47 protein-coding genes and 6 pseudogenes are annotated in these 57,671 nt (G+C 61.9%); 23 read left to right on the top strand and 30 right to left on the bottom strand.

Annotated elements, in window-relative coordinates:
- Window positions 1–517: 517 nt before the first annotated feature.
- The 6 genes from gorA to IGS68_RS33880 all read right to left on the bottom strand — a co-directional run bounded on the left by gorA (window position 518) and on the right by IGS68_RS33880 (window position 8,276).
- Window positions 518–1,900, bottom strand: coding sequence for a glutathione-disulfide reductase (gene gorA / locus IGS68_RS33905; RefSeq protein WP_093037043.1), 1,383 nt, complete (start codon window positions 1,898–1,900; stop codon window positions 518–520).
- An 88-nt stretch (window positions 1,901–1,988) separates the two neighbouring features.
- Window positions 1,989–3,638, bottom strand: a complete 1,650-nt coding sequence (locus IGS68_RS33900) for a GMC family oxidoreductase (protein WP_093037040.1) — start codon at window positions 3,636–3,638, stop codon at window positions 1,989–1,991.
- Window positions 3,639–3,713: 75 nt separating this feature from the next.
- Window positions 3,714–4,664 carry a carbohydrate ABC transporter permease gene (locus tag IGS68_RS33895; RefSeq protein WP_201083763.1) on the bottom strand — a complete coding sequence of 317 codons (951 nt, stop codon included), beginning with the start codon at window positions 4,662–4,664 and terminating at the stop codon, window positions 3,714–3,716.
- 3 nt (window positions 4,665–4,667) lie between these two features.
- Window positions 4,668–5,540 carry a carbohydrate ABC transporter permease gene (locus IGS68_RS33890; protein WP_093037034.1) on the bottom strand — a complete coding sequence of 291 codons (873 nt, stop codon included), beginning with the start codon at window positions 5,538–5,540 and terminating at the stop codon, window positions 4,668–4,670.
- A gap of 58 nt (window positions 5,541–5,598) precedes the next feature.
- Window positions 5,599–6,948, bottom strand: coding sequence for an ABC transporter substrate-binding protein (locus IGS68_RS33885; RefSeq protein ID WP_201083761.1), 1,350 nt, complete (start codon window positions 6,946–6,948; stop codon window positions 5,599–5,601).
- Between the two features lie 209 nt (window positions 6,949–7,157).
- A complete protein-coding gene (locus tag IGS68_RS33880) occupies window positions 7,158–8,276 on the bottom strand; it encodes an ABC transporter ATP-binding protein (RefSeq protein ID WP_093037028.1) in 1,119 nt (372 codons plus the stop codon).
- Window positions 8,277–8,518: 242 nt separating this feature from the next.
- Here IGS68_RS33880 and IGS68_RS33875 point away from each other — a divergent pair, with 242 nt between their 5' ends.
- From IGS68_RS33875 to IGS68_RS33860, 3 genes are all read left to right on the top strand, one after another.
- Window positions 8,519–9,736 (top strand): CaiB/BaiF CoA transferase family protein, encoded by a 1,218-nt coding sequence (locus IGS68_RS33875; RefSeq protein WP_093037338.1) that lies wholly within the window; start codon window positions 8,519–8,521, stop codon window positions 9,734–9,736.
- Between the two features lie 377 nt (window positions 9,737–10,113).
- Window positions 10,114–12,648, top strand: a complete 2,535-nt coding sequence (locus tag IGS68_RS33865; protein WP_245770677.1) for a malate synthase G — start codon at window positions 10,114–10,116, stop codon at window positions 12,646–12,648.
- Window positions 12,649–12,652: 4 nt separating this feature from the next.
- Window positions 12,653–13,084 (top strand): GlcG/HbpS family heme-binding protein, encoded by a 432-nt coding sequence (locus IGS68_RS33860; protein ID WP_093037026.1) that lies wholly within the window; start codon window positions 12,653–12,655, stop codon window positions 13,082–13,084.
- A 534-nt stretch (window positions 13,085–13,618) separates the two neighbouring features.
- Here IGS68_RS33860 and IGS68_RS33855 read toward each other — a convergent pair.
- The gene (locus IGS68_RS33855) at window positions 13,619–13,933 is read right to left on the bottom strand and encodes an EthD family reductase (RefSeq protein ID WP_093037020.1); all 315 of its coding nucleotides are present in this window, start codon (window positions 13,931–13,933) and stop codon (window positions 13,619–13,621) included.
- 413 nt (window positions 13,934–14,346) lie between these two features.
- Here IGS68_RS33855 and IGS68_RS33850 point away from each other — a divergent pair, with 413 nt between their 5' ends.
- A complete protein-coding gene (locus tag IGS68_RS33850) occupies window positions 14,347–15,111 on the top strand; it encodes a FadR/GntR family transcriptional regulator (protein ID WP_371822012.1) in 765 nt (254 codons plus the stop codon).
- Between the two features lie 233 nt (window positions 15,112–15,344).
- On the opposite strand, the pseudogene IGS68_RS33845 reads toward IGS68_RS33850, so the two are convergent.
- The 3 genes and pseudogenes from IGS68_RS33845 to IGS68_RS33840 form a co-directional block, all read right to left on the bottom strand.
- Window positions 15,345–15,841, bottom strand: a pseudogene (locus IGS68_RS33845) (aldehyde dehydrogenase family protein).
- Entirely contained in the window at window positions 15,841–16,113 is a 273-nt protein-coding gene (locus tag IGS68_RS36405) for a hypothetical protein (protein WP_245414195.1), read from the bottom strand. Before IGS68_RS36405 ends, IGS68_RS33845 begins: the two are co-directional and overlap by 1 nt.
- Before the next feature lie 155 nt (window positions 16,114–16,268).
- Window positions 16,269–17,057 (bottom strand): MaoC family dehydratase, encoded by a 789-nt coding sequence (locus IGS68_RS33840; protein ID WP_093037332.1) that lies wholly within the window; start codon window positions 17,055–17,057, stop codon window positions 16,269–16,271.
- 74 nt (window positions 17,058–17,131) lie between these two features.
- On the opposite strand from IGS68_RS33840, the gene IGS68_RS33835 reads away from it, so the two are divergent.
- Window positions 17,132–17,422 carry a hypothetical protein gene (locus IGS68_RS33835; protein WP_139274564.1) on the top strand — a complete coding sequence of 97 codons (291 nt, stop codon included), beginning with the start codon at window positions 17,132–17,134 and terminating at the stop codon, window positions 17,420–17,422.
- Window positions 17,423–18,351: 929 nt separating this feature from the next.
- Here the strand turns inward: IGS68_RS33835 and scpB are convergent.
- The 6 genes and pseudogenes from scpB to IGS68_RS33810 form a co-directional block, all read right to left on the bottom strand.
- The gene (scpB, locus tag IGS68_RS33830) at window positions 18,352–19,074 is read right to left on the bottom strand and encodes an SMC-Scp complex subunit ScpB (RefSeq protein WP_093037012.1); all 723 of its coding nucleotides are present in this window, start codon (window positions 19,072–19,074) and stop codon (window positions 18,352–18,354) included.
- A 2-nt stretch (window positions 19,075–19,076) separates the two neighbouring features.
- A complete protein-coding gene (locus IGS68_RS33825; protein WP_154386543.1) occupies window positions 19,077–20,117 on the bottom strand; it encodes a DUF1403 family protein in 1,041 nt (346 codons plus the stop codon).
- A 369-nt stretch (window positions 20,118–20,486) separates the two neighbouring features.
- Window positions 20,487–20,993: a hypothetical protein gene (locus IGS68_RS35835; RefSeq protein ID WP_246670852.1), complete on the bottom strand. Its 507-nt coding sequence runs from the start codon at window positions 20,991–20,993 to the stop codon at window positions 20,487–20,489.
- A gap of 245 nt (window positions 20,994–21,238) precedes the next feature.
- A pseudogene (locus tag IGS68_RS36400) lies at window positions 21,239–21,658 on the bottom strand (TniQ family protein); the annotation flags it as partial.
- Window positions 21,658–22,587: a TniB family NTP-binding protein gene (locus IGS68_RS33815; protein ID WP_154386546.1), complete on the bottom strand. Its 930-nt coding sequence runs from the start codon at window positions 22,585–22,587 to the stop codon at window positions 21,658–21,660. The gene IGS68_RS33815 and the pseudogene IGS68_RS36400, both read right to left, overlap by 1 nt.
- On the bottom strand, window positions 22,578–24,161 hold the full coding sequence (locus IGS68_RS33810; RefSeq protein WP_246765472.1) for a Mu transposase C-terminal domain-containing protein: 1,584 nt from the start codon (window positions 24,159–24,161) through the stop codon (window positions 22,578–22,580). The genes IGS68_RS33815 and IGS68_RS33810 overlap by 10 nt, the downstream gene beginning before the upstream one ends.
- 362 nt (window positions 24,162–24,523) lie before the next feature.
- Between IGS68_RS33810 and IGS68_RS33805 the strand changes: the two are divergent.
- The 5 genes and pseudogenes from IGS68_RS33805 to IGS68_RS33785 form a co-directional block, all read left to right on the top strand.
- Window positions 24,524–24,745: pseudogene (locus IGS68_RS33805) on the top strand (hypothetical protein); the annotation flags it as partial.
- Window positions 24,746–24,898: 153 nt separating this feature from the next.
- Complete coding sequence (istA, locus tag IGS68_RS33800; RefSeq protein WP_201072655.1) at window positions 24,899–26,416, top strand: IS21 family transposase; 1,518 nt, start codon at window positions 24,899–24,901, stop codon at window positions 26,414–26,416.
- A gap of 18 nt (window positions 26,417–26,434) precedes the next feature.
- Entirely contained in the window at window positions 26,435–27,196 is a 762-nt protein-coding gene (gene istB, locus IGS68_RS33795; protein WP_201072657.1) for an IS21-like element helper ATPase IstB, read from the top strand.
- A gap of 72 nt (window positions 27,197–27,268) precedes the next feature.
- Window positions 27,269–28,219: a site-specific integrase gene (locus tag IGS68_RS33790; protein WP_371822011.1), complete on the top strand. Its 951-nt coding sequence runs from the start codon at window positions 27,269–27,271 to the stop codon at window positions 28,217–28,219.
- A 118-nt stretch (window positions 28,220–28,337) separates the two neighbouring features.
- Window positions 28,338–29,357, top strand: a complete 1,020-nt coding sequence (locus IGS68_RS33785) for an LLM class flavin-dependent oxidoreductase (protein WP_154386547.1) — start codon at window positions 28,338–28,340, stop codon at window positions 29,355–29,357.
- A 41-nt stretch (window positions 29,358–29,398) separates the two neighbouring features.
- Here IGS68_RS33785 and IGS68_RS33780 read toward each other — a convergent pair whose 3' ends face one another.
- Together IGS68_RS33780 and IGS68_RS33775 are read right to left on the bottom strand one after the other, a co-directional pair.
- Window positions 29,399–29,917: an RES family NAD+ phosphorylase gene (locus IGS68_RS33780; protein ID WP_185910482.1), complete on the bottom strand. Its 519-nt coding sequence runs from the start codon at window positions 29,915–29,917 to the stop codon at window positions 29,399–29,401.
- Window positions 29,914–30,303: an MbcA/ParS/Xre antitoxin family protein gene (locus IGS68_RS33775; RefSeq protein ID WP_154386548.1), complete on the bottom strand. Its 390-nt coding sequence runs from the start codon at window positions 30,301–30,303 to the stop codon at window positions 29,914–29,916. The genes IGS68_RS33780 and IGS68_RS33775 overlap by 4 nt, the downstream gene beginning before the upstream one ends.
- A gap of 162 nt (window positions 30,304–30,465) precedes the next feature.
- Between IGS68_RS33775 and IGS68_RS33770 the strand changes: the two genes are divergently transcribed.
- Together IGS68_RS33770 and IGS68_RS33765 are read left to right on the top strand one after the other, a co-directional pair.
- Entirely contained in the window at window positions 30,466–31,461 is a 996-nt protein-coding gene (locus tag IGS68_RS33770) for a recombinase family protein (RefSeq protein ID WP_247881530.1), read from the top strand.
- Window positions 31,400–32,368 (top strand): IS5 family transposase, encoded by a 969-nt coding sequence (locus IGS68_RS33765; RefSeq protein ID WP_201083566.1) that lies wholly within the window; start codon window positions 31,400–31,402, stop codon window positions 32,366–32,368. The genes IGS68_RS33770 and IGS68_RS33765 overlap by 62 nt, the downstream gene beginning before the upstream one ends.
- 39 nt (window positions 32,369–32,407) lie before the next feature.
- Here the strand turns inward: IGS68_RS33765 and IGS68_RS33760 are convergent.
- A pseudogene (locus tag IGS68_RS33760) lies at window positions 32,408–32,833 on the bottom strand (IS66 family transposase); the annotation flags it as partial.
- A gap of 192 nt (window positions 32,834–33,025) precedes the next feature.
- Here IGS68_RS33760 and IGS68_RS33755 point away from each other — a divergent pair.
- Window positions 33,026–33,907: a tyrosine-type recombinase/integrase gene (locus tag IGS68_RS33755; protein WP_201083759.1), complete on the top strand. Its 882-nt coding sequence runs from the start codon at window positions 33,026–33,028 to the stop codon at window positions 33,905–33,907.
- A 10-nt stretch (window positions 33,908–33,917) separates the two neighbouring features.
- A pseudogene (locus IGS68_RS33750) lies at window positions 33,918–34,211 on the top strand (transposase zinc-binding domain-containing protein); the annotation flags it as partial.
- 4 nt (window positions 34,212–34,215) lie between these two features.
- On the opposite strand, the gene IGS68_RS33745 reads toward IGS68_RS33750, so the two are convergent.
- From IGS68_RS33745 to IGS68_RS36095, 4 genes are all read right to left on the bottom strand, one after another.
- Complete coding sequence (locus IGS68_RS33745) at window positions 34,216–35,079, bottom strand: IS5 family transposase (RefSeq protein WP_247881529.1); 864 nt, start codon at window positions 35,077–35,079, stop codon at window positions 34,216–34,218.
- Between the two features lie 321 nt (window positions 35,080–35,400).
- On the bottom strand, window positions 35,401–35,802 hold the full coding sequence (locus tag IGS68_RS33740; RefSeq protein ID WP_201083757.1) for an SWIB/MDM2 domain-containing protein: 402 nt from the start codon (window positions 35,800–35,802) through the stop codon (window positions 35,401–35,403).
- A gap of 123 nt (window positions 35,803–35,925) precedes the next feature.
- Window positions 35,926–36,534, bottom strand: coding sequence for a hypothetical protein (locus IGS68_RS33735; RefSeq protein ID WP_201083755.1), 609 nt, complete (start codon window positions 36,532–36,534; stop codon window positions 35,926–35,928).
- Between the two features lie 94 nt (window positions 36,535–36,628).
- The gene (locus tag IGS68_RS36095; RefSeq protein ID WP_256445804.1) at window positions 36,629–36,754 is read right to left on the bottom strand and encodes a hypothetical protein; all 126 of its coding nucleotides are present in this window, start codon (window positions 36,752–36,754) and stop codon (window positions 36,629–36,631) included.
- A 162-nt stretch (window positions 36,755–36,916) separates the two neighbouring features.
- Here IGS68_RS36095 and IGS68_RS33730 point away from each other — a divergent pair, with 162 nt between their 5' ends.
- The 3 genes from IGS68_RS33730 to IGS68_RS33720 all read left to right on the top strand — a co-directional run bounded on the left by IGS68_RS33730 (window position 36,917) and on the right by IGS68_RS33720 (window position 39,301).
- Entirely contained in the window at window positions 36,917–38,557 is a 1,641-nt protein-coding gene (locus IGS68_RS33730; protein WP_371822010.1) for an ISL3 family transposase, read from the top strand.
- Between the two features lie 289 nt (window positions 38,558–38,846).
- Window positions 38,847–39,047 (top strand): hypothetical protein, encoded by a 201-nt coding sequence (locus IGS68_RS33725; protein WP_201083753.1) that lies wholly within the window; start codon window positions 38,847–38,849, stop codon window positions 39,045–39,047.
- Window positions 39,014–39,301, top strand: coding sequence for a hypothetical protein (locus tag IGS68_RS33720; protein ID WP_201083752.1), 288 nt, complete (start codon window positions 39,014–39,016; stop codon window positions 39,299–39,301). The genes IGS68_RS33725 and IGS68_RS33720 overlap by 34 nt, the downstream gene beginning before the upstream one ends.
- Before the next feature lie 124 nt (window positions 39,302–39,425).
- Here IGS68_RS33720 and gatA read toward each other — a convergent pair whose 3' ends face one another.
- The 4 genes and pseudogenes from gatA to IGS68_RS33700 all read right to left on the bottom strand — a co-directional run bounded on the left by gatA (window position 39,426) and on the right by IGS68_RS33700 (window position 43,436).
- Window positions 39,426–40,859, bottom strand: coding sequence for an Asp-tRNA(Asn)/Glu-tRNA(Gln) amidotransferase subunit GatA (gene gatA / locus IGS68_RS33715; protein ID WP_201083751.1), 1,434 nt, complete (start codon window positions 40,857–40,859; stop codon window positions 39,426–39,428).
- A 252-nt stretch (window positions 40,860–41,111) separates the two neighbouring features.
- Window positions 41,112–41,448: pseudogene (locus IGS68_RS33710) on the bottom strand (transposase); the annotation flags it as partial.
- A 576-nt stretch (window positions 41,449–42,024) separates the two neighbouring features.
- Window positions 42,025–43,053 carry an IS110 family RNA-guided transposase gene (locus IGS68_RS33705; RefSeq protein WP_201083750.1) on the bottom strand — a complete coding sequence of 343 codons (1,029 nt, stop codon included), beginning with the start codon at window positions 43,051–43,053 and terminating at the stop codon, window positions 42,025–42,027.
- Window positions 43,054–43,259: 206 nt separating this feature from the next.
- Window positions 43,260–43,436: a hypothetical protein gene (locus IGS68_RS33700; protein ID WP_201083749.1), complete on the bottom strand. Its 177-nt coding sequence runs from the start codon at window positions 43,434–43,436 to the stop codon at window positions 43,260–43,262.
- A 709-nt stretch (window positions 43,437–44,145) separates the two neighbouring features.
- Between IGS68_RS33700 and IGS68_RS33695 the strand changes: the two genes are divergently transcribed.
- From IGS68_RS33695 to IGS68_RS33685, 3 genes are all read left to right on the top strand, one after another.
- Complete coding sequence (locus IGS68_RS33695; RefSeq protein ID WP_201083770.1) at window positions 44,146–45,435, top strand: IS4 family transposase; 1,290 nt, start codon at window positions 44,146–44,148, stop codon at window positions 45,433–45,435.
- Window positions 45,436–45,727: 292 nt separating this feature from the next.
- Window positions 45,728–46,609 carry a hypothetical protein gene (locus IGS68_RS33690; RefSeq protein WP_201083748.1) on the top strand — a complete coding sequence of 294 codons (882 nt, stop codon included), beginning with the start codon at window positions 45,728–45,730 and terminating at the stop codon, window positions 46,607–46,609.
- 151 nt (window positions 46,610–46,760) lie between these two features.
- The gene (locus tag IGS68_RS33685; protein WP_201083747.1) at window positions 46,761–47,765 is read left to right on the top strand and encodes a calcium-binding protein; all 1,005 of its coding nucleotides are present in this window, start codon (window positions 46,761–46,763) and stop codon (window positions 47,763–47,765) included.
- A 1,404-nt stretch (window positions 47,766–49,169) separates the two neighbouring features.
- Here the strand turns inward: IGS68_RS33685 and istB (IGS68_RS33680) are convergent.
- Together istB (IGS68_RS33680) and istA (IGS68_RS33675) are read right to left on the bottom strand one after the other, a co-directional pair.
- Window positions 49,170–49,913 carry an IS21-like element helper ATPase IstB gene (istB, locus tag IGS68_RS33680; protein WP_201083744.1) on the bottom strand — a complete coding sequence of 248 codons (744 nt, stop codon included), beginning with the start codon at window positions 49,911–49,913 and terminating at the stop codon, window positions 49,170–49,172.
- 10 nt (window positions 49,914–49,923) lie between these two features.
- The gene (gene istA / locus IGS68_RS33675; RefSeq protein WP_201083741.1) at window positions 49,924–51,441 is read right to left on the bottom strand and encodes an IS21 family transposase; all 1,518 of its coding nucleotides are present in this window, start codon (window positions 51,439–51,441) and stop codon (window positions 49,924–49,926) included.
- Window positions 51,442–51,590: 149 nt separating this feature from the next.
- On the opposite strand from istA (IGS68_RS33675), the gene IGS68_RS33670 reads away from it, so the two are divergent.
- The 3 genes from IGS68_RS33670 (at window position 51,591) to IGS68_RS33660 (ending at window position 55,352) form a co-directional block, all read left to right on the top strand.
- Window positions 51,591–52,478, top strand: a complete 888-nt coding sequence (locus IGS68_RS33670) for a DNA/RNA non-specific endonuclease (protein ID WP_201083739.1) — start codon at window positions 51,591–51,593, stop codon at window positions 52,476–52,478.
- 10 nt (window positions 52,479–52,488) lie between these two features.
- Window positions 52,489–52,746, top strand: a complete 258-nt coding sequence (locus IGS68_RS33665) for a hypothetical protein (RefSeq protein WP_201083736.1) — start codon at window positions 52,489–52,491, stop codon at window positions 52,744–52,746.
- 281 nt (window positions 52,747–53,027) lie between these two features.
- Window positions 53,028–55,352, top strand: coding sequence for a 2OG-Fe(II) oxygenase (locus tag IGS68_RS33660; RefSeq protein WP_201083734.1), 2,325 nt, complete (start codon window positions 53,028–53,030; stop codon window positions 55,350–55,352).
- Between the two features lie 723 nt (window positions 55,353–56,075).
- Here the strand turns inward: IGS68_RS33660 and tnpC are convergent.
- Window positions 56,076–57,626 carry an IS66 family transposase gene (gene tnpC, locus IGS68_RS33655; protein ID WP_201083732.1) on the bottom strand — a complete coding sequence of 517 codons (1,551 nt, stop codon included), beginning with the start codon at window positions 57,624–57,626 and terminating at the stop codon, window positions 56,076–56,078.
- Window positions 57,627–57,671 lie beyond the last annotated feature (45 nt).

Here is a 57,671-nt window from a genome sequence, read left to right as displayed (position 1 = left end):
GCCGCATCACGCAGCCGGATATACATCAGCAGTTGTGACCATCGATCCTGATCCAGCCGACTGTTGCAATTGGGCGGGGTCCATATACATCCGCACATGGAGCCTCCGAGATCCTGTGGCTATTCAGAGTGCTGCGGTTGACTCAGAGCACTTCGATTAGGAAATGCGTGGCTCGACAGAGGCATGTGCTAATATGTCCTCGTGAATGCTGATCGACATAAATTGCTGATAAATCGACGAATTGTTCTCACGAGTGAAAATGGATGAGTTGAAGGCTGCTGGAAGTTGCCAGCAGCTGAGACGTCCAAATAGCTTATCGCAACGCCTTCGAATCCATCGTTGACTATTATCCACACGCGGTTAGAGGGGCTGTTCATGTGATTAGCCGTTATTAGCTTTCATGGTAGCAAAGATGAGAGCTGCGAGCACCCCTAAGACCGAAGTTCGACCGCCTCAGCATGGTCTTCCCAGCGCATTGAGGTGAAGCAAGAAGAGTCCGACTGACTACACAAATGCATTATCGAACGCAGCGCTTGGTCGGTGTCCGCATCGTGACAAGTTCTTCCGCCGCTGTTGGATGAAGAGCCATTGTTGCATCAAAGTCCTCCTTTACGGCTTTCATTCTTATCGCAATCGCAACTGCCTGGATGATCTCCGCCGCGCCTGATCCGACAATATGGCAGCCGACAACCCTCCCGGAATCTGCATCTACGACGAGCTTCATCATCATTCGTTCGGAGCTGTGGGAGAGGGCGACCTTCATGGGCCGAAAATCCGTTTTGTAGATGTCCACCCTTTCAAACAGGGCACAGGCTTGTGCCTCTGATAGCCCAACGGATCCGACTTCCGGACGCGAGAAAACCGCAGTCGGGATATCCGCATAGTCGACCTGCGTGGGACGCTCGCCAAATACCGAATCTGCAAAGGCCTGGCCCTCGCGCACCGCTACAGGGGTAAGGTTTACGCGGTTTGTCACGTCGCCGACCGCGTAGATATGGGGCACATTGGTCTGCGAGTTCTCGTTGACCGCGACGCCGCCGCTGTCAGGGCTTAGCGCAACGCCAGAATTCTGGAGATTTAGGTCCTGCGTGTTGGGCTTTCGTCCAATCGCAAACATGACTTGGTCTGCGACGAGCTGTTCAGCGTTTGAAAGACTAGCTTTCAATAGCCCGCTGCTTTCGTCAATCCTGTCAACCCTGTTGATCCAGCAGGAGGTGACGACCAGAATTCCCTGCTCCTCCAGAGCACGACGAACATGTGCCCTTACGTCTTCATCAAAACCGCGCAGGATGTTGTCGCTGCGACAAACCAAGGTCACTTTCGAACCGAGACCGGCGAATATGCATGCGAACTCAACCGCAATGTAGCCCCCTCCTTGAATTAGGATCCGCTGCGGCAGTTCACGAAGCTCAAAGACCTTGTCGGACGAGATGACATGCTCGATGCCAGGTATTGCCTCCCCGTGGTTCGGCGTGCTGCCAGTGGCAATAAGTATATTTCGAGCGCGCACCGTCTCCCCATTGGCAAGACGCAAGGTGCGTGCGTCTTGGAACGTTGCGCGCTCTTTCACTAGGCGCGCTCCCGAACGTTCGATCGTCGACGTATATGCCATCTCGAGACGGGCGACTTCCCTGTTTCTGTTTGCCGTCAATACTCCCCAATCGAATTTTGCTGGGGGGACCGACCATCCGAAGCCAGCCGCGTTCCCGATCTCTTTCTGGAGATCTGAAGCGTAGACCATAAGCTTTTTTGGTACGCAGCCACGGATAACGCAGGTGCCGCCGACCCGATCTCCTTCAGCAACGATGACCTTGGCTCCATAGCTAGCAGCGACCCGTGCGGCGCGGACCCCGCCTGAACCACCACCAATTACTGCCAAGTCAACATCAAAATCGGCCATCGTACCCTGCGAGTTCAAAAAATTTGCGAAAACAGCCTGGGCGCTTTTCGCACCGCTACAGCGTTCCTCGGACGATAAACGGAGGCTTTCAGGAGGAGGGCGCGTGGCGCCCGTGCGCAAGCATCTCCCCAGCGATCGGGTGATCACGCGAAACGCTTTCGCCGTGGATGAGTTCGTCAGCGATTTTTTCGGCGATCGCCATAATCGGCAGGTTCGTATTGCCGCTTAGAAGCGTTGGCATCACCGAACCGTCGATCACCCGTACACCATCAACACCGCGGACTTTCATGCTCGGGTCCACGACCGATGCATCGTCAGCGCCCATGCGACAGGTCCCTACGGGGTGATACACCGTCTCGGCCCGCGCTCGCAGGAAAGCCTCCTGCTCGGAGAGATTGCCGAACACTTCCGCATCCAACGGACGTTTTATGAAGTTCTTGAGTGGTCCGCGCATCATCATATCGCACATATCGCGCGTGCCATCTCTCAGGCTCTCGAGGTCTGCACGTTCGGAAGCAAGACGCGGGTCGATCGCCGGTGGAACGGCGGGGTCTCCGCTTCGCAATCTTACCGTACCGCGACTTTGTGGCCTGAGCTGACATACGCGAACAGCGAAACCGTGAGCGATACGCTCGCCGGCCGGCGGATTGCGGAGGACGTTGGCAAAGTGTGCCTGCCACTCCGGCAACGGAGATGATCGGTCAGGGCCCCAAAACGCTCCCGCCTCCACGGCCTGCGAAGCGGCCGGACCATCGCCTTTGAGAATATACCGAGCGCCGGCCATGCCGCCCCTCAGGAGGCCCATATAGGGGGTCAACGTCGTCGGTTGCGATGACTCGAAGCGAACCGCGAGGTCCAGGTGGTCCTGAAGATTCTCGCCCACGCCCGGAAGATCGTGAACGGGTTTGATGCCGAAAGACTTCATATGATCAGCAGGCCCAATACCAGACAGCATCAAAAGCTGCGGCGATCCGATCGCGCCTGCCGTCAGCAGAACCTCTCGATCGCAGTTGATCGTCTTCTCGCGGCCGTTCTGGACCAGGACGATGCCACGGGCACCACCTCTTTCAACGTTAATGCGACGAACATGACTATTGGAGAGGATGGTGAGGTTCGGGCGTCCCTTGGCGCGTTCCAGGTACTTGAATGAGCCGGACCGCTTTCCATTTGCTATCGTAAGTTCGTAGAAACCTGCGCCTATCTGCGAGGGTCCATTGAATCCATGGTTCTCTGGTAAACCGGCGGCGAGGAGGCTGTCGACAAACGCCTGGGCGGTCGGGCGCCGTGGCCCGTAGGAAAGCTTAATGGGCCCGGTGTGCCCACGCGTTCCATTATCAGGTTCAGCGACCAGGCTCGCATCCTCAATCCTGCGCAAATAGGGGAGCATCGCGGCAAAGCTCCACTGAGGCATGCCCCGAGACGCCCACGAATCGTAGTCCCACGGGTTGCAGCGCATAGCGATCATGGAATTGATCGATGACGACCCTCCTATGACCTTCCCTCTGGGGATATAGATCCGGCGATTGTCTAGATGTTGCTGCGGCTCAGTCCAAAACCGCCAGTTGTATCGACCGCTCGTATAGAGAACCTTGATTCCGGCGGGCATATCGACAAACATCGACTTCCCCCCGCCCGCCTCAATCAGCAATACGCTCACATTAGCGTCTTCACTCAGGCGAGTTGCCAGAACACATCCGGCCGAACCTGCACCAACGATAATATAGTCGTAGCTCGCCATAAACCTTCTCCCGATGGTGATGCTTTTGGAATCCAGATCAAAACGCGACCGATCTTCCGCCGCTTTTTGACGGGATCATCCCTTCTCCGCACCCGCTGACAGCCCGGCGACGAAGTACCGATAGCAAAAGATAAATATTACAAACAAAGGCAGAGCTATCAGCGAAGCGCCGGCCAAGACTTCACCCCAACGCAAATCATGCGCGCCGAGCAACGACTGCAGAGCAACGGGGAGCGTCTTTCTTTGGTCGCTCATAATAAGTATCAGCGCGAACACATAGTCGGCCCAAGAGAGAAGGAACGAGAAGATGGCGACAGTGATGAGCCCGGGAGCGGACAATGGCAAGACGACCTTGATGAACGCTTCGAACTGAGAACAGCCGTCAACCATCGCAGCCTCCTCAAGGTCAAACGGCATTGACTTGAAGAAACCCCAGAGCAACCACACCGCCAGCGGCAGCGAAATTGCGAGATGGGCGATCAACAGCCCCCACAGTGTGTCGGTGAGGCCGATCGTTCGGAAAGCTGCCGCCATTGGGATGGCCAGCATGAGGGGTGGGAACATGTAGGCAAAAAGCATCGATGCAACGAGCATAGTCTTGCCCCGAAAGCGCAGCCGGGTGGCGCCGTAAGCGACAAATGCCGACAGCACGAGGGAGACGGTAATCGTCGCAACCGCCATCAGAGCGCTGTTCAGAAAATTGACGATATAATTCGTCTGCCGGAAGAGGGAGACGTAAGACGTCAGGTCCGGCGGCCAGAAAACGAGAGATGTATCGAGAAAAAGGCGTTCCGCGGGCCTTAGGCTCGAAATGATCATCCAGTATATCGGAAAGAGTGAATAAAGACAGATAACGAGTACGGTTGCATAAAGGGCAATTTTTGCCGATAGCTTTTTGAATGGTTTCCAGAAAGTGCTTTCCTGAACCTTGCTCCCGTGTTGCAGCGACGATCTCGGACGAATCGGTTCGCGCTCAGGTATCTGGCGACTGGAATCAACGGGCAATCGCTCTACATGGCTCTTCATTTCTTATCGCCCTTGCTTTGCATCATCGATGGGGAACAGGCGCAGATAGATGAGAATGACGCCTGAGAGCAGGAGGAAGGAGATCGTTGCCACAGCGGCGCCCCCGCCCAGGTTGTACTCAATAAACGACTTCCGATAGGCTAAGGTAGGCAAGGTCTCTGTCTGGTTGAGCGGCCCGCCTTTTGTCAAAAGCCATATCAGATCGAACTTGTTGAACATCCAGATGCCACGCAGAAGGATGACCACGATCAGAACCGAGCGTAAGCCTGGTATCGTGATGTGCCAGAATTGCGTCCAAGCACCGGCGCCATCGACGCGAGCAGCTTCGTAAAGTTGCGTTGGGATCGTCTGCAAACCAGCTAGAACGCAGGTTACGACAAAAGGTGTCCACAACCACACACTGACGAGTATGATTGTGCCTTTGGCCGTGAAGGCATGAGAACTCCAATCGAGCATTCCAACACCGATGGATGCCAGAGCGGTCTTTACCAATCCGTAGTTTGGCTCGAGAATCCATTGGGCCACTAGGCAGGCGACAACTGTCGGCAGGAAGTAGGGAAGAATAGCGATCGAACGTGCAATGGTCTGGCCAACAAAGCGCTTGTTAAGCACCATCGCTATTCCAACGCCCAGAACTACCTGCAGGACAATCGACGAAAGCGCGATTGTGAGGCCGTTCGTCAACGAATTCCAGAAAAGAGGATCTTGCAATACCTTGATGTAGTTGCTCAGGCCGACCCACTCGGGTTCGCTCATAAACGAACGGGCCGAATAGAATGATAGCATAACCGCGTAAATCAACGGGCCGCCAATAATAAATGCGAGCAAGGAGATACTGCCAATAAACAATGCAACAATTCGCCGGTCCTGAACCATAAGAATCATCCCTTGAACGAACGATCGGGGCGGCAGCGGAGGCCGCCCCGATCTGCAGTTAGATGACGGAGCGAATGCGTTGCGCAGTCGCGGCGACGCAATCAGCCGACGAGGCGTTGCCGAGGACTTTCTGCTGGAGCATTTCCGGCATGACATTCGCGATGAATACGTTACAAGCACGCATGTCGATCGAAGGACCGATGGTGTCGATTGCCATGATCTTGATGTTGTCGCCTTCAATGTAGGACTTCATCGTCATCATCGTATTCCAATGCTTCTTGATCATGGGATGGCTCTTCCAACGCTCGTTCTCATAGATGTCCAGGCGCGCCGGATGGTTGTTCATCCATGCTGAAAGCAGCCAATCGACGTAATGCTCTTCTGCAAACCACTGAAGGAACTTAATCGCCTCCTCGCTTTGGTTCGACTTCCCTACGCAGAAGCCGTCAAAAGCATATGAAAGTGCCTTTTGACCGGTACTACCAGGCGAGGGGAATATTCCGTACTTATCGGCGAGTTCTGGGTTAGTCGCTTCAAGCGCTTCGACCAACCGACCAGAATAGACACTGTGTGCCGCCTTTCCGGTGGCGAAGAGACTCATTAGTTGAGCATAACTCACGGCGTTCATGCCGGGCGGCATCGTCTTGTACAACTCGCCGTAGAAATCCAAGAAGCGCGTGGCACGATCAGCGTTCTCGCCCTGGTCGAAAACGACATTCCAGTCTTTGTCAAAGAGCTCCGCGCCTTCGGCGAACATATTGCCGAAGCTCGCCCAGTTGGTCGAGCTGTCGCTTGCAAGAGGTATGACACAGCCGCCGACGTCAACATTTCCACCATTAACGACTGTAAGCGCTTGGCAGTTCTTCAAGAAGTCGTCCCACGTCTCCGGTATCTTCAGACCTTTCTGGGCATAGAGGTCTTTCCGGTAATAATTTACGACGAGGTTGTAATCGAACGGATAGTACCAGTTCTCACCTTGATACTCCCATGCGGCCTTCTTGCCCCAGTCATACTTTTTGACCAGGTCGGTCACCGGGACGATGGCGCCGGCGTGAATATACTCCAAGATTCCAGCGATGAACCCGGAAGTCATGATGTCATAGGGCTGGCCGGCAGCGACCGCCGCCATCACTTTTTGCATCGTGCCGCTAATGGGGCTCGAATCGACGATTATCTTGACGCCGAATTTGCTTTCGTAGTCGTCGCACGCTTTTTTCAGGGCTGCCTGACTAGCGACCGAAGTTTCGTTGTTGAGAAACCGAAGCGTGACGCCGGACTGGGCCCGCACCACCGCAGGCGCCGCGAGGCTTGCTGCTCCGACGGCGGCAGCGGATTTAAGAAAGTTGCGGCGGGTCATGCCGGACAAGCCTACCGCCATTCTCACTCTACCTGGAATGTAAATGCTCATTTCCTGCTCCTCCCTTGTTAACTTGTCAGTTCAAGCCAAATGCCAAGAATTAACGTCGCCGGTATCGAGTATAGCGTTGACCCTCCTTTATGACGCTCCAGAGGTGCTATCGTTAGGACGCGACACAGAGCTCCTACTGAAGTCCGGTGACGCCCTCCACGGTCCAGGGGCGCAGTATCAGCCTGACCCGCCGCTCTCGCAGGGGGCCATTACGCATTTTCCATTACGCCGATTTTGCCGCCCGTTTGCGCCATCCGCAGCGACGCACCGCTAATGGAGTCGAACAGGTGAAGCCGCTCACTCGGGAAGGCGATAGGGAGTTTGTCACCGGCGCGGATTTCATCACGACGCTGGAGGACGGCACGCATCTTATGGCCGGCCAGCGTGCCCATGAGATAAGTCTGCGCTCCGATCTGCTCGACCAAGTTCACGGTCATCTCAAGCGGCGAGCCGTTAGAGATGACGAGGTGCTCGGGCCGGATTCCAAGCGTCACGTTCTGTCCGCTCCTGGCGAAGGTCTTTTCTGGTATGCCTACCGAAAGGTCTCCCGATCGCACCTCGAGCCGCCCGCTTGCGTCGGACAACTGCCCGTCGATCAGGTTCATTTCGGGCGAACCGATAAACCCGGCTACGAACGTGTTTGCAGGCCGATCGTAGAGTTCGAGAGGCTTCCCAGCCTGTTGGATCAGGCCATCGCGCATGATCACGATACGGTCTCCAAGCGTCATTGCTTCGACCTGGTCATGTGTCACGAAGATCATCGTTGCCCCGAGACGGGCATGGAGCGTCGCGATTTCTTCCCGCATCTTGACGCGCAGCTTCGCATCCAGATTGGAAAGCGGCTCGTCCAGAAGGAAAACATCGGGGTCCCGCACGAGCGCACGCCCGAGTGCCACACGCTGCATCTGCCCGCCCGACAGCTGTCGCGGTTTGCGGTGGAGCAGGGATTCGAGGTCTAGGCTGGCCGCTGCAGCCCTCACGCGCCGGTCGATCTCCTGCTTCGCTTCACCGCGCACCCGTAGGCCGAACGCCATGTTGTCGTAGACCGACTTCTGCGGATACAGCGCATAGTTCTGAAAGACCATCGCAACATTGCGATCTTTCGGTGGCAGACCGGTGACATCCCGCCCGCCGATCGTGATGGTGCCCGACGTGGTGTCGTCGAGGCCAGCGATCATCCGCAGTGTCGTCGATTTTCCGCATCCCGAAGGACCGACAAAAACAACGAGCTCGCCGTCTTCTACCTCTAGGGAGAATTTATTAACGGCCCAAGGGCCCTGGTCGCCACCAAACGACTTGGAGACATTTTGGAGCGATATTCGCGCCATGCAGCAAAACCTCCCTAAACGTGATCCCCAGTGCGGGCATCGCAGGCCGCCCTCCCGGCGGCCTTGTTGTAGACCAATTTGGATAGACCAGATTCGCAGTTTCGTCAATGTCTGCGACGTGGATTTGATATTGCCCCGGATGGGTGGGCGCCAAAATTGGATTGACCAATCTGGTAACTCCAGTTACGCATTACCCACAGCTTCTGTAAAGAAGCTATTAATCTCGAATGTGGGTTGTTGATATGGCAGGACCGTTAAGCGGATACCAAATTCTCGATTTATCGAGGATTCTTGCGGGCCCTTGGCTCGGGCAGCTCTTGGCCGATCTAGGGGCGACGGTTTGGAAAATCGAACGCCCGTTCACCGGCGACGACACTCGCCACTGGGGGCCACCGCATCTTGATGGAACAACCGAGAGTGCCTACTTCCTGAGCGCCAATCGCGGCAAGCACTCGATTTGCGTGGACATCGCCACGCAAGCAGGCGCGGACATCGTTCGATCTCTGGTCAGGAAGACCGACGTTCTCATAGAGAACTATAAAGTCGGCGACATGAAACGGTATGGGCTAGACTATGAAGCGCTCCGGCTCATAAAGCCGGACATCGTGTACTGCTCCATTACGGGATACGGCCAGACCGGCCCGATGAAAAACGTAGCCGGATACGACATGGCCATCCAAGCCATATCCGGGCTGATGAGCATCACGGGCGAGGCGGACGACAAGCCCGGCGGCGGCCCTCAGAAGGTCGGCGTCCCGATTTCCGATCTCCTCACTGGAATGTATAGCGCAACAGGTGTGCTGTCGGCGTTGTTGCATCGCGAGCGGACGGGCGAGGGCCAGCATATCGACATGGCGCTTCTTGATGTCCAGCTTGCCGCTCTGGCCAACCAGAACTTGAACTATCTGACCACGGGGAAGCCGCCGCGCCGATATGGAAACGCCCATCCGAACATCGTGCCCTATCAGGTGTTCAAATCGAGCAACGGATCATTCGTGCTTGCGGTGGGGAACGACCAGCAGTTCAGGAAGTTCTGCACGGCGTCCCGGCTGCAAGTGCTCTGCGACGACCCCCGTTTCACCACAAACACGGATCGCTTGGAAAACCGCGACGCTCTGATCCCGATCGTGGCCGAACGCCTTGCCCAGGAACCAACCGAGCACTGGATCGCGCTTCTCGAACCCATCGGCGTACCATGCGCATCGATCAACCGACTCGACCAGGCATTCGTGCATCCGCAGGTCGTCCATCGCGAATTGCAGATCAATCTTCCCCACACCACGGGCAAGACCGTGCCGCTCGTGGCCAATCCGATCAAATTCTCTCAGACAGAAATTGAGTACACCATCAGCCCCCCCATGCTTGGGGAGCATACGAAGCACATCCTCAATTCAATCCTCAACATCGGCGACGATGAAATATCGCGACTTGAGAAGGACAAGATTATCTATTGCGGATGATTCAGGGCCGGCTGCGTGCGCTCCGGATTCGGTCTCAGCCGTTCGACGCGCCAAGGTCATCGCGGGCGAGCCGCCGCAGCGAATATCGCGCTTCCCCTTCGCTCCGGATTCTCGCGCGGCGCGCGGGAAATAGCTGTGATGCTCGTGAGTCTGCTTGTCGCGAGCCTGCGCATCTCGTGTGCCTTCGATGAAGGCGAGCGCGAAGGAGCGTCCGGTTATTCACTGCTTTCGGTCAGACGGAATTGAGCCAATGTCCAGCATCGCCATGCCCGTTCCCGACGCCGCGATCATCGCCCATAAGCCCGAGATCGTCGCCGCGTTGAGTACCGTCCTGCCCGCGGACGCGATCGTCTCGGACCCGGAGGAAACCCAGGCATATGAATGCGACGCGTTTGACGGCGTACCGATGTCCGCTGCTCGCCGTGGTTCTGCCTCGCACCACCGAGGAGGTAGCGGCGGCGATGAGAATTTGCCACAATCTGCGGGTTCCGGTTATCCCGCGCGGTGCGGAGACATCGTTGGCAGGCGGCGCACTTCCGACGGCCGATAGCGTGGTGCGGGATGTTCGCGAGATTGATACCGCAAACCGATTCATCAGGGTTCAGACCGGCGTCACGAACCTTTCCGTCAGCGCAGAGCTGGAAGTGGAAGGGTTTTTCTATGCACCGAACCCGCGAAACGATACGCGCCTGTGGGGGCGCCATAACGGAGCTTTGGACATGGCAAATCGAATCGAAGTCGGCGGGTTGCAGGTCGATCGCGGGCTCTACGATTTCGTCAACAAGCGCGCGATGCCGGGCACCGGCATCAAGCTCGCAGAGTTCTGGGCCGGCTTCGCCAAGATCGTTCGCGACCTCGCTCCGAAGAACCGGGCGCTGCTCGAAAAGCGCGACGAGATTCAGGAGAAGATCGACGCCTGGCATCGCGAAAATGGCGCGCCGTCCGACATGGCGGCCTACAAGGCTTTCCTCAAGGAGATCGGCTACCTGCTGGACGAAGGTCCGGATTTCAAGGTCACCACCGAAAACGTCGATCCGGAGATCGCCACCGTCGCCGGTCCGCAACTCGTCGTGCCGGTGATGAATGCCCGTTATGCGCTGAATGCCGCCAACGCGCGCTGGGGTTCGCTCTATGATGCACTCTACGGCACCGATGCCATTCCCGAGACCGACGGCGCCGAAAAGGGCAATGGCTACAATCCCAAGCGCGGCGAGAAAGTCATCGCGTGGGCGCGAGCATTCTTAGATGACAGCGTGCCGTTGAAGACAGACAGCTGGTCAAACATGACCAGTTCTCAAATTAAAGATGGTCAGTTTCGACTGATGACGGGCTCCTCGGAGGGTGGGTTGCGCGATCCCTCACAATTCGCGGGGTACCTAGGTGACGTCGACAATCCGTCTTCGTTGCTCTTATCGAGAAACGGCCTTCACATCGAAATCATCCTTGATGATCAACACGTCATCGGAAGCCAAGACGAGGCTGGAATTTCAGACGTTATTCTGGAATCGGCCATTACCACCATCCAGGACTGCGAGGACTCGGTCGCCGCGGTCGACGCCGAGGATAAGGTCGCCGTCTACCGCAACTGGCTCGGCCTGATGAAGGGCGATTTAGAGGAAGAGGTCTCGAAGAGCGGCAAGACGTTCACGCGCAAGCTCAATCCTGACCGCGACTATACGGCACCCGACGGAAGCAAACTGACTCTGCCCGGCCGCTCGCTGATGCTGGTGCGCAATGTCGGCCACCTGATGACCAACCCGGCGATCCTCGACCGCGACGGCAATGAGGTTCCGGAAGGCATCATGGACGCGATGATCACCAGCCTGATCGCGCTGCACGATGTCGGCCCTAATGGCCGCCGCGCCAATTCGCGGACAGGCTCGGTCTATATCGTCAAGCCGAAGATGCACGGGCCGGAGGAGGTGTCGTTCGCTGTCGAGCTTTTCGGCCGCGTCGAACAGGCGCTCGGCATGCAGCCCAACACGCTGAAGATGGGCATCATGGATGAGGAACGCCGCACCACGGTCAACCTCAAGGAATGCATCCGTGCAGCCCGCGAACGCGTCGTCTTCATCAACACCGGCTTCCTCGACCGCACCGGCGACGAGATCCACACCTCGATGGAAGCCGGCCCGATGATCCGCAAGGGCGACATGAAGCAGGCGGCGTGGATTTCCGCCTATGAAGCGTGGAATGTCGACACCGGCCTGGAGTGCGGGCTTGCCGGTCATGCCCAGATCGGCAAGGGCATGTGGGCGATGCCCGACCTGATGGCGGCGATGCTGGTTGAGAAGATCGCTCACCCGAAGGCCGGCGCCAACACCGCCTGGGTGCCGTCGCCGACAGCCGCGACGCTGCATGCGACGCACTACCACAAGGTCGATGTGCACGCCGTGCAGGAAGGTTTCAAAAACCGCCCGAAGGCCAAGCTCGACGACATCCTGTCGATCCCCGTCGCCCTGCGGCCGAACTGGACGCCCGAAGAGATCCAGAAGGAACTCGACAACAACGCCCAGGGCATCCTGGGTTATGTCGTGCGCTGGATCGACCAGGGTGTCGGCTGCTCGAAAGTGCCGGACATCAACGATGTCGGCCTGATGGAGGATCGCGCCACGCTGCGCATCTCCTCGCAGCACATCGCCAATTGGCTGCATCATGGCGTTTGTACGCGCGATCAGGTGATGGAGACGATGAAGCGCATGGCGGCGGTCGTCGACCGGCAGAACGAGGGCGACCCGCTTTATCGGCCGATGGCCCCGGATTTCGAGAATTCGATCGCCTTCCAGGCCGCGTGTGATCTGGTGCTGCAGGGCCGCGCCCAGCCGAACGGCTATACCGAGCCGGTTCTGCACGCCCGCCGGTTGGAGCTGAAGGCCAGTGGGGCAGGCGAGAACGTTCTCGGAACGGGATAAAACAATGAATACCATCACGTTGAATGTCGCCAATCGCATCATCGAATCCGCGCTGGATCGGGGGCGGGAGCTCAACCTGAAGCCGCTCTCGGTCGCGGTGCTCGATGCAGGCGGCCACCTCATCGCATTCCAGAAGCAGGATGGTTCTTCCATGCTCCGCTTCGAGATCGCCTTTGGCAAAGCCTATGGCGCGCTGGCGGTCGGCTCGGGCTCCCGCTGGCTGAACGCGGCCGCCGCCGAGCGTGTTCATTTTGTCCAAGCCCTGTCCGGCGTTTCCGGCGGGAAGATCGTGCCGGTTCCCGGTGGTGTCCTGATACGCGGGGAAGCGGGCGAAACCCTCGGTGCTGTCGGAATCTCCGGCGATACATCGGACAACGACGAAATCTGCGCGGCGCACGCTGTCGAACAGGTAGGCCTGGCCGCGGACAAGGGCTAACCCCATTTCCAAGCAAAAGCGTGAAACGGCTTTTGCGTGCGGAATGTGCTTGGAAGCGGGTTTTGCCGATGAACTTTGCGGCAGGCTGGCCTCAAGTCGGTGAGCGGGCTGCACCTTCGCTCTACTCTTCGCAGGTGAGGAGAGAGACGCATGTTCACCCTCACTATAGACACCGCCGACATGTCATCGACATCGGCAAGGCCCCGCAGAACATGGTCATGGCAATGATCGACGCGGCGCTGGTCCCGGCGGGTATCCGCACGACCGAACTTTGACCCCTACTTCGAAGATAGATGGAGTTAATGATGCAGGCTTCGGGTGCTTTCTGGAACCGTTCGCCAGCGCCGGTCTACTTCACCGGTTCATAGAGCGCATCCAGATTTTGGCTGAAGCGCGCTTGACGAGAGCAAAGTAGTTGTCGCATGAATGGCAATGACACGTTCCTGATCGTGGACCTGTTCGGCACCGGTTAGCTGGTCATGGCGAGCACGACGCCGATCCCGGACAACGGCCAAGCCTGACGCACCGAAGCCCTTACGCTCCAACGATTTCGCTGATCTGCACGATGGGTGCGATGTCCGTATAGTTGGCGACGTCCGCGACGATCTCCGCGCGGTGTGGGCCGAACGCCTCCCGGAATGTCCCCAGGCTCGGTGAGTAGATGTGGCACGCTGCGACGAACTCCGGCGCGCTTCCAGGTTCGCGGCCCGTTAGGCCCTTCTCGATCTCGTAGCGCAGGCAGGCATCGCCCATTCGTTCTCTGATCAGTGGCAGGTGGCTGGCACAGTAGTAATCGTGGTCGAACTTCGAGCCGCCATGGGCCGGATAGTAGACGCTCATCTTGATCATGGTCGGGCTCCTACCTGAACGCCTCTCCGAGCGTTCCGGGGGCATTTATAGGTCACCGACCCATGAATTGCATCTAGATTTTAGCTGAAATGAGTTTGACGAGAGCAAGGTAGTTTCGACCTGCGTCTCGAGGGTGCGGTGGCGATAGAGGAAGGCCCTGAACGGCGGACGGCGTTTACGGCTAGGCCATCGGCTTGGTGTTGGCCGGGCGCCGCGCTTGGCCATCTCTACGCGCAAGGCATGCCGTGGGGAGTTTAATGAACGGGTGGCTTAACCATCGGGCATATGGCAGCTTCAGCGCGGAGCCGGATTAACCAATTTGGTAGACCGGCTAGGGTTTCACTGGTACTTTGGGTTCGAGTTGCCAAGCAACGCGTATGATTTATGACCCTTCCGTATCGGGATGGACCTGGTTGGGATGGACTGACGGCTGGAAAAAAGACCGAAAAATGCTTGAGAAGACGGAAAGCGATAGGATTGCCGGTGTCCCGAACGTTGTAGGGAAAATACTCTCATTCATTGATGAGCGTCGCTATGAGCCGAACGAACGATTGCCGTCGGAACGTGACTTTGCCGACAGGTTCAATGTCAGTCGCGGGGCGGTTCGCGAGGCTTTGGCCGCTCTCGAGTCGATGCGTGTGATTGAGCGAAGGCCTAACTCTGGGATCTATCTTAGAAATTCTGAGGAAAGTAGCATCGAGGCCCTCGTTCTTCGTGCGTCTTCTGGCCTGCCGTTTCAGCCTGAAGAGACTAAGGACGTGTTTGAAGTGCGAAGTATTCTGGAGCTGCAGGGCGTACGGATTTCCTGCGATAGAAGGCGGGATCAGGACGTAGATCGGCTGAGGGAAATCCTCTACAAAACGAAGCTTGCAATTGATAGCAAAAAGACAATTGAGGCTGAGGATGAAGCGTTCCATCTTGGAATCGTCGCTTCAACACAGAATAGAGTACTGCTTCGCACGGTGAAATTATTTTATGAATTCTCAAAACAGCGTCGCATAATATACTTTTCAGATTACTCACGGGGCACGCAAGCTTACGACGATCATTGTGAGATACTTGAAGCCATTGAGGCTCGTCGAACCGATTTGGCAGTGGGAATGATGGACCGACACTTGTCCCGAGCCCTGGCCACATGGCAGACTCTCCACGCGGCGCCGGAACAAACTACCAAATAGTGCAATCGACCCCAAGGTGCCGAAGCGTAATGAACCGAGGGACGATACCTCGATGCCGACCAGACCGACTGACTCAGTGCGCCTTCGAGCGCGTGAATCTGATTAGGCGATCGGCTGCGAAAATGCGCCGGCCAGTGACCCTAGGTACTGGAACATTCAAGAGTTTGATACAGCTGCTCTTTGTGAGATTCGCAGGGTCACAATCGTGCCTTCTGAGATCCCTAGGACAACACTCATCTTCGCAATGAAATCAGCACGACAAATCCTGCTCGACGCGGGGTCACTGGCCGGCGCATTTTCACACTCGGAGATCTCCCCCGGCGCGCCAGAGACCAGAGTGACGACCCCCGGCGGTCACGCCGGCATCGACGAAGGCGCCAAGGAGCTCGGCAGGCGCCGCCGGCGGCGGTGCCGGCGCCTTCGATGATCGAGCAGCCGGCGGCGAGCGCCGCGGAGAGCTTGCGCACTGTTTGATTGACGGGAAGTTCCAGGGCGTGAACGCGGCCACCGGACCGACCGGCAGCTTTGAGCGTCATCTGCATGGCTCTTCGCGCGCGCGCCGGAATCACCTGGCCGCAAGTGCGGCGCGCCTCCTCAGCGAACCAATCGATGATGTCGGCGCCGCCATCACTTCGCCCTTGGCCTCTGCCAAAGGTTTGCCTTGCTCGCGCGTCAGGAGCCAGGCGATGCGATCTCCGCGCTCTCGCAGCAAGCCGGCGGCCTTGCACATCAGCTTAGACCGATCAAACGCCGAGGTTGAGCTTCAGAGTTTGAAGCCGCGATCGGCGGCGGCCAGCGCGGCGTCGAGATCCGGCGCGCGGTATGTGCAACCGAGCCGATCGTCTCCTCGGTCGCCGGATCAATAACCGGAATAGTCCGGCATTCGCGACCCTCACGCCATTCGCCATCAATAAAGAGCTTCGTATCGGGATATACCAGCGCCGCATTGGGCATCTTTGATTGCTTTCGTTGTAAGGATGCCCGCGCCGCCGAAGCAGACACGGGCTGTCCTGGGGGACAAACTTGAAAGGCGACTAGAATCCCCGTCCGCGTCTGGTGGAGCGATTGTCACGTGCGTGTCTTGCGTTCCCTTATCTGTTTTGACGGCCTGCAGAACCGGGTGCGCCGGTGACGATGCTGCTCGACAGCCTTGTGCCTCACGCTGCTCGTTCGCGAAGTTGATAGATCGCGATGTGCTGGCAGTGGGCGATCAACTTCCGGCCGTTCGCAACAACAACGGCATCTACTTCCACGAAACGGTTGCCCTTCTTTTCGTAGTTCGCGGTAACGCGTGCCCGCGCGACCAACTCTTCATCGCAAGCAGCTGTGGACAGCATCTGCATGCGGCTGCCGAGATGAATCCACGGCCCCAGTAAAGCGTTCTCCATCAAGACCCGGTTCATAACCCGCTGCACCATACCGGGATGCACCAACCCTTCGCGAGCATAGATTGGATCGGTTTCGCGTACTTCCGCCCGATAGTCCGCTCCAGATTGGCCCGGCCAGGAGCGCGGCGCCGTTCCGAGCCATTTGCCGACCTGGTAAGACCTGAGATCGACCGGCCCCCGCACCGCAACCGGCGCAGTCTCGGGATAATCGCCAACGGAGATCGGGGGTGGCGCGTCCGGCAGCGAGGCACTGCCGGCAGCTCGAACGTCGCTGCCGTTGAGCGCAATCGCTAGGCCTTCGTCTGAAGGCTCGGACGTAACCACCACGGTTTCGCCATCGTAAACCGGCTTCGCGAAGCGCACCTCCATCAGGCCGCGCTCGAGGAAGGCTCGTCCCCACTTCGCCACCGGAACGTGGACCATATACGCAAAGACATCGACGCCTGGCACCAGGCCGCCGCTGAAGCCATATTTTTGCGCCACCGCATCATCGTGCATCCTGTTTTCGGAGTGCGTGGCGCTGTTGAACGCCTGGACGCGATAGGGCGGCTCAGCCATTTGACTTCCTAACATAGCATTGCTGACGGACATCAATACGGCGCTAAAAGCGTCTGATTGCCGGATGATCCCGGATGAGATCGAGAGTCGTTTTTGATCCATTGCTTCATGTCGGTCCCAAACTGCTTCAGGCAAATTTCCGGCAATTTGATGGCACCATCAGTCTCGCCCAGCAGCGAATAGGTGCAAGCGACATTGTAGCGGACAAGGTTGTCATCGAGGTGGCGCGGCCTTCACCTTTATCAGTTTCGCATACACGTTGTGAAATCGCGCCGAACAGTAACCCCAAGCACCAGCATGCTCAAGTGTCTGATTCAGCTGCTCTTTCCCAGATTTTCGAAGGGTTGCGATTTGCGCCTTCTTAGATCCTTGGACAATTCTAATTTTCGCAATGAAATCAGGTCGATAAATCCTGCTCGACGCGGGGTTACTGTTCGGTGCGATTTCACACTCAATCACCACGACCGAGCATTCGATGCCAAAGCGGGCAGCCGAAATCCTCGAATTCCGTAAGGTCGCTCAGCAGTCCTGGCGATCACACCGACATCTACTGTTCGCTTTCAGTTTCTGACAATCGAGCAGGCCATCCTGTCGTGTCCGTTCGACACGGGCATTGCCCTCGTGCCGCTGCATCCGCCCGACAAAGCGGCATGCTTCGGTGCTGATTCAAACGCAGTCTGTAATGCTATTTTAACCATAATCAGCGAGATTGGGATTCGCGCCAGGTAACGAGTACGCAAATCAGGCAACACGGCGGGCGGCATCCCGCTCCTGGCCGCCCGCGCGTTGCCCCTGAATCGATGCTTTATGAAAACTTCTTCGAATCCGTGGGATACCGACAGCGCCCATATCGAGGCGCTGATCAAGGTCGTCGAAAAAGACGGGCTGTCCCACAGTATGGCGATGGGAGAATTGCTGAGGGCGCTGCACAGTCTCTCCCAGACCCTCAGCGATCACCAAACCGCTCCAAAGCGAACTGCCCCGCCAGACGACGCATCGGCATAGACCGGCCTTGTTCGCACGAGCAAATTCGCTTTCGTGCTGGTCGTCAGGAAGACACGGGACAGCATCAGAATCTTCCTGGAAGCCCGCCGACCAGGTCAAGCAGCAGGGTTTCGTGACATCCTGTTCTCGCCGCGACGCTATGCCGGCGGCACCAAGTTGGTGCTATTTCCGGCCAGCCTGCTTGACGGCAACGCCATGTAGGTTCACCGGTCATCGCCTGTCGCACGATCAGTCGTCATGGTCATGAGTTCTCATCGGCGGGCGCAGGAAAACCAGGATGATCCGTTCATCACATCGCGTCGTCGACGAGACCGACGCTCGGCTGCTCGTCCTCGCCATCATCTTCACCGCCCGCAATCCCCATCGGAATATCCCCTGCCAGCAGCTTCTCCTTCGACAGCAACCCGGCGTCTTCGAGCGCCTCGAAATCCGGCAGGTCGCGCAGCGTGTCGAGGCCGAACTCCAACAGGAATTCTTTGGTCGTCACGTAGGTGTAGGGCGCGCCGGGCGTCGGGCTGCGCGGGCCGGACGCAATCAGCTTCGCGCCGCGCAGATGACCAATAAAATCACGACTGATCTCCTTGCCGAAGAAAGACGACAACTCGGCGCGGGTGATCGGCTGGAAATACGCCACGCACATCAGCACCAGCACCTCGGATTGCGTGAGATCCATCGCCTTCTCACTGCCGCCCATAGCGGCGCGGATGGCGTCGGCATAGGTCGGCCGGGTCAAATGTTTCCAGCCGCCGGCGACGGCGACCAGGTCGTAAGGCCGCCCGCGCAGCTCCTCGCGAATGTCGTCGATCAAGAGATCGAGGTTGCAATCCGCGCCAACCACCCGCGCGAGGACACTACGTGTCACCGGCTCGCTGGCGGCAAAAATGGTTGCCTCAACGCGCTGCATCCATTCGCGCCAGCGCGCCTCCGGCGGCAGGTGATCCAGCTCCCGGTCAAGCAACGGTCGTTGCCCATCCCCATTGTCTCGCCGAGTTTTGGTCGAACGAGCCGCCATCGTCACAGTCCGTAGGTGCGGAAGGTCGGGCGACCGGACAGCTCACGCACGGCACCCAGGACAAGAAGCCGGTCGAACAGGCGGCGTAGCCCCCGGTCACTCATCTTTTTGTCCATTTTTTTGTCCCCGCGCGAGGCCATGAGCGCGTCTTCGTTCAACAACCGGTCGACGATCGCGTCCGCTCCCTTGGCCCTGAGTTTCGGCGCGACGGCCAGCAGTTTTTCGGCACGGCGGCCGAGCTCAGCAAAAAGATCGATGGCGCGCAGCGCCGCCCGCGCCTGTGCCGCCAGCAGTTTTTTGGCACGCTCCGGCTCTGTCTCAGGGCCCGCTGCCGCCATACCGGTCGCCGCCCGACGTGAATGCCCGGCACGCATGCCAAAAAAAGCAGCTTCGGTGCCCAGCAGCGGTATTGCATGCGGCCACGCCAGCCGCTGCGCCAGCAGACCGTCGGCGAGCCAGGCGCCGAAAGCCGGCCCAAAACCATAGCGTTCGGCGGCCACAAAAGCACCGGTCAGCATCCCGACCGTCTCTGCCCCGCCGCCGATCTGACCGAGTTCCCCCACCAGAGCGCTGACCACCTCTTCATCCGGGGCGTAGCCGAGTTCTTCCAACACCGCGCCGATGCTCCGCTCGGTCAGCAGTTTCTCGGCAGGCGTGTCGACCAACCGGCGCCAGGCGAGCAGCAAAAGCCCGGCCGGGCCAACGGACAAAAAATCGCCGGGGCGTGTCAGCAGCACGGCGTCGCGCAATGCCAAAGAATCCTCGACGCGGCCGGCCTGTCGTGCCGTCACCGCGGCCGCGACAAGCGCCAGGCGCTGCCGCCAGACCCCGGCCCACCGTTCCTGCCGGCGGACTACCGCATCGAGGGCGCCGATAGCAGCACCGGCAGCAAGCGCGACCTCCTCAACTTCCTTTCCCGCAACGCTTTGCGCATCCGGGATTGCCCGGCGCAGCCAGGCCGGGACCAGGGCCCACGGAGCGACGGCCACCGCGTCAAGAAGCTTGCCGGGGTGGCGCGAGAGGAGTTTGGGCCGCAGAATCATCGAAAAGCAGGATGAATCACGGCGGCGCTTTTGACAACGATAATATGCCTAAAGCGCCCTGCCTGTCGGCAAACAATAATGAATGATAATCTTGCATTATCGCTCGTTTTGTGAGACCCCTTAAAAAATGGCCTTGTGGCTCGCTTTTCACCGGCGGACAGTCTCCTTTAGGCGTCAGATCGACGAGAATTCGCGTTCATTGAGCGGACCGGGTTTGCGCTTAATCCCCGGACAGCGGCAGCGGGCAGCCTCTCTCGTCGAGCAGAATGCCGATATCGACGTCAATCGGGCTTGCGGACGAAATCTCGTGCATCCTTGTACGGCCGGATGAATCGAAATTCGTGAGACTACGCCCCGCAGCACGCAGTCTCAGCATTTCTGAATCGCCTGCTCGTCGCTCGATAGTTTGGGCGACAACCATGCCCCGGGTGACGCCGGATTCCCGGCAAGCGCAGCATCGATCAGCCGAGCCCGGACACGCTCTCGCTTTCGCGGGGGCAGCTCTTCCGCTGCGGTCCAGTTCGGATCAGCCAGAATTTGACGTGCCAGGCGCTCGTACTCGGCCGCCGAGCGCTTCAGCAGCTGGACGTGCGGCCGTCGGCTTGGCCTTGAGAGGCGGATCGGTCGTGGCGCGGCCCGCCGGGCGAGATGAGCGGCGACAGGCGGCATTGCACCGTCCACGCGCGGATCGGTACCGAAAACGTCGTCCAGAGCCAGCAGCGTCAGGAAGCGCCAGCGCACCGGCAACTGGCCGAGCGGAGTTTTGGCGCCGACGGCATGCCTGGCTTCATAGGGACAGCGCCAGCCGGCTTCGTTGAACCACAGCGCCAGCACCGGCCGCGCTGCTGCCGGATGGTCGAGCGGCGCCCAGAGCACTGAGAGCGCCTTCTCGAGCCTGTCGCCCTCGGGATTTTCACCGTTGACGCTTGCCGTGATCCGCTGCTGGGTGGCCAGCGCCGTCGCCAGGAGGGCGGGATCCTGTGGCTGACCGCCCTCCCTCCCCTATCGGTGAGAAGCCGCGCGCAATGGCTGCAGACAGGCCGCGCGCTTCCGTCGTGCAGGTGGAAAGCCACGGAAAGACGCCAGTGGCACGATACGCAGTGATCGTGCAGCAACTCGCCATGAGTTGGGCAGATACAGCGTTCGGCGAGCATCCAGCCGGCTCGAAGATGCGCGTCGTGGCCCGCAGCGCGATCGGCAGCGAAGCAAGCGAGACAGACTGGGATAGACCCGGACATCGCCGACGGCGTCCATTCCGGTCCCCTGCTTACGTACCAGGCTCGAGCGCGTCGCGGGTAGCGCCAGCTCAGGGACAGGCGATGCAACCGATCGGGGTCGACACTGCAGATCTGTGCCCAAACCCTCGTCTGCCCGGCCGCCGGAGCCCCGTCGTCTATCGGCAGGGGTGACGACAGGCCACTGAAATAGCCGGCTAGTTGCTGCGCCGTAAGGCCGTAGCGGCATGCCACCCGCGCCATCCAGGAGGACAGCAATTCGTCGCGAAAGGGCCGCGGCGCCACGGGCAGACGATCCGGCTCCATCACCCGGCCGCCGGCTGCGGCATCCGCCGGCGTGCCGATTGCGTCATCGACACAAGCGGAAGGACAAGATCATCGCCGAAGCTCATCAGGTCGAGCCGTTCCTTCCCCGACCGGATCGCCTCCTCGGCTGCCGTCTCGATCAGCTGGAAAATCCTGAACGTGACGCCGCTGGTGAGCGTGTGGATCCTTTCACGAACCGCGTCCGTTTCGAGATCGGACGGAGCGCGCAGCGGCAGGATGCCAGCGAGGCTTTTCAAGAGCCGCGCAAAGGCGTGATCGTTCTTCCAGAGCTTGAGATGAAACGCCTCGAAGCGCTCGGCAAGCTGCGCGTCGGTGAGCAAGGCCTGGCGCGCCAGGTCGGTACCGGCGCAGACAAGCGGCACTCTGAGGTCGTTTGCGAGAAACCGCAGCGCATTCAGGAAAATCCGTTGCTGCCGATAGGTCCCCGCCAGCATGCCGTTGACCTCGTCGAGCACGATCATTCTGGCGCCGACGGTGCGCAGCAGCGAGCGGCAGATGTCTTTCTCCCGGGCAAGCGCGCCGCCGACGAGCGCTGGAGCCTGCAGGCTGGCCAGCAGTTCCCGATAGAGGTCGCGCTCGACCGGCTCCGAGGGTACTTGGGCCACGACGACCGGCCTGTTGGTCACGCCCGTCGACTGACACAATGTGGGCGGATGCGCCCGCTCGAATTTGCGGACGATCTTGGTCTTGCCCATGCCGGTGTCGCCATAGATCAGCAGGCAGGGCATACGGTCACGTGGGGGATAGGCAAGCAACGCGTTCAGGCGGACAAGTGCGGCTTGCGCCTGGTCGAAGCCGATCCAGCGGTCGGCCTTGATCCAGGCAATGCGCTCTTCGTCGGGCAAAGCGGCATAGCGGCGGTAGCGGTCGTCGAGGTGCTCGAAAGTCCCCTCCCCTCTCACGACCATTCCTCGACGGGAAAGACGGGGACCTTGCTCCAGTCGATCGGCCGCTCATCCTCGATTTGCGCCGGCTCGGCCGCAACCAGCGCGTTTGACGCGGCAGCCTCCAGCGCTCGGTCGCGCCTCTCCGCCAGCTGACGCGCTGCCTTGGTGCGCCTGGTCGCGTCCTCGACTAGTGCGCGCTGGGACTCAATGGTCTCGAAGATCAGCTGCTCGTCGACCAGCGAAAGACCGCGTTCCCGCAGGGCGGTCCGAGCGCGGCGATGTTCGCCAAGTGTGATCGGCGCGCGCCGCAGATCGGCAAAGCGGATCGGCCAGCGCGTACCATCCGGAGCGCGCACGAAAACCCTCGAAAGATCGCGTGGATCGTAGGAAACGCGCAACGCACGATCGAGCCGACCGGCCCATATGCTCAGCACGTCATCCCAGTAGCGGAGACCGAACAGGTGAATGCCGTCACGCCGCACCAGCCGGTCGGCGCTGGGCAGGAAATCGATCGTGAAGCCGGCGAGATCGTGGGGCTGACGCACAGGCCGAACGCGGCGGGCCGCAGCCTCGTGCCATGCCGCAAGCGGCGGAATCCCCAGCGTTCCATGGCGATCGGCGTGGTAGCGCGTGATTTCGAGCGCCATCCACCGCTCCAGTTCATCCAGAGTCATCGTCGCATGGGCGGCGGAATCATAGCTGCCACGCTCGTCGATGTCGCTGAACGTCGTGCCCGGCAGAAGATGGACGGCGCCCATCATGGTGCCGATCAGCCGCTCGATATGGCCGCCATAGTGGGGAGTGGCGATCGGACGATGGATGAGCTCGATGCCATATTCCTCAGCGCCCCGCTGCAGGGCGCGCGACCGGAATTCCTTGGCGTTATCGAGGTGGATGGCATCAGGGAACCCGCAGGCCGGCCACTTCGCATCGATGCCCAGTCCGGCAAGCCACACCTCTTTCGGCTGCACGACATGCTGGATTACGAGTGCGACCGAAACCGTCGACGGCGCCTCGAGCGTCAGGTAGAAGCCCGCGACCATGCGGCTTGCGATGTCGATGGCGAGCGTCAGCAACGGCCGCTGCAGGGGCCGCCGACATCGGCGATCGACGACAATGACATCGACCAGCGTGTGGTCGATCTGGACTACGTTGAACGCGCACTCGGCGGCATATTCTCCCGGAACTGGGTGGAAGCGATCACGCGCTGCCTTCGAGCCTTCCCGTGCCTTGGTCAGTTCGGCGGGGTCTATGACCTCGATCCGCGCCTTCAGCGCATGCCAGGACGGTACGCGCACGCCACGCGAGCGGCAGAGCCCGCGGATCTCCTTGTGCAGTCGATTGATGCTCGGCTTCTGGCGTGTCTTGTAAAAGTCCCGGAGCGCTTCGGCGATTACCGCTTCGGTCTCATCCGGCAACCGGCGGCTGCCCTGTCTCGTGCCGCCCGGGCGCGGCAGCAGCGAACTCGTGACCGGATGCTCCCGATAAGCCCTGATCAGTTCGTAAAGCCGGGTTCGCTTGAGGCCGAGTTCACGGCAAGCCCGGAAGAAATCGGACCGGCCGGGGCAGTCGAGCGAGACCAGTCTGCGGATCACGGCCTCCCTTGCAACCGCCTCATTCCAGGCGGCATCATCAACCGTCTCCTTGTCGGGCCCATGAACCACAGCCACCCTCGCTGTAAAGTTCGTCCGCTCGAATGTTACGAAAAATCCGCTGATTCGGCTAGAATCCGCCAATGAACTCCGAAGATGATTCGCGCCAGATCAGTAACTTGCCGTCCGTTGACCAAACGCGAGCGACAGCCCGAATCGTCGAGCAGAAGCCCGAAAATCGCCTCGCGCGACCCTCCGCACCGCCCCACAGCACGGGGGCGCAGGACGATGCTTTAGGTCTGCGGTCGTCGGCCGGGCTGGAGGCGAAAGCTGCGGACGATTTGCCCGACATCATCGATGTCGTCATGGAGATGGGTCGCGCCCCGGAAGAACTGTCAGCCGAAGCCCCCTCCCCTCTTCCGGCCGTCGCCAATCCGCGCCTGCCGGCGCATCTCGACGCGTTGGCCGATCGCGCGCGCGATTATGTCGAGGCGGCGAGCTCGGCCAACACCCGCCGCGCCTACGCTGCGGACTGGAAGCATTTTTGCGCCTGGGCGCGCCGCTGCATATTTCGGCTGAATCCGCCCTCTGATTTCGGGGGAAAGCGCCCCCCTGTTTCGGTTCAAACCGCCCTGCCGTTTCGGCGATTTCGCCCACACGTGGGAGTAGAGATGGGCGGCGTCTGATCCTGTATCGGCATCTACACTGGGGTCCTTGCGACAATGGGCAGGGAGGGTGGGATGCCGCGAGGGAGATCGGACATGCGACGCATCAGGGAAGTCTTGCGGCTGCGCGATGAGTTCGGGGCGAGCGTGCGCCGGATCGCGGCGGCATGCCGGATGCCGCGCACGACGGTGCGCGATTACCTGCGCCGCCTCGAGAGCGCGGACCTGCGCTTTGGCGACGTGAAGGAGTGGAGCGACGAGGAGCTGGAGCGGCGTCTGTTCCCGCCACCGCCGGCGCAGCCACGTCCCCTGCCGGACTGGGCAGCGGTGGAGCGGGACCTGGGCCGGCGGGGCGTGACGCTCCAACTGCTCTGGCAGGAGTATCTGGTTTGCCATCCCGACGGCTACCGCTACACCCAGTTCGTCCAGCGCTTCCGGGACTGGCAGGCCGCCCGGGCAGTTCCCCGGATGCGGCGCGACCATCTGCCGGGCGACGCGCTGGAAGTCGATTACGCCGGCATGACCCTGATGATCGGGGTCGGCGCCGATGCCCGCCCGGCGCAGATCTTCGTCGCCTGCCTGCCGTACTCCGGCTACATCTACGCCGAAGCGACCTGGACGCAGCGGTCGGAGGACTGGCTGGCCTCCCACGTCCGGCTGCTGGAGCACCTGGGCGGTGCTCCGGCCCGCCTGGTGCCCGACAACCTCAAGGTCGGCGTCAGCCACGCCTCGTTCTACGATCCCACCCTCAACCCCGGCTACCACGACCTTGCCCAGCACTACCGGATCGCCGTCGTCCCGACGCGGGTGCGTCAGCCGAGGGACAAGGCAGCGGTCGAGAATGCGGTGCTGCAGGTCGAACGGCGCGTGCTGGCGCCGATCCGCGACACCGTCTTCGTCAGCCTCGACGCCGCCAACGCCGCGATCCGGGAGCACCTGGCCATGCTGAACGCAGCACCGCTGAGCGGCGACAAGGACAGCTGCCGGGCGCGGATCCTGGCCGAGCGGGAGCGTGCCCATCTGCGGCCGCTGCCGGCGGACCGCTTCGTTCCGGGAACCTGGAGCCGCTACAAGCTGGCGCCCGATTACCATGTCGTGATCGACGGCGCCGCCTACTCGGTGCCCTACACCGCGATCGGCAAGACGGTCGATGTCCACGCGACCGCCGCCCTGATCAGCATCTTCCTGCGCGGGCGGCGCGTCGCCTGCCATCCCCGGGCTTCGGCCGGCAGCCGGACGACGCTGGAAGCTCACCAGCCGGCCTCCCACCGCGCGGTGGCCCGCTACACGCCGGAACACCTTCAGGCCGAGTTCGCCGCGGTCGGCTCGGCGGCGACCCTGCTGTTCGAGCGCATCCTGGCGGCGGCGGAACATCGCGAGCAGGCGGTGCGTGCCGGTCTCGGCCTGCTCCGGCTCGGCGGCGCCCACGGCGCCGACCGGCTGGAACAAGCCTGTCAGGCCGCCCTGGAAGCCAATGTCCGATCCTGGCGCTACGTCCAGCGCTGGCTCACCAGCGGCGGTCCGCCGCCAGCCTCATCCGACGGCTTGGGCGAGCACGCCAACCTGCGCGGCCCCTCTTACTACCGGAACTGAACAAGGAGACCCGAGAGCATGAAGCATCCGACCCACGAGGCTCTGCGCCGGCTGCGGCTGTACGGCATGGCGCGCGGCCTGGAAGACCTCGAGCGCCAGCCCGAGCGCAACCAGCTCAGCTTCGACGACCAGCTTGCCCTGCTGGTCGAGCGCGAGACGGCGGAGCGCGCCAACACCGCCCTGGCCAGCCGGCTGAAGCGGGCCCGGCTGCGCCAGACCGCCTGCCTGGAGGATCTCGACTGGCGCACGCCGCGCGGCCTCGATCGCACGCTGATCCGCGATCTGGCGAGTTGTCGCTGGGTTCGCGAGCACCAGCCGCTGCTGGTGACCGGCCCGACCGGCATCGGCAAGACGTTCCTGGCCTGTGCGCTGGGCAACCAGGCGGCCCGGGAAGGCTACGGCGTCTTCTACACCCGGCTGACGCGCCTGCTCGACGATCTGGCGACCGCCCGGCTCGACGGCTCGCTCGCCCGCGTCCTGCGCCGCCTGGCCCGCCTGGAGGTGCTGATCATCGACGACTGGGCCATGACCGAGCTCACTGCGGCTCAGCGGCTCGACCTGATGGAAGTGATCGACGACCGGCATGACCGTGCCGCCACGGTGCTGGCAACCCAGATCCCCGTGGCGAACTGGCACCGGTCGATCGGCGATGCCACTTACGCCGACGCGATCCTCGACCGCGTCGTTCACCGGGCATTGCGCATCGAGCTCACGGGCGAGTCCATGCGCCGGGTACGGGCGGCAGACCAGAAAACAGCCAGATCTGCAACGCCATCGTGACCCCTGGCACGAGCGACGATACCAGCATAAGATGAAAACGATGGATCACGATGCCGCCCACCCACCCGTCCCATGGGGCGGGTGGGCGAAATCACCGAAACGGTGGGCGGTTTGAACCGAAACGCCAGGGCGCTTTCGCCGGAATACGCACGCCGCCAAGGTCTGGACGTGTTCCCGCCCGATCCGCAGTTGGTCGGCCTCTACATCACCGCCTGCGCCTCAGGAAAGGCGACCGGCGACAAGAAGCCGAACTCCGTATCCACGATCGAGCGGCGCCTCTCCTCGCTGACGTGGAACTATGCACAGCGTGGCCAGCCGCTGGACAGGAAAGACCGGCACATCGCCACCGTCATGGCCGGCATTCGCAACAGCCACGCAAAACCGCCAGTACAGAAGGAAGCCATCCTGCCCGAGAATCTCATGGCCATGCTGGAAACCCTCGATCGGGGTACCCTGCGCGGCTTGCGCGACCGTGCCATGCTGCTTCTCGGCTTTGCCGGCGGGCTGCGTCGTTCCGAAATCGTCGGCCTGGACGTCGGCCGCGACCAAACCGAGGACGGCCGCGGCTGGATCGAGGTCTTCGAAAAAGGCCTGCTCGTCACGTTGCGCGGCAAGACCGGCTGGCGGGAGGTCGAGATCGGCCGGGGCTCGTCCGACACGACCTGCCCGGTCGTGGCGCTGGAGACCTGGCTCAAGCTCGCGCGCATTGCCCACGGGCCGCTGTTCCGAAGGGTGACGGGGCAAGGCAAAAAGGTGGGCAGCGAGCGGCTCAACGACCAGGAGGTGGCACGCCTGGTCAAGCGGGCAGCGCTGGCGGCCGGCGTACGCGGCGATCTTTCCGAGGGCGAACGAGAACAAAAGTTCGCGGGGCATTCGCTGCGCGCCGGGCTTGCCTCGTCGGCCGAGGTCGACGAGCGCTACGTGCAAAAGCAGCTCGGCCACGCCTCCGCCGAGATGACCCGTAGATATCAGCGGCGCCGCGATCGGTTTCGAGTCAATCTCACCAAGGCAAGCGGGCTGTAGGGACAAAAAACCCCCTCCCCTGCCCTTCTCGCACATCTGGTGGGCGAATTCGGCGTGGCGCGCCAGCGGTTCAATAACTAGATAACGCGAGCGCCTTTCACTCTGACGTGGCATTCTCATGAAAAAGATCGGTTTTCTGTCGTTCGGACACTGGACGCCCTCGCCCCAGTCGCAGACACGGTCTGCATCCGATGCACTCCTGCAGTCCATCGATCTGGCCGTTGCTACCGAAGAGCTGGGCGCGGATGGGGCATATTTCCGCGTGCATCACTTCGCCCGCCAGCTTGGCTCGCCGTTCCCGCTGCTGGCGGCGATTGGCGCCAAGACCAGCCGCATCGAGATCGGCACGGCGGTCATCGACATGCGCTACGAGAACCCGCTCTACATGGCCGAAGACGCCGGCGCCGCCGACCTGATCGCCGGAGGGCGTTTGCAACTGGGCATCAGCCGCGGCTCGCCAGAGCAGGTGATCGATGGCTGGCGCTACTTCGGCCACGTTCCGCAAGAGGGCGAGAGCGATGCCGACATGGCCCGGCAGCACACCGACGTGTTCCTCGACGTGCTGCGCGGCAAAGGCTTTGCACAACCCAACCCGCGCCCGATGTTTCCGAACCCGCCTGGCCTGCTGCGTGTCGAACCACATTCGGAGGGCTTGCGTGATCGCATCTGGTGGGGCGCCGCCACCAACGCAACTGCGGAATGGGCAGCAAAACTGGGAATGAACCTGCAGAGCTCCACACTCAAGTTCGACGAGAGCGGAAAACCCTTTCATCTCCAGCAGGCCGATCAGATTCGCGCCTTCCGCGAGGCGTGGAAGGCGGCCGGTCACACGCGCGAGCCGCGGGTCTCCGTCAGCCGCAGCATCTTCGCGTTGGTGGACGATCGCGACCGGGCGTATTTCGGCGGCAACGAGAGCGAAGATCATTTCGGTTACATCGAGCCTGAAAAGCTCGCCGTGTTCGGCCGCTCCTATGCCGCCGAGCCGGACGTCCTTATCGAGCAGTTGAAGGGCGACGAGGCCATCGCCGAGGCTGACACGCTGCTGCTCACCGTCCCCAACCAGCTCGGTGTCGACTACAATGCGCATGTCATCGAGGCGATCCTGACCCACGTCGCCCCGGCCTTGGGTTGGCGCTGACGCCTCCGTCCGAAAGCTCCCTCTGTCCTTCCGCAATTGCTTCATCGCCAGGACAACTGGTCCTTCGGCAGCCGGCCGCTCGGGTCGAATACAGTCACCTTGTGCGGAAGATCCGGACCCCAGTCCCAAAGCACTAGGTTGCGATCTTCTGTCTCGGCACCCGGAGCAAAACTCGGAACCAGAATACCGGCAATGCCTTGAAGCCGCAGTTGGTCATAGATGGACCAGGATGCAGGGCGCTCGCCGTCGCTGAGGACCGTTGCCCAAGCGCAGGCCATGTCCTCGAGCGCGACGGAAAATTCTCCCCTCCCCTGCTCGGTCGTCAGGTCTGCGATGCCCTCGCAATCGACCTCATAGGAGCACAGCACACAGGGGTCGATCCGATGCGCAAAGCCTTGATTGGCTTCTTTGACCGCCGTCATGATGGTGAGCCCCAGATATAGCGCTGGCACACCTTTGGGATTGAAGCGCGCACCCCTGATCGCGGCTCCCTCACCGGAAGTCGGCTTGAAGGCCCAACGCGGATCATGTGCCCTATAGCAGGTTCTGACGAACCTCACGCAAAGCCGCCGAGGGCCATATGATCCAGATAATCGCGAACGGCAGCGGCTTTGCCTTCCTTCACGAGGGCTTCGGCGGTGCGACCACCGAATGCCGGCAGCGGCTGGGCTCGGTACCAGGCCATCGCCTGTTCCTTTCCGCCCGCCCATTCCGTCACGCGACTGATGATCTCGAGCATTTCACGTAGACGCCCCTGGGTCTTTATCGTGCGGCTGCGCTCCAACCGATAGAGGGTTTCGCGGGCAAGGCCGGCCGTCTCGGCCAATTGGCCCTTGGACATTCCAAAGCCGTCCGCCACTTGGTTGATGGCAATTTTCCCGGCCCGGTCCATATAGGACAAAACCAAAGGTTCATTCTGCACGGGTATCTTGAGGGCCTGGCCCATAGGATTCCATCCTGTCATACACATAGTCGCATTTACTGTGCAAAAGATATGACACTCCTCGGCTATTTTCAAGTTCGGAAGCCGATGCGTCTCCAACCGATCGGTTATCTGTATCTTCTACGTTTGTAATTTCGTCTCCGATACGGTTCTCAGGCGCTCCAAATGGCCAAAACACCGCACAACCACTCCTCCCGTCGACCACAGAGCCGGCAAATCGGCTATGCGCGCGTCTCGACAGACGAGCAGGCTACAGAAGCCCAGGAGATGGAGTTGCGGTCCGCCGGATGTGAGACAATCGTCCGGGAGCACGGCTCCGGGGCCTCAAGAGCCCGCCCTGCCCTTGCCAAGATTGTCCGCGAGATCGACGCTGGCGACACGCTTGTCGTCGTTCGGCTCGACCGCCTGGCGCGCTCGGTAAGCCATCTGCTCGATGTCATCGAGGACCTGACGGCAAAAGGTGCGCATTTCCGGTCGCTCAGCGACCCGATCGACACCACGACGCCGCAAGGCATGTTTTCCCTGCAGGTTCTTGGCGCCGTGGCCCAGCTGGAGCGGGCTCTCAACTCCGAACGGACCAAGGCAGGCATCAAAGCCGCCAGAGCAAAAGGCCGGATGCCGGGCAATCCAGGGATCCGCGAACGTCGGCCGGACGCGCTGGCCAAGATGACGGCCGCGCAAAAGGCAGCCTATGGAGCGCGTCTCCAGTCATCCGCGAACCAGTGGCTTCCCATTGTGCGGCGCATGCGACCCGACCACACATGGGACGATATCTCCCGCGTTCTCAGGCAACGTGGTCTCGATTGGACTCCTGAGCGTTTACGGCGCGCGGTGAAATGGATTGTCAGCGAGGGAATGGCCGACAAGTCGCTTCTGAGGAAGTCGCCGCCTCGGCCAGCTGAGGATCGTCTGATGACCCTCGTGGCGGGCATCCATTCCTCCAATCCGGAGCTGACCTTGCGCGAAATCGCCAACCAGCTCGAGCGACTTCGTGAGCGTACGCCCCGTGGCGACATTGGTGCGAAAATGGTGATCGAGCTGGCGTCCGGGAGTCAGGTCGCGTATAGGGGCCGCCCGCCTGTCGCCCCTCGAGATTTGCATGCCCTACAAGGCGAACGAACCCCGCCGCCACAAGATCCCGAAGGCGCGCTACAAGATTGACAACTGGGCCGAGTATGATGCCGCACTTCAGCGACGGGGCAGCCTGACGGTCTGGGTGACGCCCGAGGCGCTCGCGGCCTGGACACCGGCCCGGTCAGGCAAACGCGGCCGGCCGCGAAGCTATTCGGACATCGCCATCGAGGCCGGGCTGATGTTGCGCCTGGCCTTTGGTCGTCCATGGCGTCAGACCGAAGGCATGCTGAAGTCGGTCATGGGGCTGCTCGGCCTGGAGCTGCCGGTCCCGGACCATACGACCTTCTCGCGCCGCGGCGTCGACCTGGGGATCGCGGCGGCGCTGAAACGGGCGAACGGATCGGTGACCGTGGTGATCGACAGCACCGGCCTGAAGGTGTTCGGGGCCGGCGAGTGGCTGCACGAGAAACACGGCGGCAAGCCGCGACGGACCTGGCGCAAGCTCCACTTGGCGATCGATCCCGACAGCGGCGAGATCCTCGCCTCGGAGCTGACCACCATGGACGAGGGCGACGCGTCGCGGGTCGGCCCGCTGCTCGATCAGATCGACCGCCCGATCTCCGCGGTGTTCGCCGACGGCGCATACGATGGGGAGCCGGTCTACCGCTCCGTCGCCGGGCACACTCCCGACGCCGCCGTGGTCATCCCGCCCCGCTCGACCGCGGTGCCGAGCGCCGCGGCGGACACCGAGCCGACCCAGCGCGACCGCCACATCCAGCTGATCGAGGAGCGTGGTCGGCTGGGATGGCAGCGGGCCGTCGGCTACGGGAAAAGATCCTTGGTCGAAGTGGCGGTGTTTCGGTACAAGGCCCTGATTGGCCGCAGCCTGCGGGGTCGGAGTCTGCCTGCCCAGAAGGTCGAGGCAACCGCCGGATGTAAGGTCATCAACATCATGACCGGCCTCGGCATGCCGGTGTCCCGCCGGATCGCCTGACCGCCGCGGGAAAGGGGGTAATCCGGCCCCATCCTGATTTCTGCACCAACGTCCCAGCGATGCGATCACGGCCCAGCGATGGCCGCCACCTTCAGAACCTGCAAAAAGACTGTTCTTTCTGCCCAGAGCGACTGGCCGGATGCAGCGTTCCACCACATTGGTATCCATTTCCACCCGGCCGTCGTTGAGGTAGAAGCACAGCGCCATCCAGCGGCCGAGCGCATAGCGGATCGCCTCCGCCAGTTTGGAGCGGCCAGGCAGGCGTCGGAGTTCCTGCTCCAGCCAGGTCTTCAGCTCAGCTACCTGTGGAGCAGCCTCGGCCTGCCGGATCTGTCGGCGCTCATCGGCCGTGCGGCCGCGGATGCGGTCCTCGATCGCGTAGAGCCGGGCCATGCGGCGCAGCGCGTCGGCGGCGATCGGAGAGCCGCTTTCGGCCAGATCGTAGAAGCGCCGGCGGGCATGAGCCTTATCTGGAGCTCCAGATAAGTCGCATTGGACTAAACCGCTACGCGGTATTGGCGCTCCGGCTCGAGAGATCGCTGTCCATCCTGACGTGAAACCGCTGGTCGACTGAGTTCCGGCATCCCTGGAGGTTCCGATTGCGCCAGCATGGCGGGGCTGCTCGCAGCACCGTCCATCTCGCTCAGGAGATTCCCCATGACAGCCCTTCGGCAACGCATGCTCGAGGATATGCGGGTGCGCAACCTCTCGCCGCACACCCAATCCTCCTACATCCTGCAGGTCTCCCTGTTCGCCCGCCACTTTGGCCGATCGCCGGAAGAGCTGGGACCGGACGAGATCCGCGCCTGGCAGGTCCACCTGACCGACGAGAGGAAGCTATCGCCGGCCTCGATCGCGGTCGCCGTCTCGGCGCTGCGCTTCCTCTACAAGGTGACGCTCAGGAAGGCGTGGACCTTCGAAGAGGTCCTGCCGGCGCCGAAGCCGCCGCACAAGCTGCCCGTCGTCCTCAGCCCCTTGGAAGTCGTGCGGTTCCTCGGCTGTGTCGACAACATCAAGCACCACGCCATCCTGACCACCTGCTACGCCGCCGGCCTGCGCGTCTCCGAAGCCGTTCACCTCAAGATCAGCGCCATCGACAGCCGGCGCATGGTCATCCGCGTCGACCAGGGCAAGGGCCGCAAGGACCGCTACGTCATGCTCTCGTCCGCCCTGCTGGAGACGCTGCGCAGCTACTGGCCGACCGTTCATGCCCGGGAGTGGCTGTTCCCGGGAGACTTGCCCGGCCAGCCGATCACCCGGGACGCCGTCGGCAACGCCTGCCGCAGGGCGCACCGTCTCTCCGGTCTCACCAAGCCGGTCACCCCGCATTCGCTGCGCCACGCCTTCGCGGTCCACCTGCTGGAAGCCGGCACCGACGTGCGCACTATCCAGCTGCTGCTTGGACATCGCAGCCTGGCGACTACGGCCCAGTACCTGCGCATCGCCACCAGCACGGTCTGCGCGACGGCCAGCCCGCTCGACCTGCTGCCCCGCCCGATCCCGATCGAGCCGAAGCCCGCCGCGCCCGCGCACTTCTGAGCGCCCGGCCATGGCCCGGTCAGGGCCGGAAGTGGCGGATGTGTTCCGCCGCTACGGCGACGCCTATCGTGAGCGGCATGACGCGGCCCTGCCCACGGCGCAGCGCCGCGTCATGACCGCAATCGAACGCTGCCGCACGGCGGCGTTGGGTGGTCACGTCGACCAGTGTGATCAGTGCGGGCACCAGCGTATCTCCTACAACAGCTGCCGGAATCGGCATTGCCCGAAATGCCAGTCGCTGGCCCGCGCCGAGTGGCTGGAGGATCGCCGCGCCGAGATCCTCGACACCCAGAGGCTGTTCGTAGAGATCAGGCACTGACGTCCTCATTTGCCAAGCGCTTCAGGCGCCGAGAAAGGATGGAAACGAAGGCGATCTCGATGAAGGCGACGAGATGCTCCTTCGTCCGCTCGAAGATGATGTTCAACCGACGATAGCGTGAGATCCAGGCAAAGGACCGCTCCACCGTCCAGCAAATCCCAGTCGGGAGGAACTTTCCGTTGCGGCCGCGAGCGATGGGCTCGACGGCAATGCCGAGCTTCTGCCCTGCTTTGGCCAGACGCTTGCCCCGGTAGCCGAGGTCGCCCAGCGCCGATCCCCGGAAGCCTTTGCCGGAGAGTTCGCGGAGCACCGGGATGATCCCTTTCGTATCATGCACGTTGGCTGGCGAGACGTCGATCGCCAGCGGGATGCCGTACTTATCGACGCCCAGGTGAACCTTGACGCCGTTGATCTTCTTGCCGCCATCGAAGCCACGGCCGAAGCAGCTCGGGGCCGAGCGGCAGGAGCGGCTGTCGATGACGACAGCCGTCGGCTCCGCGGCATCACCGCAGGCCAGCCGCCAAGTGCGGCGCAGCCGGTCGAGCAGGCGGCGCCACAGTCCAATCCGGGTCCAGCGGGCGAACAGGCTGAACAGCGTGTTGAACGGGATATCGCAGAGCTGGCCGATGGCGCGCCACTGCATGCCGCAGAAGCAGAGACACCAGATCGCCATGATCGCCTTGCGCAGCGTTGCTCCAGCCAGTGCCGGCTTTGGTCCTGACCGCGTCGGCTTCGCGCCGTCTGCCTCCATCGCCGCAAGTTCCACCAGAACCTCATCCACGAAGGCATCGACGTCGGAGAATGCATCCCACGAGGCTGGAGACGTCTTGGCGGTTCTGACGGCGGTACCCATATCCTGCTGGCTCGGCGACTGTTGACGACGGCTCCCGACATAGCCCGTCAACCTCCCGCACGTCAGCCCTCTTTCTCCTTAAAGTAGCATCCCGGTCAGCACAGGGCGGCACGCCCCGTCTGCGAACAGACTCTAAAAAGGCGGGAGAGTTCAACCAAATCGTCCTGTGTCATCTGCCTTTCCGCCAAAACCGGTCAGGATCAGGATCGCCGGGCTGGTTGTCTCCAGAACAGGCTCCACCTCAGAGCGTTCCGTCGCTTACCTGTTTGTACCGGTAAGCGACGGTGGGATTGTTGGATCTGGCACGGGAACCAGGGCTCGTCATTTCGCATCAGGCGACGTGAGGTGCTGAGACAGGTACTTGTTCATCTCGAACATGGTTACCTTCTTCCTGCCGAATACCGCTTCCAGGTTGTCGTCGGCCAGGATCTCGCGCCGGTTTTCCGGGTTCTGTAGTTCATGCTTCTTGATGTAGTCCCACACCTTGCTGACGACGTCACCGCGCGCCAGAGGCTCGCCTCCGACGACGGCAGCCAACTCCTTGGACGGCTGCAGGAGCTTTTGCAGCGCGTTGGGCTTCTGGCCCTCTTTGCTTACCGGCTCTACTTTGCTGCTTTGTGCCTTAGCTGCTTTGGGCGCTTTCGCCCCCTTGGTTTCCTTGGATGCTCTGGTTTCGTCAGATGATTTAGCTTCTTTGGAAGTCTTGGTGTCTTTAGCCGCCATGATTGCCCTCTGCGTCGCCGGGTTCGTTGGTTTCACCCGGTGGAGATGTGCCGGTCGCAGGTAACACTTTGCCGACTGGGAAGATCCCTTCGAACCTATCCATAAGGTTATCAATGCCCTCAGTTACGCTGATGGAATGTGCTGAACCGCTTGTCGCGCCGAGACCAGAGCAGCCCGGCCATGACGAGCGTGTAGAGGACTGCCGCGAGAACATAGCCTACTCGCGTCGAAAACGCCTCGGCGCTGCTCCCGGGCAGCGGCGCGCCGAGACCAGAGCAGCCCGGCCATGACGAGCGTGTAGAGGACTGCCGCGAGAACATAGCCTACTCGCGTCGAAAACGCCTCGGCGCTGCTCCCGGGCAGCGGCGAGACGCCGAGCCCGAACAGGATCAGGAAGGTGACAAGCACACCCGCATAGACTTTGCCGGCCCTGACATCGGCCGCTGCCCGCCCCCCAAAGGCAAGGCCGACTGCCAGAAGGATCAGGAACAGCCAGGGAAGTTCCGGCCGCAGTTCGACGACCGTAAAGGCGATTGAGGCGACTATCCCTCCCAATAGAATGACGGTCACCAGAGCAGATGTCGTACGCAGGCTGGTCGCAAAGTCGATCTGGCCGAGAAGCGAGCGCACGATCCGCGACAGCCTGCGCATTCCCAGCATATTCGTCACAGCGCACGACGATGCGGCGACCATTGGACAGGCCATGGCTGCCCGGACGGTCGGCTTCGTCACCAAGCCCTACACCTTAAGGGAAATCACGGCTGCCCTTGCCGAAGCTCTCAGCAGCCCTCATGGCCTTTGCTGAACCTGGACAAGCCGCTCGACATCATAGCGGAAAGATGATCTTCCAGACCGTTCCCGATGATGCATCCACCTCGATCGATCCCTCGACCTGCTTCACCAGTCGCTCGACAAGGGTCATCCCGACGCTGCGGCGGAGTTGCCGATCCATTCCCTTGCCTGTCAATCGGCTTCGGAATCTGGGTTCTTCCAAGTTTAGTGTGACCAACCGGAGGTAGATCCATTCTCGGAAAGCAGTCCGAAACGAAGCCCGGTGTCGACGGCAAGTGGGATTGCCATATGAGAGACATCCTCCACCATCCTGAGTTCGTGCTTGCACATTTCTCTGCATTCAATCGGTTTTCCTGACACTCTTGAGGTCCTTGAACAAATCGATCATGGCTTTTGCCGGATCACGTTGCGGGCGCAGCCAACAGCAAAGTCCGCTCCCTGCACCGCATGCGGAACTCCGTCGCGGCGGGTTCACGGCTTCTACTGGCGCAGCCTCGGCGACGTCGCCTGCTTCGGCCGCCCGATACTTCTGCTCATCCGGATCCGTCGCTTCCGCTGCACCATTCCCGAATGTCCACGGCGAACCTTCGCCGAGACCCTGCCCGGCGTTGCCTGCCCACGGGCGCGCCAGACGGACCGTCTGCGCTCTGTGCATCGGGCAATCGGCCTGGCACTGGGCGGCAACCCCGGCGCCCGCCACGCCGCCACCCTGGGCGTGCCGATCAGCCGCTCGACGTTGCTGCACCGTGTCTGTTCCAGTGATGCCGACCCGATCCCACCGGTCAGGGTGTTCGGCGTCGATGATTGGGCATGGCGCAAAGGCCAGAGCTACGGCACGATCCTGTGCGATCTCGAGCGTCGCCGGGTGATCGACCTGCTGCCCGACCGCAATGCCGACACGCTGGCGGCGTGGCTGAGGGAGCATCCTACTGTCTCGGCCGTTGTCCGCGACCGCGCCGGCGCCTATGCCGACGGCGCCAGCCGGGCCGCGCCGAATGCCACTCAGATCCTGGACCGCTGGCATCTGCTGCGTAATGGCAGCGACGCTCTGCGGAACCTTCTCGATCAGCATCACCGCGACCTGCGCGAGGCCGCGCGGGCGGCAACATTACCGGCGGGTCCGACAGCAATCGCGGATGTTCCGAAGCCGGCTTCACCAGCGGAGCGACCGATGCGTACAACCGAGCGGCGATCGCGAGTGGCGCAGGAACGCCGCGATGCCCGCTTCGCTGAAGTCGTCCGTCTGCGCCAGCAGGGTCTGTCGCTGAAAGCGATCGCCCGGACGATCGGCATCGAACGCAGGACGGTACGTCGTTGGCTGAAAGCCGGTCATGCCCCGACATGGCGCCATGCCGATCGCGGTACCAGCATCCTCGATCCGTACAAAGCCTGGCTGGAAGAACGCTGGCAGAGCGGTTGCACCAACGCTGCAGCACTCTGGCGGGAACTCCGGGACCGAGGCTTTCCCGGGCAGTACACGGTTGTACGGGATTGGGCGACACAGCGCCGACGCCAGGATCCACCTGCCGAACCAAAGCAAGGCTCCGGTAAACCGGCTTTGGACATGACCTCGGAGCCGCCGACACCGCGCCGGGCGGTTCGCCTTCTGACCAGCGAACCCGACAAACTCGGCGATGACGACCGCCGGTTCGTCACGGCGCTGCTGGAGCGCTCGCCCACCATCGCCACCGCCGTCGAACTCACCCGCCGCTTTACAACGATGGTGAAGGAGCAGGTGGCCAGCACCCTCGATTGCTGGCTGCAGCAGGCGGAAACCAGTGCTCTGGCATCATTCGCAGCAGGCTTGCGCCGTGACGAGGACGCGCTCCGCGCCGCGTTGACTGAGCCCTGGAGCAATGGACAGGTCGAGGGTCAGGTCAACAGGCTCAAGGTCATCAAGCGCGAAATGTACGGACGCGCCGGGTTCGAGCTCCTGCGCTGCAGGGTGCTCGCGCATGCTTGACGCGAATGTTGTCTTGAATGGACACGCCTTGGTCATTCACACAAAACTTGGAAGAACCCAACTTTGTACGCCGAATAACAATCTATGCCTCCGCTCAGGATCTGGCGCGAGACCTGACGGAACCCCGTTGACGGTCCCCCGCCCCGCTCGCTGACGCAGCCCGAGCTGCCCCACGGTTTCCGTTGCTCTCACATCCATACGTCCAGCAACCGCCGAGGAGATCGAGAAGGGAGCACTCCCGTCCAGAGAGCCCATATGATAAGCTGAGCTGTCAGCAATGGAGAACGCCATGACCAGAGAGCACACGATCCAGGGCAATCTCAATGCTCCAAAGCCCGTGATAAGCGGCACCGCCACCGTCACGTTTGAAGAGAACATGGCTGAGGCACGCAAGAACATCGAGGACACTCATCGCATCCTCAAAGAGAGCGAACCTAACGCGAAGGTGATTGAGGAATGGCTGAACCGCCGGCGCCAAGAACAGGTATAGGCTCAGGCTTCTGGGCGACCATCCTGGCGCCTTTCGTCAAGAGCGTGGAAATCTACCAGCTCCTGAAACGGACCGACGACATTGCAGCCGATGTCCGTAAGCAGACCGCTGAGCTAAAAGCCCTAAGCGAGCGCATGGCAACACTGGAAGGAGCCTTCGCCGAGTTCACCAGAGACATCGACCGCATGGACCGCAACATAGACGCCAAAGTGGAGCTTGCGGTCATTAAGACCATGCAGAACAACAAGAGATAAACTTAACTATCATGCTATGCCATCTCTTTCATTTCCTTTTTACTTGGAACTAAAGTCTAGTATTTTATTCCAGTAGGCGAGAGTAATCAATGACTTGCGGCAATCTGCTGTAGAGAGTAGTTTTTTACACTAACGCTTCGCCTACCCTGATCACCGTTCCCTCCTCGAACGGCTTCCCCACCACCTGCAATCCCAGCGGCAGCCCCTCCGCCGAAGTCCCAGCCGGCACCGACATGGCTGGCAGGCCGGCCAAGTTTACCGTAATCGTGTAGACATCGATCAGGTACATGGCCACTGGATCGTCCATCAGTTCCCCGACCGGGAAAGCCGGGATTGGAGAGGTTGGGTATAGCAGGGCATCGACCGACCCGAACACCGTGTCGAAGTCCCGCTTGATCAGCATGCGGACTTGCTGCGCCTTGCGATAATAGGCATCGTAGTAGCCGGCCGACAGCGTGAAGGTGCCCAGCAGGATGCGGCGCTTCACTTCCTCGCCGAAGCCTTCCGCTCGAGTGTTCTCGATCATCTCGGCCAGCGAGTCACCATCGACCCGCAGACCATATCGCACGCCGTCGAAGCGCGAAAGATTGGACGAGGCTTCGGCCATGGCGATGATGTAATAGGCCGGCAGGGCATAGCGTGACATCGGCAGGGACACCTCCACCACGTCGGCTCCCTGATCGCGCAGCATGGCGGCACCATGTTCCCACAGGGCCACCACATCGTCGCGCAGGCCGTCCAAGCGGTATTCCTTGGGAATCCCAATTCGCATTCCTTTGACCGGCTGACCGGCGAACAACTCAAAATCGGGCACGGACTGGTTGACCGAGGTCGAATCCTTTTCGTCCGGACCGGCTATTGCGTTCAGCAGGATCGCCGCATCCCGAACCGTGCGGGCAATGGGGCCGGCTTGATCAAGTGAGGAGGCGTAGGCGATCAGTCCCCAGCGCGAGCAGCGCCCGTAAGTGGGCTTCAAACCAACCACGCCACAGAAGCTTGCCGGCTGGCGCACTGAGCCTCCTGTATCGGAGCCGAGTGCCGCCAGTGCTGAACGTGCCGCGACCGCTGAGGCAGAGCCGCCCGAAGAGCCGCCGGGTACGCGATGGCGTGGGTCGTTCTGCGCCTTGAGCGGATTCCTGGTCGGCCCGAAATGGCTGGTCATGGTGGACGAACCCATGGCAAACTCATCCATGTTGGTCTTGCCCAGCAGCACCGCACCGGCATCCCAGACTTTCCGTGTGACAGTCGACTCGTAGCACGGCACGAAATTGTTCAGGATGTGACTCCCGGCCGTGGTCGGCACCCCCTCTGTGCAGTAATTGTCCTTCACCGCCAGCGGCAGCCCTTCAAGCGGGCGCGCGGTCCCAGCCCTCAGTTTCTGATCAGATCCCGCGGCATCGGCCAGCGCCCGCTCTGGCGTTTCCGTGATGAAGGCGTTCAGGTCGCGCGTCTGGGCCATGCGGTCCAGAAACGCCTGAGTCAACTCGACAGCGGTGAAATCGGCCTTGCGGAGCCCCGCACGAGCCTCCGCGAGAGTCAGGTCGGTCAGAGTCGTCATGGCGAGCACCTACAATCTGATCGAGCAGAATTCCCGCATTTGAGATCAATTAGCCGCGGACTTCAATGCTCCCGCTATGTCATGGCGGGACTGCCGAGTGATTGGGGGTGCGGCGGTAGGCAGGGTTAGGCAGTACGGCAAGGGCCTGACTCACCCCAACCCGGTCGAAACGACTGCATTTCAAGACCGCCTGGAGCGGATCACGTGGCGACTGTGACATGGTGGCGCGGGGCTGCGCTGGCAGTTCCAGGCTCTGAGCCCGCCGGCTGAGGGTCGAGAAGTCCGGCACCGGCAGGTCGAGGCCGAGCAGCTGGAGGATCGAGCAGATCAATCCTTCTGTCTGGCGCAGCGCCAGGTGGAACACAGCGCCGAGCGTCAGAGCTGTCGTGATCGCCAGATCCTAGTAATGCGGCTGACCGCCCGGCGTGGTGCACGGTGCGGCTTTCCAAGCCGCGATCGCTTCTTCTGTGAACCACACCGTCAGACTGCCCCGCTGCCGCAGCGCCTCGTTATACGTTGACCAATTCGTTACGCGTCGCTTCGGCCGCGGAATATGGTGGCGACGGTCGGCGTTGTATTTGTGCGGCATGAAGGCAAGACCCGGAGCATCGAAACAGGCCGCTCCTTACGCCATCCCGCCCATCCGTGCAACATCTATGGACGTTCCCCGCCTTGCAAGCGCTTTTTGCAACGTTGCGACCTGGAGAGTCGGTTGCCGCCATCTATTCGGCCTGTTGACGCAGCCCCGTAGGCTACTGGCCCTGATGAGATGCGCGGATCGACACCCAATCACGCTGTCGAGCTCTGCCGCTCGCTGTTGCACACGGGTTTGGCCGATCCCGGTCCGACCTGTCATGTCATCACGTCGTCAATCGCCCTCGCAAACCGAAGGAGAGCCTGATGTACCGCCTTCGGCGCCGGAACGGCTGCCAAGCCTGCGGCACTGTCTCATTCCGTTCTTTCTCCTGATGCCAACCTCTTTGTTCGATCGGCGGGACCACCTCTTCGCCCCGACCTGTCTTTTCCAAGAGCGCCGCGCACAGCGGACGGCAAGGCTGGCCCGCCAGGGCCACCGCCGGAGGCGGCTTGGCCTTGCCGGAGCGAGCACGGCGCTATTCTGCTGCTGGTCGGGATTGCGAGCTGGGGTGCTTGGGTCATCATCGCTTCACCCCTGTGCCAGCTCGGCCGCCGCGTCAGGCTTGCGGTAGTCCTCCCCGCGCGCCATCACCGCCCAGGCGATGCTCGCCAGCTTGTTGGCCAACGCCACCACCGCGACGTTGACGGGGCGGCGCTTCAGCAGCCCGGCAAGCCAGGGCGAAGTCCTGCCGTGCCAGCGCATCACCGCCCGCGCGCCATGCACCAGCAGCCGGCGAAGATAACCGTCGCCTGCCTTGGAGATGCCGCCCAGGCGCTCCCTGCCGCCACTCGAGTTCTGGCGCGGCACCAGGCCGAGCCAGGCCGCCAGATGACGGCCGGACTCGAAGACCGTGGCGTCGCCGACCGTCGCCGTCAGAGCGGTCGCCGTGATCGGCCCGATCCCCGGGATCGTGGTCAGCCGCTGGCACACCTTGTCCTCCCGGGCCTGCCTGGCCAACCGGGCGTCGAGTTCCTCGACACGGCGTTCCGTGTCGCGCAGCTGGTCAACCAGACCCTGAAGAGCGCTCCGGGCCAGAGCGGGAACCCGGGTATCCTCCAGGTCGGTGACCACGGCGGTCAGCTGCTCGACCTTGCCGGCGCCCTGCGGTGCAACGATGCCGAACTCGGCGAGGTGGGCGCGCAGCGCGTTGATCAGCTGCGTCTTCTGAGCAACCAGCGTCTCGCGCACCCGATGGATCGCCAGGGTGCTCTGCTGCTCCTCGCTCTTGATCGCCACGAACCGCATGCTCGGCCGCTGCACCGCTTCGCAGATCGCTTCAGCGTCGGCCCGGTCGTTCTTCTGACGCTTCACATAAGGCTTTACGTACTGCGGCGCCATCAGGCGCACCGTGTGGCCGAGCCGGGCGATCTCTCTCGCCCAAAAGTGCGACCCGGCACACGCCTCCATCCCAACCACGCATGGCGCCAGGTTGGCGAAGAACGCCAGCACCGCGTCCCGGCGCAGACGCTTCGTCACAACAACCTTGCCCTGGGCATCAACGCCGTGAACCTGAAACACCGACTTCGCCAGATCGAGACCGATGAACGCCGCCGACATCGCACAATCTCCCTGATGAAAAAACGTCCTATCCGTCAAATGGCGCTGCCGCGCCGGAACTGGGGGACGTCCATCTCATCACGCTGCCAAGCGCAAGACCAACTTCATCTTCATTCCCCAGCCGCTGAAACGTACGGCCAGTCATAGCTTGCTTACCACTACTCCCCCATTCCTATGATAGTTTCCTCACCGTCACGCCACAGCAATCATGCCTTATCGTAACCAGCCTTGCGTCCCTCATTGCCTTTAGTCTTGTTGTCCTGCGACTCGCGTTCCTGCTGAATGCGGTTACGCTCGTGGGCTCCAGTTCCGGTCGGTTGTTCATTTCCATGTGTTGGTTGGCCTAGAGGATCGACCTCTTCGATATATTTTCCTTTGGCCATTTTGAAGCTCCGTGGTTTGCTACAGCGGCCCGTCTACCTTTTTCAGGTGATTGAACCGTCTCCGCCTCCAACAGGCCCAAGGTTATCCCGTCACGACCGTCCTTACAGATTCCATGACGGTGTGGGCGGTAGCCGGTTTGGTAAAATACGGGAGGATTTAACGGACTAATGTTGAATTTTAGGCAAGCGTAAGGACTTCGCCGGATTGGATTGGCAGCCTGTAAATCTCCGGGGGAGCGTCGAGACATTGGGGGAGCCAGTGGGAGTCCTACCTCGGCGCAACGCCGGACCTGGGCTTCAAAGGGCCGATTTTAGCTGTCACCCCAATGTCTCGACACTCCCATAGAAGACGCCGCGCGGCGAGTGGTTTTCTCACCTTCTTCCGTGGGAAGCCCGCATTGGGTGCGGATTATCGTGCTGCAACTTTGGCGGCAAAGCGTGTGACCGGCGTCCTGACGTGCAGGCGCCCATTGAGCCAAGTGACAATCCTCAACCCAAAGCGTCCTGTTCAGCGGCGTGCTCATTACCTGTCGTGGCGTTTCACGAGATCACCCCACATTCAATGTTATCAAGTTAGAGAGCACTGAAGGATCTATTGAACGGAACAGGAAAATGGGCAAAGTTATCCCAAGTTAATCCACATCACGAGAGGCTGATATGTGCGAGAAGCAAGGTAGTGATCCGGACATGATCGGGGGAAACCCTCAGTATCCAGTGTAGCCTTATTCAGTCTTTACGTGATCTCATCAACGATCCTGACTTCGTTGCCCGGCACCGACGCTCCAAAACGGACTTTACCCGCTACCGCACCCTGTCGTTCCCCATCATGGTCGTGTTCCTGCTCAACCTGATCAAGGGTGCGCTCCAGCGCGAGCTGGATCAGTTCTTTCAGGTTCTGAGCCCGGGCGATGTCGCCGAGCGTGTCGTCACAAAAAGCGCGTTCTGCGCCGCCCGGCAGAAGCTCAAGTCGTCCGCGTTCATCGAGCTCAACCGCCATCTCGTCCAGCGCTGGTACCACGATGCTCCGGTTCGGCGGTGGCGCGGTTTCGATCTGCGGGCCATCGACGGATCAACGGTGCGCCTGCCCGACACGCCCGAGGTGATCGCCCAGTTCGGCCAGATGTTTCCTGCCCACAGTGATCCCGCCACTCTGGCGCGGATCTCCCAGGTCTACGACCCGCTCAACGGCCTCATCCTCGATGCCATTATCGCTCCCTACCAGCAGGACGAGCGCACGCTTCTGATCGAGCACCTTGCAGCCCTCGAGGCGGGCAGCCTGCTGCTGCTCGACTGCGGCTATCCGGCGTTCTGGGTGTTCGCCGCCCTCCAGGCACGCAAACTCAGCTGGTGCGCCCGCGTCGCGCCCGACACCTGGTCGGTGGTCGGTGACTTCCTGGCGGCCGGGCGCAACGACGCGGTGGTCACGCTCCACCCTCACGCCGAAGCTCAGGCGGCCTGCCGGTCGCGCGGTTTTCCCACCACCGTAATCCCGGTGCGCCTGATCCGCGTCCTGCTGCCCACCGGCGAGGTTGAGATCGTGATGACCTCGCTGCTCGACCGCGACGACTATCCGGCCGAGGAGTTCGCCACCCTCTACCATCTGCGCTGGGCCCAGGAGGAGAATTACAAATGCTTCAAGTGCCGGGTTGAAGTGGAGAACTGGAGCGGTAAATCACCCCTGACGATCCGCCAGGATTTCCACGCCAAAGTCTTCACGCTGAACCTGACGGTGGTGCTGACCCGCACCGCCCAGCAGCAGGTGGACGAGCACCACCGCGGCGACAGCCATCCCAAGCAGGTCAATCTCACCCATGCCCTCTGCGCCATGAAAGGGACACTGGTCCGTCTGTTGATCCGATCTGATCCTCTGGACCTGCTGCGCGCCTTGATCGACGTCTTTGCCCGTACCATCGAGCCGGTTCGCCCGAGACGGCTGTATCCAAGACGCAAAGGACCGCGCCTTCACGGCTATCACATGACCTACAAGCCATGCTCGTAGGAAATGTAAACCACCGCAGCCACTTCGTTTAGCCGTGTACAACCAAAGGACCGGTGCCGGCTAACTTGATGACATTGGGTGTCGATTGGCCATCCCACTGCCGCTCGACACCCGAGCTCGACCAGCTGCGGGCCCATCTGTCGGCGCTCATGCCCTACCGGATCGCCGCCGGCCTGCTTGAACATCTCCTGCCGGTTGATGCCGGGATCCACCCGAGACCGTGCGCCGGGGCACTTTACGGGTCGGCGAGCAGCTGCGTGACGTAGTCCCAGCCGAGCCGGCAGCTCCAGCGGTGGCGATCACCGTGACCCTGGATTCCACCTTCGTCCGGAGCTGTGAGGACGGTCAGCGCCATCTCGAAGTCCGCCTCGGCAACGTCGAGGCATCCAATGGAGCCCGTCAGGTTTTCGCCGCGGTCGCCAAGACCGACACGCCGATCGAGGAGCTGATCCGGCGCGGTCTCAGGGAAGTCGGCCAGACCGCCGACACCGGGATCACGGCGTTCACTGACGGCTGTTCCGGGCTGCGCTCTATCCTGGTCAAGGCCGGCGTTACCAAGCGGCCGTATCTCGACTGGTTCCACATCGCCATGCGATTGCAGCACGCCGAGACGACAGCCAGCACCCTGTCGTCCGAGACACCGGAGCAGGTCAAAGCAAAGGCGGTGATCGTGGCGGAAGTCGAGCGCCTGCGCTGGCGGATCTGGAACGGCAAGGTCAAGGATGCCACGGTCACAATCGAACGCATCCGTGCGGTCATGCCGGTTTTTCAGGGTGAGCCAGGCTGCCGGAAAAAGGATCCGCCGTCACGCCGGCTCTGGACGGCACTGCGCGAGATCGATCGCTATCTTTCCAGCCAGAGCGCCTGGCTGGTCAACTACGCCGAGCGTCATCGTGCCGGGCTTCGCGTCGGCACCGCGCTGACCGAAGGCACCGCCAACTTCCTGGTCAACCGCCGCATGAACAAATCCCAGCAGATGCGCTGGTCCCGCCATGGTGCCGATCTCCTGCTCCAAGTCCGCTGTGCCGTCCTCAACGGCAAGTTCGGTCCCGGCGTTGGACAGCTGTTCGACGCCGGGACCGGCTCCGAAACGGCTACAGCGGCTTGCCCCCCAATCTCGCGGCAGTCCCGCGGCCAAGGCGGCACGGCGCTGACTGAAGCTATCCAAGCATGAACACCAGGGTTTTACGGGTCGGTTCAGTTCAGTAATGCACCGCAGCATTATCTATTTCGATTATATCGCTTTGAGATTATGTCAGGTAGGATATTCAGATATAGATTGTTGAACGAGTGACTTGACGTAAGTCTGAGTGGGAGCAGGTGTAATGGCAACTATCAACGGCACGGCCTTACGCGATCTTCTCAACGGTACATCCCTGTCCGACACCATCAACGGGCTGGGAGGCGACGACACTCTCAACGGGTTGGGAGGAAACGACGGTCTTTACGGCGGTCTCGGCAACGACAAGCTGTTCGGTGGCACCGGCGTCGATGCCCTTTTCGGCAACGAGGGTGCGGATCAGCTCTACGGCGAGGCGGGCAACGACTGGCTGCAGGGCGGCGCCGGAAACGACTTCATCAATGGCGGTTCGGGCGATGACCAGCTGCGCGGTGATGATGGCGACGATGTTCTGAACGGTGCGGGTGGGCAGAATGATCTGCGCGGAGGTGCTGGCAACGATACGCTGATACACTCGAACCTAGCGGCCCTCACCTTCACAACCGGCATCACCTTCTACGATGGCGGGAGTGGCCGCGACACGCTGCAGATCGACTACAGCACCGTTTTCACGCCAGGGCCGGAGGAGCCTTATCCCTGGTTCGAGCTGACGATCGAGTCCGACGGGAGTGGTACGATGATGTACCGGGATGATCCGGTGGAAGGAGGCGGCTTTACACTCGGCCGCGTCGCGGGCATCGAGGAGTTCAAAGCCTCTCCCGCGACCTCGCACCTGAACGTGCTCGCCCGCACGGATGTCACGGTTGTCGGCGGCAACGGGGAGGACCAGCTGGAGGGCCGGGCAGGCAACCAGGACTTCACCGGCGGAGGCGGCGCCGATCAGTATCAGTTTTATTGGCGCCCGGGTTTCGTGCCCAATCATGACGTCATTCACGGGTTCAGCGTCGCCGAAGGGGACATCATCGAGTTCAACAGCCAGCGTGAAACGGATCTCGGTACCGTTCCCCCTCCGCTTGAGCTGACAAGCGAGGAGATTGGCGGCCACACCATCTACACCTCGGTCGAAATCGCGACGGGCCAGGTGGTTCACACGCTCGACGTCGATGCGGTCGGACTGCCGCCGCCGGCTGAGTGGTACTATCTGGGCTGAATCTGTCACCAGAAGGAGGAAAGCGGGCGCAGCAAGAAGATCCGTGCGCTTCGACCATGTTTGCCGGCATTGTCACGTTAACTTGGATTGGACGTGCGAAGACGTTGAAGGACGGTAAGTCGACTTTTTATGCGGCCTTCCGGACGCACGTCTCCTGCTTGTGGATAGCCATTGACGCTTAGGCCACGAGCTGAGACGGCTCAAACTGTTGAATTTCCGAGGGAAAAGAGCTTCCAAGATGGTCCTCTACCGGCGCCGACGGAGGGCCAACTCATGAAGCGAACTTCCAAGTTAATCAACACGGTAGATGTATTACGGTCATGGCTTCAGCTTAGACGCCGATCCACACGTGAGTCGATCCTAGTCGATCTCAGGCAAGCGTGCCGGGAAGGTGATCGCCAATCCTGACCGGGCAATCCAGGAACAGCAACGCCAGGACCGGTATCCGGGGCCGCAGTCGTCCCTCTCTGAGCGGAACCGTGATCAGCAGAGACGCGACCAAGAGAGATTTGAGGAAACTTTGAAGGCGCCAGTAGCAGCTACCCAGTGACCTGGGGCGGCGCTGAGAGCCGGGTGCCCCAGGGACGGCATTCGCCCTCGGACAACGCCGTGTGCCACTGGACCGGCAGGTTTTTCGGCGACGGACTTTCGAGGAACCGGTGATGTCCTCGCCTTTCAGATGGCGTTCGCGCCCCGCAAATCCATGAGCAATTCCCTGACATAGGTGTCTCTCGCCATCAGATGGAATGCCCGCCGAACATCTTCGAGGTTTTGTTCTGTCAGCCAGAGGTATAAGAGGATGTTGATGTGAATTTATCATTCAATTAGCGCAATTTCTTGACCCGTTATGGATGAATATATGGGCGGCTAATACTACGAACCCGAGATTTCCTGATCATGCTGCCATGATTTACATGTTTTTCTCAGATATGCTGACCGAAAGACTACATCTTGTTCATGTATCATGTCTTCCATTTTCTTCAATGAGCTTCTACTCGACAATGTACGACCACGTTTGCTGCACACATACATGTATGCACAACCGATCTGCAGATCGATAAACCTCAACTCAACATCCTCTAATCCCGCCAACAGGCTTGTTCTGGTAACCGCATGCTGAAGCGCCTCGTCATCGTCGCCGTTCTCGCGTTGTGCCCGACTGTCTGTGTATTCCGATGAAGTCGGCCACTAATTCCAACCGGAAGCCGGCCCTTGTTCCGACGCGATGTCGGCCATCGTTCCGATCCGAAGCCGGCCACCTTACCGATCTGATGTCGGCCAGGTCTGGATGCTGACAGGTCGATTGTGCTCATCTCACGGGACACAGGTTCGGTCAAGTTTTTGTCGAGCCTGGGTTGCACCGTCTGCCCGGCCCCCCGCGGGGGGCCGGGCAGACGGTGGCGGTCACTTTTGCTCGACTTCGGCTTTGTGTTTGCGCAGGGAATCCCCGCTCAGTTCGATCCTGTAGGCATTGTGAACGATGCGATCCAGGATCGCATCGCCCAGGGTGGGATTTCCAATGATCGCGTGCCAGTTGGACGCGGGAACTTGACTGGTGATCAGCAACGACTTCCTGCCGTAGCGCTCTTCGACGATCTCCAGCAGGTCACGGCGCTGGTCCGCTCCCAAAGGCTCCGGTCCCCAATCGTCAAGGATCATCAGATCAGCCTTGCCATAGCTGCGCAGCAGCCGGGTGTAGCGACCGTCACCACGTCCCAGCGCCAGGTCGGCGAACAGCCGCGAGGCCCGCACGTAGAGCACCGACAGGTTCTCCCGGCAGGCCTGGTTGCCGAGCGCGCAGGCCAGCCAGGTTTTGCCCACTCCGCAGGGCCCGGTGAGGATCAGGTTGCGGTGCTCGCGAACCCATCCGCAGGCTCCCAGCTTCAGGAACAGAGCCTTGTCCAGGCCGCGCGCCGCCCGGTAATCGACATCCTCGATCACCGCCTGATGACGCAACCGGGCGCGCCGGGCCCGGTTCTCGTAGAGCTTCTGATTGCGCCTCGTCACCTCGTGCTCGAGCAGGACGCCGAGCCATTCGGCATGATCCAGCGTGGCCGCCGCGGGATTGGCCGCCAGTTCCCTGAAGCCTCTGGCACAGCCTTCCAGTCCGAGGTCGTGCAGCAGGTCCAGGGTCGGGTGTGTCAACATGATCAGGACCTCAATGGAAGTAGCGTGAGCCGCGGATGTTGGCGTGCACCAGGGGCGCCGCCTCGGCCGTCGGGGCCGCCGGCTGGCGGTCCAGGTTGTTCTCCAGGATCGAAGCGATGCTCCGGCCGCCCAGCGCCCCGATCGCCAGCGCCCGCGCGCTGACCGCCTCGGCCCGCTCCCCGTTGGCGCCCCGGAACAGCTTAAGCACGCCCTGGCAGCTCCGGTAGCCCTGCTCGGGATGACGCCGGTCCGCCAGGATCGCGGCGATCAGAGCCTCGGTCGAGGGACCGAACTGCCGTGCCCGGCTGAGGAAGTGCTCGGCACTCCACTCGGCATAATGGCGGTGGTCCGCCGGCATGTGATCGCTCAGCGTGGCCGTGCCCGATGCAGCGCGCGGATGAGCCGCAACCCGCCGACCTGCCCGGAACACTTCGACCGTGCGTGCACCCAGCCGCACCTCGACCTCCTGACGGATCAGCGCGTACGGCACCGAGTAGGCGGCACCCGCGACTTCGACGTGATAGTCCAGCCCAACCCGAACCCGCAGCCATTCGGCATACTCGTAAGGCACCTCGGGGAGCGGGTTCAGAGCCGGCCGGTCGAGCTGCTCGAACAGCTCGCGGCGGCTTACGCCCAGCCGTCGCAACGGCTTGGCATTGAGCTGCTCCAAGGCAGCAGCAATCGCCCGGTTGCACTCCTCCAGTGAGAAGAAAGTCTGTCGCCGCAGCCGGCCCAGCAGCCACAGCTGAACGACGCGGACGCCGGCTTCGACCTTGGCTTTGTCCTTCGGCTTCAGCGGCCGTGCCGGCAGAATGCCGGTTCCGTAATGCTCCGACATCCGGCCATAGCTCCGGTTCAGTTCCGGATCAAAGAAGTTCGCCCGATGAACACCGGACTTCAGATTGTCCGGAATGACCAGCCGCGGCACCCCGCCGAAGAAACCGAACATGCGGGTGTGGGCGCCAATCCAATCCGGCAGCGTCTGGGTCCAGGTTGCCTCGGCATAGGTGTAGCTCGACGCTCCCAGAACGCCGACGAAGATCTCCGCCGGCCGTACGGTTCCCGAGGCCGGGTCGATCACCTCCAGCCGCTTGCCCGAGAAATCCACGAAGACCTTGTCGCCCGCGACATGGTGTTGGCGCATGGTCGGCGACAATCGGCGCTCGAACTCGCGGAACAGGTCGCAGAACCGGCTGTAGCCGTATCCACCGGGCTCGCCCTCGCGGTATTCCTCCCACAGCGTCATCAGCGTCACGCCGGGCCGCTTCAGTTCGCGCGCAACCATCGCCCAGTCCGGCTCGACCCGGCGCCGGAAGCCTGGCCGGCAGCCCGACCGGGGAAACAGCAGCTGCTCCAGTACTTCGTCGGTTACGTCGTCGGGCAGTGGCCAGGACAGTCCGGCAGCCTCGACCCGCGCCAGGTAATCCTGGATCGTGCTGCGGGCAACGCCGATCCGGCACGCGAGCGTGCGGTCGCTCAGTCGGGCGCCGCCGTGCTTCAGGCGCAGCAGAGCTCTCAATTGTCGCATCGTCAGCCTCTTCTTCGCTGGCATCGACCACCCCCAGGTTCACAACTGGTGAGAGTAGATGCAGGTTGAGTACTGACCTGTCAGCGGTCTTGCCCGGCCTCCTCCGGAAGGTTGATTACCGTCGCCGAAGTGGCCGACTTCATCTCGGAATGATGGCCGGCTTCATTCCGGAACAGTGGCCGACTTCGCGTCGGAATCCATGGCCGACTTCAATCGGATTCATCACGACTGTCGGCGTCAGGACCGTTTCGCTCGCGGCCTCGACCGAATGCCGGCAGTTCTTCCCGCACGGCAACGCACCGGATCTAGTCAACCCAAAGCTCCTGCCCAAGACCCGGGCGATCTGCTACGCGGCCTTCGCCGTGCTGCACTCCGGCATCACGCGCACCCCGCTCTGGGCGGCCGAGCACCTGACGCCGAACGGGCTCGACGCGGCTGTGGCTACCGAGCGCCGGGACACCTTCCACGAGGAGTCCCGGCTGCCGCCCGACGAGCGCGCCAACCTCGATGATTACGCGCGCTCGGGCTTCGACCGCGGTCACCTTGCGCCAGCGGCCGATATGCCTGATGAACAGGCACAGCACGAGAGCTTTTCCTTGGCCAACATGATCCCGCAGGATCCGCAGAGTAACCGGGGCCTGTGGTCGGGCATCGAGTCTGCCATGCGTGGTCTCGCCCGCCGATCGGGAGAACTGTATGTCGTCAGCGGCCCGGTCTTCCAGGGCGCGACCCTGCAGCGCCTGCGCGGGCGGGTGCTGGTGCCGACCCACATCTTCAAGGCCGTCTACCACCCCAAACGCAACCAGGCGGCCGCTTATCTCGTGGAGAATGGCGATAGCGATCAGTGGCGGAGCGTGTCGATCGCCGAACTTCAGCAGATCACCGGGATCGATCCGTTCCCAGGGCTCGCACGGTCGATCAAGGATCACGCGATGGCTCTGCCGGACCCGAAGCTGCCGGGCAGGCGCCCAAAGCACACCGAGAGCCCCTGGAGCGTGGACACGATCCTGGACAGACTGATGCAGTTTATGCGTTGAGGATACCATCATGAACAAGACCATCTTGCCCTTCGCAAACGAAAGCGAGTCCCTTGGAATCGGTGACCTGACAATCGATAACAGGACGGACCGAGTTTCGATCTACGGGAGCATCGATCTCACCCGCGATAAGGGTGGACTGGAGCATGCCCGGATCCTGAAGGCAGTGCTCGATAAGGTGGTTCAAGCCCTCGAAACTGAGAGGAACCTGCCGGATAAGATTGCGCCACCTGATATGCCGGATGAGGTGGCAAACCCGTTTCAATAGAGTGGAGTTCGGATCCGGGCTAAACGTCTCGGAGGTGCCGATAACATCAGACGTTCCTCGTCGGCAGGGCGGCATTTGCCCCGGTTGATCGTGTACCGAGGAATGGTGTCGAGCGCCAAACCTTGATCGGGTTCACGGATGATGAGGGAGCCACGGCTGTTCCCAAGCCAAAGCCGTGCTCGCACCGGATGAGACCAAACCAGTCATTCATCGTCCCGACCTCTCGACTTGCTCCGGCCATTGATCCAGAATGCCGTCCGAGTCGCCACCTCGGAGGTTCCATGTCCTCCCTTGTCCTTGAGCTTGCCGCAGTCCTGGGAACCATTCGCCGGCCCGGCGACTTTTTCGCCTCGGGCACAGCTGAGCTGCTGGCGCCCATGATGGAGGTGGTGGGCGTCGGTCCGATCGCCCTGCCGCTGCTGCCGGTCCAGGCTGAACAGCTCATCGCCGTGGCCGAGCGTGCGCCCTATGGGCGCGGCGAGGAAACCTTGGTCGACCCGGCGGTGCGGCGGACTTGGCAGATCGATGCCGGGCGGGTCCATATCGGCGGCAGGCATTGGCCGCGAACGCTGGAGCGGATCGTCTCAAGCGCGGCCGAGGGGCTGGGAGTGGACGGGCCGGTCGAGGCGGAGCTTTACAAGCTGCTGATCTATGCCGAAGGCGATTTCTTCGTCCGTCATCGCGACACCGAGAAGGCTCCGAGCATGTTCGCCACGCTGGTGATCGTCCTGCCCTCGGTCCCGGCTTCGACCGGCGGTGAACTGATCGTACGCCACAAGGGACGGGAGGTGCGGCTTGATCTGCGCTCGGAGGAGCCGTCGGAGGTGCGCTACGCCGCCTTCTACGCCGACTGCGTCCACGAGTTGACCCCAGTTACCCAAGGTCACCGACTGACGCTGGTCTACAATCTCACGCGCCCAGGCCCGGTACCATTACCCGAACCACCCGACTACAACCGTGAAACCGCTCGTACGGCGATCCTTCTCAAGGACTGGGCGGAGGCCGCCGGCGAACTCGAGGACGACATACTGGACGAAGACAGTCTAGTGGACGATAGGCCCGAGAAGCTCATCTACCCGCTGGAACATGCCTATACTCCCGCCGAATTGGGATTCGGGGCGCTGAAGGGCGCCGATGCCGCAGTGGCCGGGGTGCTCGCCGCCGCTGCGCGGCGGGCTGACTTCGCCCTGCATCTGGCGCTGGTGTCCATTAAGGAGAGCGGGATCGCCGAATACACCGGAGACGGCGGATCGTACCGCTCCCGCTGGTCAGAGCCGGAACTGGAGGCGCTGGAGGTCAACGACCGCCGTGCGGTTCTCACCGAATGGCGTCGGCCGAATGGGGGCACCGCTTCGCTGGCGGACATCCCCTTCGGCGATGACGAGTTGTTGCCACCCGATGCCTTCGACGGGCTGGAGCCGGACGAGGAGCATTTCCACGAGGCCACCGGCAACGAAGGGGCATCCTTCGAGCGCACCTACCGTCGGGCAGCGCTGGTGCTGTGGCCGAACGCACATTTCTTGGCGGTTCTGAATCAGGCGGGTCTGTCGGTTACCCTGCCGTATCTGGAAGATCTGACAAGGCGCTGGGAGGACGCTGACGGTGTGCAATCGTCTCCGCTGTGGGAACAGGGGCACGAACTGGCCGGTCACATCATTGGGAACTGGGCGGAGCGGCAAGGCGGCCATGATGACCCCCCCGGCCCTGCCACTCGTTTGCTGACTGCGCTGACGCGGTTTGCTGACACGGAAAGCATCGCGGCATTCCTGGATCGTCTAGCCGAAGACGGTGGGTTTGCCAAGGGCGACACCGGCGCCATGGTCGAGGCGGCTGGCCTTCTGGCGCCTGAACAGGCCGCCACGCTGATCGAGCGGATCATCCGCGCAAAGGCGTCGTCATCGCTGGAAGCGTGCGCGGCACTGCTGGCCCGCGCCGCGACCTGGCCGCTCAGCGGCCGTACCAGCCTTGCGGGAGCGGCCGAGGCTCTGCTCGCAGCCCTTCCAGGCGATCCGACCCAAATGGAGTCACAACATCCCTGGTGGAACCGGCCTCGGCCCCCGTCGGCCGGCCTCGTGGCCGATGTCGTGATCGCGCTGGGAGGGGTCGACGAGTCACTGGCGATGCGTGCGGTCGACCACATGCTGGCTTGGTCAAAGTCATACGATCAGGACGGTGTGCTCATTCCCGCTCTCGTGAATCTCGTCGGCACGAGATCCGCAAAAAGCCTGCCGCCCATGAGCCTGCCGGCTGTGGAGCAACTGCGCGCCGCCGCGTTGGACCACCTGCGTGCCCGTATTGCTGAACCGCTTGAGGCGCCGAAGGACTGGCGGCGGAACAGCCAGCTTCCCTGTTCGTGCCCCGACTGCCGCGACCTTGCCCAGTTCCTCGACGATCCCGCACAAAAAACGTGGACCCTGAAAGCGGCTGAGGCGCGGCGCGGACATGTCGAGGCAGTGATTCGTCAGGCGGGCTGTGATCTGGATGTCGCCACCGACCGCACGGGTCGCCCCTACACCCTTGTTTGTACCAAGAACCAGGCGAGCTATGAGCGGCGGGTCAGACAGCGTCAGCGAGATCTGGAAACCGTGGCGCGGCTGGAAGCTTGAGCCGGCGGCTTGCTCGCTACGGACCGCTGCTCAGATCGCCACCGGCGGCAGAGGCAAATCCCAGTGAAACCCCAGTGATTTCGCGCCTCCCCAATTGGGCCGGCCATTCTGAGGTGGACCCCATGGCTGAGACCGCCTCGATAGCGGGCTAAATGAGAATCCCGCAGGGCGCGGGACTGCCGGGTGTCCCCTGCCCTGCTGCCGGAAAGCCAGGCGCGGCGCGAGAACGCCTATTCGCTGTGGTAATCGACCACGCGGGTCAGCAGCGATGTCGACGCTGAGAGCAGGAACACGCCCAAACCGCGGTCCCGGCGCCGGGATGATACTGAAACACCCGCCCCCTACCCGCCCGAGGACGCAGCGGAGGAAATCACCCGAACTCGAACCCGATGGTAGTCAGGAGTAAATGGCAATAGCCCCCAAACTTACCTACCTGACGGCACCCTGCCCCTCTTGCTGCTCATAACCCAACGGGCGTTGGCAGGTTGATGGAGAAGCGATCGCGGTTGTACGCTTTCCGAGGCTGATGGAGCCCCTTGCCCTGGTATCACGACGGACAACGGCGGCAGCGCCATACCACTGTCACCCCTTCCTGCCTTTCACCGCAGAGTAGTTGAGTAAACCAGCGACGAAGGCACCTATTCAAGCGCCCCCACGCGGGTAGATTCCTGGTAATTGGCAGCGGGAGGTTTGCCGATGGGTATAGACCCCGGCGCGAGCGGATCAGGCGGCGGCAGCGGCGTGAGGGGCGATGTTCATGCGTCCCGGATCGGCGGAACTGCCGGCGTCGGGCGGCCGCCAGTTGAACGGCAGCAAGGTATCGAGCGCCTGGATCCTGGTCCGTCCGACCCGGCCGATGACGTCGGTCAGGTAGGCTTCCGGGTTGATCCCGTTCAAGCGGCAGGTTTCCACCAGGCTGTAGATCACGGCGGCGACTTTGCCGGCAGCATCCGAGCCGATCACGTTCCAATTTTTCCTGCCGACGGCTATCCCGCGCAGTGCCCGCTCGGCCGTCAGGTTGTCGATCTCCAGCGTGCCGTCGGTGGCGTAGCGGACCAGGGCATCCCACTGGGCATTCATGTAGCCGAGCGCCTTGGCCAGTTCGCTGCGCGGCGCCACCTGGCTCAGCCGCTCGGTCAGCCAGGCCCGCAGAGCATCGAGCAGCGGCACCGCCTCGCTTTGGCGCACCGCCAGGCGTTCCGCAGGCGGCAACCCGTAGATCCGCCGTTCGATGCGGTACAACGCGGCAATCTGCTTCACGCCCTCGGCAGCAACCGGCGAGCCCTTGGCGCGCACCAGATCGACCAGCTTGCGCCGGGCGTGGCCGAGGCAGCCGGCCTCGACCATAGCGCCGCCCCGGTACAGGTGATCGAAGCCGGAGAAGGCGTCGGCCTGCAGCGTGCCCTTGAAGCCGGCCAGGTGCTGAGCCGGATGCTTGCCGGCCCGTCCGGCGGAGAAGCGGAACACCGCGATCGAGGGCTCGCTGCCACCGCGCGGCCGGGTGTCGTCGGCATAGACCCAGAAGCGGCCGTCGTGAGTGCCGGACCGGCCCGGATTGAGCACGGTCACCGGCGTGTCGTCTGCATGGATCTTGGTCCGCCGGAGCAGCAGCTCGAGCAGGCGGTCGGCAACCGGCGCCAGATCGCGCGCGGCCGCCTCAACCCAGCCGTACAGCGTGGTGGTGGCGAGCAGCACGCCGAGCCGGGCGTAGTGCGCCGCCTGCCGGTGCAGCGGCATGTGGTTGAGGTACTTGGCGATGACGACCTGGGCGATCGTACCGGCGGTGGGCAGGCCACGCTCGATCGGTCGATCGTCGGGCGCCGGCGCCTGGGCCAGCTCGCCGCACGCCCTGCAGGCAAACTTGGGCCGGAGCGTGACGTGAACCTCGGCATGGGCCGGCACGAGGTGGAGCTGCCTGCTCTCATCCTGGCCGATCCGGGCCATCTCCCGGCTGCAGCACGGGCACTGCGTGCTGGCGGGCGGGATCTCCCGGATCACCCGCGGCAGAGTGTCGGGCAGAGGACGCCGACCCCCGCGACCTCGCCGGCGCCGTCCGATCGTGTCCTCGCCTGAAGGGGCCGCCTCGCCCGGATCGGTCGGCGCAGGTGCTGGCGTATCGAGCAGGCTGAGCTGGTCCGGGCTCATCTTCTCAGAGGACCGGCCGAAGATCCTGTGGCGCAGAACCGCCAGGAACGTCTCCAGCCGTTCGTTCTCGCGCGTCAGCACCACGACCCGACGTTCCAGCGCCGCGATCCGCTGGAGCGGATCATCCATCCCATTCGTGTTGGTTGGATTGCTGTCGTGTCGGGCATTATCCAT

The organism is Skermanella sp. TT6 (assembly GCF_016653635.2).
In the GTDB taxonomy this organism is placed as follows: domain Bacteria; phylum Pseudomonadota; class Alphaproteobacteria; order Azospirillales; family Azospirillaceae; genus Skermanella; species Skermanella cutis.
This window is presented reverse-complemented; position numbering and strand designations above follow the sequence as displayed.

Coding starts and splice junctions, on each gene's coding strand:
- IGS68_RS33890 (WP_093037034.1), bottom strand. CDS start 5,540: ATGGTTCAGGACCGGCGAATTGTTGCATTGTTTATTGGCAGTATCTCC.
- gatA (WP_201083751.1), bottom strand. CDS start 40,859: ATGACGACTCTGACCGACCTGACTCTCGCGGAGGCTCGTGCGGGGCTC.
- IGS68_RS33720 (WP_201083752.1), top strand. CDS start 39,014: ATGGCTGAACCGCCGGCGCCAAGAACAGGTATAGGCTCAGGCTTCTGG.
- IGS68_RS33670 (WP_201083739.1), top strand. CDS start 51,591: ATGATGGCCGGCTTCATTCCGGAACAGTGGCCGACTTCGCGTCGGAAT.
- IGS68_RS33865 (WP_245770677.1), top strand. CDS start 10,114: ATGAATGCGACGCGTTTGACGGCGTACCGATGTCCGCTGCTCGCCGTG.
- IGS68_RS33855 (WP_093037020.1), bottom strand. CDS start 13,933: ATGATCAAGATGAGCGTCTACTATCCGGCCCATGGCGGCTCGAAGTTC.
- IGS68_RS33765 (WP_201083566.1), top strand. CDS start 31,400: ATGCCCTACAAGGCGAACGAACCCCGCCGCCACAAGATCCCGAAGGCG.
- IGS68_RS33745 (WP_247881529.1), bottom strand. CDS start 35,079: ATGGGTACCGCCGTCAGAACCGCCAAGACGTCTCCAGCCTCGTGGGAT.
- tnpC (WP_201083732.1), bottom strand. CDS start 57,626: ATGGATGATCCGCTCCAGCGGATCGCGGCGCTGGAACGTCGGGTCGTG.
- IGS68_RS33665 (WP_201083736.1), top strand. CDS start 52,489: ATGAACAAGACCATCTTGCCCTTCGCAAACGAAAGCGAGTCCCTTGGA.
- IGS68_RS33835 (WP_139274564.1), top strand. CDS start 17,132: ATGAGATCGAGAGTCGTTTTTGATCCATTGCTTCATGTCGGTCCCAAA.
- IGS68_RS33885 (WP_201083761.1), bottom strand. CDS start 6,948: ATGAGCATTTACATTCCAGGTAGAGTGAGAATGGCGGTAGGCTTGTCC.
- IGS68_RS33860 (WP_093037026.1), top strand. CDS start 12,653: ATGAATACCATCACGTTGAATGTCGCCAATCGCATCATCGAATCCGCG.
- IGS68_RS33840 (WP_093037332.1), bottom strand. CDS start 17,057: ATGGCTGAGCCGCCCTATCGCGTCCAGGCGTTCAACAGCGCCACGCAC.
- istB (WP_201083744.1), bottom strand. CDS start 49,913: ATGTTGACACACCCGACCCTGGACCTGCTGCACGACCTCGGACTGGAA.
- IGS68_RS33785 (WP_154386547.1), top strand. CDS start 28,338: ATGAAAAAGATCGGTTTTCTGTCGTTCGGACACTGGACGCCCTCGCCC.
- IGS68_RS33725 (WP_201083753.1), top strand. CDS start 38,847: ATGACCAGAGAGCACACGATCCAGGGCAATCTCAATGCTCCAAAGCCC.
- IGS68_RS33775 (WP_154386548.1), bottom strand. CDS start 30,303: ATGGGCCAGGCCCTCAAGATACCCGTGCAGAATGAACCTTTGGTTTTG.
- IGS68_RS33825 (WP_154386543.1), bottom strand. CDS start 20,117: ATGATTCTGCGGCCCAAACTCCTCTCGCGCCACCCCGGCAAGCTTCTT.
- IGS68_RS33685 (WP_201083747.1), top strand. CDS start 46,761: ATGGCAACTATCAACGGCACGGCCTTACGCGATCTTCTCAACGGTACA.
- istA (WP_201072655.1), top strand. CDS start 24,899: ATGCCGCGAGGGAGATCGGACATGCGACGCATCAGGGAAGTCTTGCGG.
- IGS68_RS33790 (WP_371822011.1), top strand. CDS start 27,269: ATGGGGCGGGTGGGCGAAATCACCGAAACGGTGGGCGGTTTGAACCGA.
- IGS68_RS33740 (WP_201083757.1), bottom strand. CDS start 35,802: ATGGCGGCTAAAGACACCAAGACTTCCAAAGAAGCTAAATCATCTGAC.
- IGS68_RS33705 (WP_201083750.1), bottom strand. CDS start 43,053: ATGTCGGCGGCGTTCATCGGTCTCGATCTGGCGAAGTCGGTGTTTCAG.
- scpB (WP_093037012.1), bottom strand. CDS start 19,074: ATGGCGGCTCGTTCGACCAAAACTCGGCGAGACAATGGGGATGGGCAA.
- IGS68_RS36095 (WP_256445804.1), bottom strand. CDS start 36,754: ATGGATCGGCAACTCCGCCGCAGCGTCGGGATGACCCTTGTCGAGCGA.
- IGS68_RS33660 (WP_201083734.1), top strand. CDS start 53,028: ATGTCCTCCCTTGTCCTTGAGCTTGCCGCAGTCCTGGGAACCATTCGC.
- IGS68_RS33895 (WP_201083763.1), bottom strand. CDS start 4,664: ATGAAGAGCCATGTAGAGCGATTGCCCGTTGATTCCAGTCGCCAGATA.
- istB (WP_201072657.1), top strand. CDS start 26,435: ATGAAGCATCCGACCCACGAGGCTCTGCGCCGGCTGCGGCTGTACGGC.
- istA (WP_201083741.1), bottom strand. CDS start 51,441: ATGCGACAATTGAGAGCTCTGCTGCGCCTGAAGCACGGCGGCGCCCGA.
- IGS68_RS33770 (WP_247881530.1), top strand. CDS start 30,466: ATGGCCAAAACACCGCACAACCACTCCTCCCGTCGACCACAGAGCCGG.
- IGS68_RS33900 (WP_093037040.1), bottom strand. CDS start 3,638: ATGGCGAGCTACGACTATATTATCGTTGGTGCAGGTTCGGCCGGATGT.
- IGS68_RS33755 (WP_201083759.1), top strand. CDS start 33,026: ATGACAGCCCTTCGGCAACGCATGCTCGAGGATATGCGGGTGCGCAAC.
- IGS68_RS33875 (WP_093037338.1), top strand. CDS start 8,519: ATGGCAGGACCGTTAAGCGGATACCAAATTCTCGATTTATCGAGGATT.
- IGS68_RS33880 (WP_093037028.1), bottom strand. CDS start 8,276: ATGGCGCGAATATCGCTCCAAAATGTCTCCAAGTCGTTTGGTGGCGAC.
- IGS68_RS33815 (WP_154386546.1), bottom strand. CDS start 22,587: ATGGTCGTGAGAGGGGAGGGGACTTTCGAGCACCTCGACGACCGCTAC.
- gorA (WP_093037043.1), bottom strand. CDS start 1,900: ATGGCCGATTTTGATGTTGACTTGGCAGTAATTGGTGGTGGTTCAGGC.
- IGS68_RS33700 (WP_201083749.1), bottom strand. CDS start 43,436: ATGGCCAAAGGAAAATATATCGAAGAGGTCGATCCTCTAGGCCAACCA.